General features: G+C 51.7%; 62 protein-coding genes (2 of these 62 cut by a window edge). 47 read left to right on the plus strand and 15 right to left on the minus strand.

Going from position 1 to position 56,991, the window contains the following annotated elements; translation table 11 throughout:
• Positions 1–1,020, plus strand: the 3' portion of a protein-coding gene (locus M467_RS25280; protein ID WP_021066972.1) for a PTS ascorbate transporter subunit IIC. Its footprint begins 243 nt before the window's first position; the window shows 1,020 of its 1,263 coding nt (coding positions 244–1,263); its start codon lies beyond the left edge, outside the window; it ends in the stop codon at positions 1,018–1,020.
• A gap of 53 nt (positions 1,021–1,073) precedes the next feature.
• Here M467_RS25280 and M467_RS25285 read toward each other — a convergent pair whose 3' ends face one another.
• Together M467_RS25285 and M467_RS25290 are read right to left on the minus strand one after the other, a co-directional pair.
• Entirely contained in the window at positions 1,074–1,361 is a 288-nt protein-coding gene (locus M467_RS25285) for an FHA domain-containing protein (RefSeq protein WP_029595769.1), read from the minus strand.
• Positions 1,362–1,634: 273 nt separating this feature from the next.
• Positions 1,635–2,366: a hypothetical protein gene (locus tag M467_RS25290; RefSeq protein WP_021066974.1), complete on the minus strand. Its 732-nt coding sequence runs from the start codon at positions 2,364–2,366 to the stop codon at positions 1,635–1,637.
• A gap of 151 nt (positions 2,367–2,517) precedes the next feature.
• Here M467_RS25290 and M467_RS25295 point away from each other — a divergent pair, with 151 nt between their 5' ends.
• The 8 genes from M467_RS25295 (at position 2,518) to nadE (ending at position 8,129) form a co-directional block, all read left to right on the plus strand.
• Positions 2,518–3,084 carry a GNAT family N-acetyltransferase gene (locus M467_RS25295; protein WP_021066975.1) on the plus strand — a complete coding sequence of 189 codons (567 nt, stop codon included), beginning with the start codon at positions 2,518–2,520 and terminating at the stop codon, positions 3,082–3,084.
• A gap of 2 nt (positions 3,085–3,086) precedes the next feature.
• A complete protein-coding gene (locus M467_RS25300) occupies positions 3,087–3,800 on the plus strand; it encodes an alpha/beta fold hydrolase (RefSeq protein ID WP_158406025.1) in 714 nt (237 codons plus the stop codon).
• Positions 3,793–4,353 carry an NADPH-dependent FMN reductase gene (locus M467_RS25305; protein ID WP_021066977.1) on the plus strand — a complete coding sequence of 187 codons (561 nt, stop codon included), beginning with the start codon at positions 3,793–3,795 and terminating at the stop codon, positions 4,351–4,353. Before M467_RS25300 ends, M467_RS25305 begins: the two co-directional genes overlap by 8 nt.
• A 69-nt stretch (positions 4,354–4,422) precedes the next feature.
• The gene (locus tag M467_RS25310) at positions 4,423–4,662 is read left to right on the plus strand and encodes a hypothetical protein (RefSeq protein WP_021066978.1); all 240 of its coding nucleotides are present in this window, start codon (positions 4,423–4,425) and stop codon (positions 4,660–4,662) included.
• A 72-nt stretch (positions 4,663–4,734) separates the two neighbouring features.
• Positions 4,735–5,826 carry a virulence factor gene (locus M467_RS25315; protein ID WP_031200151.1) on the plus strand — a complete coding sequence of 364 codons (1,092 nt, stop codon included), beginning with the start codon at positions 4,735–4,737 and terminating at the stop codon, positions 5,824–5,826.
• 244 nt (positions 5,827–6,070) lie between these two features.
• On the plus strand, positions 6,071–6,265 hold the full coding sequence (locus M467_RS25320) for a hypothetical protein (RefSeq protein ID WP_021066980.1): 195 nt from the start codon (positions 6,071–6,073) through the stop codon (positions 6,263–6,265).
• A 100-nt stretch (positions 6,266–6,365) separates the two neighbouring features.
• Positions 6,366–7,196, plus strand: a complete 831-nt coding sequence (locus tag M467_RS25325; protein WP_021066981.1) for a BsuPI-related putative proteinase inhibitor — start codon at positions 6,366–6,368, stop codon at positions 7,194–7,196.
• A gap of 117 nt (positions 7,197–7,313) precedes the next feature.
• Complete coding sequence (gene nadE / locus M467_RS25330) at positions 7,314–8,129, plus strand: ammonia-dependent NAD(+) synthetase (protein WP_021066982.1); 816 nt, start codon at positions 7,314–7,316, stop codon at positions 8,127–8,129.
• A gap of 381 nt (positions 8,130–8,510) precedes the next feature.
• Here nadE and M467_RS25335 read toward each other — a convergent pair whose 3' ends face one another.
• Positions 8,511–8,900: a disulfide bond formation protein B gene (locus M467_RS25335; protein ID WP_021066983.1), complete on the minus strand. Its 390-nt coding sequence runs from the start codon at positions 8,898–8,900 to the stop codon at positions 8,511–8,513.
• 110 nt (positions 8,901–9,010) lie between these two features.
• On the opposite strand from M467_RS25335, the gene M467_RS25340 reads away from it, so the two are divergent.
• The 5 genes from M467_RS25340 (at position 9,011) to M467_RS25360 (ending at position 14,480) form a co-directional block, all read left to right on the plus strand.
• Positions 9,011–9,889 (plus strand): LysR family transcriptional regulator, encoded by an 879-nt coding sequence (locus M467_RS25340; RefSeq protein WP_021066984.1) that lies wholly within the window; start codon positions 9,011–9,013, stop codon positions 9,887–9,889.
• A complete protein-coding gene (locus tag M467_RS25345) occupies positions 9,886–11,007 on the plus strand; it encodes an N-acetyldiaminopimelate deacetylase (RefSeq protein WP_021066985.1) in 1,122 nt (373 codons plus the stop codon). The genes M467_RS25340 and M467_RS25345 overlap by 4 nt, the downstream gene beginning before the upstream one ends.
• A gap of 268 nt (positions 11,008–11,275) precedes the next feature.
• On the plus strand, positions 11,276–12,664 hold the full coding sequence (locus M467_RS25350; RefSeq protein WP_021066986.1) for a cytochrome ubiquinol oxidase subunit I: 1,389 nt from the start codon (positions 11,276–11,278) through the stop codon (positions 12,662–12,664).
• Positions 12,665–12,678: 14 nt separating this feature from the next.
• Entirely contained in the window at positions 12,679–13,710 is a 1,032-nt protein-coding gene (locus tag M467_RS25355) for a cytochrome d ubiquinol oxidase subunit II (protein WP_021066987.1), read from the plus strand.
• A gap of 107 nt (positions 13,711–13,817) precedes the next feature.
• Complete coding sequence (locus M467_RS25360; RefSeq protein WP_029595762.1) at positions 13,818–14,480, plus strand: potassium channel family protein; 663 nt, start codon at positions 13,818–13,820, stop codon at positions 14,478–14,480.
• Positions 14,481–14,511: 31 nt separating this feature from the next.
• On the opposite strand, the gene M467_RS25365 is transcribed toward M467_RS25360, so the two are convergent.
• On the minus strand, positions 14,512–15,288 hold the full coding sequence (locus M467_RS25365; RefSeq protein WP_021066989.1) for a Cof-type HAD-IIB family hydrolase: 777 nt from the start codon (positions 15,286–15,288) through the stop codon (positions 14,512–14,514).
• A gap of 219 nt (positions 15,289–15,507) precedes the next feature.
• On the opposite strand from M467_RS25365, the gene rnjA reads away from it, so the two are divergent.
• The gene (gene rnjA / locus M467_RS25370; protein WP_021066990.1) at positions 15,508–17,175 is read left to right on the plus strand and encodes a ribonuclease J1; all 1,668 of its coding nucleotides are present in this window, start codon (positions 15,508–15,510) and stop codon (positions 17,173–17,175) included.
• 65 nt (positions 17,176–17,240) lie between these two features.
• The gene (locus M467_RS25375; RefSeq protein ID WP_021066991.1) at positions 17,241–18,698 is read left to right on the plus strand and encodes a phospholipase D family protein; all 1,458 of its coding nucleotides are present in this window, start codon (positions 17,241–17,243) and stop codon (positions 18,696–18,698) included.
• A gap of 103 nt (positions 18,699–18,801) precedes the next feature.
• Here M467_RS25375 and M467_RS25380 read toward each other — a convergent pair whose 3' ends face one another.
• Together M467_RS25380 and def are read right to left on the minus strand one after the other, a co-directional pair.
• A complete protein-coding gene (locus M467_RS25380) occupies positions 18,802–20,427 on the minus strand; it encodes an alpha/beta hydrolase (RefSeq protein ID WP_031200155.1) in 1,626 nt (541 codons plus the stop codon).
• A gap of 1 nt (position 20,428) precedes the next feature.
• Positions 20,429–20,968: a peptide deformylase gene (def, locus tag M467_RS25385; RefSeq protein WP_021066993.1), complete on the minus strand. Its 540-nt coding sequence runs from the start codon at positions 20,966–20,968 to the stop codon at positions 20,429–20,431.
• A gap of 330 nt (positions 20,969–21,298) precedes the next feature.
• Here def and pdhA point away from each other — a divergent pair, with 330 nt between their 5' ends.
• The 4 genes from pdhA to lpdA all read left to right on the plus strand — a co-directional run bounded on the left by pdhA (position 21,299) and on the right by lpdA (position 26,151).
• Complete coding sequence (gene pdhA, locus M467_RS25390; protein ID WP_021066994.1) at positions 21,299–22,384, plus strand: pyruvate dehydrogenase (acetyl-transferring) E1 component subunit alpha; 1,086 nt, start codon at positions 21,299–21,301, stop codon at positions 22,382–22,384.
• Between the two features lie 3 nt (positions 22,385–22,387).
• Positions 22,388–23,365 carry an alpha-ketoacid dehydrogenase subunit beta gene (locus M467_RS25395; RefSeq protein WP_021066995.1) on the plus strand — a complete coding sequence of 326 codons (978 nt, stop codon included), beginning with the start codon at positions 22,388–22,390 and terminating at the stop codon, positions 23,363–23,365.
• A 76-nt stretch (positions 23,366–23,441) separates the two neighbouring features.
• Positions 23,442–24,734: a dihydrolipoamide acetyltransferase family protein gene (locus M467_RS25400; RefSeq protein WP_021066996.1), complete on the plus strand. Its 1,293-nt coding sequence runs from the start codon at positions 23,442–23,444 to the stop codon at positions 24,732–24,734.
• Between the two features lie 4 nt (positions 24,735–24,738).
• A complete protein-coding gene (lpdA, locus tag M467_RS25405; protein WP_021066997.1) occupies positions 24,739–26,151 on the plus strand; it encodes a dihydrolipoyl dehydrogenase in 1,413 nt (470 codons plus the stop codon).
• 17 nt (positions 26,152–26,168) lie between these two features.
• On the opposite strand, the gene aac(6') is transcribed toward lpdA, so the two are convergent.
• Positions 26,169–26,612 carry an aminoglycoside 6'-N-acetyltransferase gene (aac(6'), locus tag M467_RS25410; protein WP_021066998.1) on the minus strand — a complete coding sequence of 148 codons (444 nt, stop codon included), beginning with the start codon at positions 26,610–26,612 and terminating at the stop codon, positions 26,169–26,171.
• Between the two features lie 75 nt (positions 26,613–26,687).
• On the opposite strand from aac(6'), the gene M467_RS25415 reads away from it, so the two are divergent.
• Positions 26,688–27,011, plus strand: coding sequence for a DUF3055 domain-containing protein (locus M467_RS25415; RefSeq protein WP_021066999.1), 324 nt, complete (start codon positions 26,688–26,690; stop codon positions 27,009–27,011).
• A gap of 108 nt (positions 27,012–27,119) precedes the next feature.
• On the opposite strand, the gene M467_RS25420 is transcribed toward M467_RS25415, so the two are convergent.
• A complete protein-coding gene (locus M467_RS25420) occupies positions 27,120–28,601 on the minus strand; it encodes an aminotransferase class I/II-fold pyridoxal phosphate-dependent enzyme (RefSeq protein WP_021067000.1) in 1,482 nt (493 codons plus the stop codon).
• A gap of 171 nt (positions 28,602–28,772) precedes the next feature.
• On the opposite strand from M467_RS25420, the gene M467_RS25425 reads away from it, so the two are divergent.
• The 3 genes from M467_RS25425 (at position 28,773) to M467_RS25435 (ending at position 30,807) form a co-directional block, all read left to right on the plus strand.
• On the plus strand, positions 28,773–29,039 hold the full coding sequence (locus tag M467_RS25425; protein WP_021067001.1) for a UPF0223 family protein: 267 nt from the start codon (positions 28,773–28,775) through the stop codon (positions 29,037–29,039).
• 246 nt (positions 29,040–29,285) lie between these two features.
• Entirely contained in the window at positions 29,286–29,474 is a 189-nt protein-coding gene (locus M467_RS25430) for a hypothetical protein (protein ID WP_015881266.1), read from the plus strand.
• Positions 29,475–29,553: 79 nt separating this feature from the next.
• A complete protein-coding gene (locus tag M467_RS25435; protein WP_021067002.1) occupies positions 29,554–30,807 on the plus strand; it encodes an inositol monophosphatase family protein in 1,254 nt (417 codons plus the stop codon).
• Between the two features lie 61 nt (positions 30,808–30,868).
• On the opposite strand, the gene M467_RS31800 is transcribed toward M467_RS25435, so the two are convergent.
• Positions 30,869–31,045, minus strand: coding sequence for a hypothetical protein (locus tag M467_RS31800; RefSeq protein ID WP_021067003.1), 177 nt, complete (start codon positions 31,043–31,045; stop codon positions 30,869–30,871).
• A 163-nt stretch (positions 31,046–31,208) separates the two neighbouring features.
• Here M467_RS31800 and typA point away from each other — a divergent pair, with 163 nt between their 5' ends.
• Positions 31,209–33,053: a translational GTPase TypA gene (gene typA / locus M467_RS25445; RefSeq protein WP_021067004.1), complete on the plus strand. Its 1,845-nt coding sequence runs from the start codon at positions 31,209–31,211 to the stop codon at positions 33,051–33,053.
• Between the two features lie 86 nt (positions 33,054–33,139).
• Positions 33,140–33,484 (plus strand): YlaH-like family protein, encoded by a 345-nt coding sequence (locus tag M467_RS25450; protein ID WP_235045181.1) that lies wholly within the window; start codon positions 33,140–33,142, stop codon positions 33,482–33,484.
• A 41-nt stretch (positions 33,485–33,525) separates the two neighbouring features.
• On the opposite strand, the gene M467_RS31630 is transcribed toward M467_RS25450, so the two are convergent.
• Positions 33,526–33,726 (minus strand): YlaI family protein, encoded by a 201-nt coding sequence (locus M467_RS31630; RefSeq protein ID WP_021067006.1) that lies wholly within the window; start codon positions 33,724–33,726, stop codon positions 33,526–33,528.
• 112 nt (positions 33,727–33,838) lie between these two features.
• Between M467_RS31630 and M467_RS25455 the strand changes: the two genes are divergently transcribed.
• On the plus strand, positions 33,839–34,288 hold the full coding sequence (locus tag M467_RS25455) for a PNPOx family protein (protein WP_021067007.1): 450 nt from the start codon (positions 33,839–33,841) through the stop codon (positions 34,286–34,288).
• Between the two features lie 32 nt (positions 34,289–34,320).
• Entirely contained in the window at positions 34,321–35,637 is a 1,317-nt protein-coding gene (locus tag M467_RS25460; protein ID WP_021067008.1) for a PhoH family protein, read from the plus strand.
• A 28-nt stretch (positions 35,638–35,665) separates the two neighbouring features.
• Here M467_RS25460 and M467_RS25465 read toward each other — a convergent pair whose 3' ends face one another.
• Together M467_RS25465 and M467_RS25470 are read right to left on the minus strand one after the other, a co-directional pair.
• Positions 35,666–36,877 (minus strand): multidrug efflux MFS transporter, encoded by a 1,212-nt coding sequence (locus M467_RS25465; protein WP_021067009.1) that lies wholly within the window; start codon positions 36,875–36,877, stop codon positions 35,666–35,668.
• Between the two features lie 92 nt (positions 36,878–36,969).
• On the minus strand, positions 36,970–37,437 hold the full coding sequence (locus M467_RS25470) for a hypothetical protein (RefSeq protein WP_021067010.1): 468 nt from the start codon (positions 37,435–37,437) through the stop codon (positions 36,970–36,972).
• A 172-nt stretch (positions 37,438–37,609) separates the two neighbouring features.
• Between M467_RS25470 and M467_RS25475 the strand changes: the two genes are divergently transcribed.
• The 4 genes from M467_RS25475 to M467_RS25490 all read left to right on the plus strand — a co-directional run bounded on the left by M467_RS25475 (position 37,610) and on the right by M467_RS25490 (position 44,087).
• Entirely contained in the window at positions 37,610–37,888 is a 279-nt protein-coding gene (locus tag M467_RS25475) for an Fpa/YlaN family protein (RefSeq protein ID WP_021067011.1), read from the plus strand.
• Positions 37,889–37,974: 86 nt separating this feature from the next.
• Positions 37,975–39,210, plus strand: a complete 1,236-nt coding sequence (locus tag M467_RS25480; RefSeq protein ID WP_021067012.1) for an FtsW/RodA/SpoVE family cell cycle protein — start codon at positions 37,975–37,977, stop codon at positions 39,208–39,210.
• Between the two features lie 31 nt (positions 39,211–39,241).
• Complete coding sequence (locus M467_RS25485; protein WP_021067013.1) at positions 39,242–42,679, plus strand: pyruvate carboxylase; 3,438 nt, start codon at positions 39,242–39,244, stop codon at positions 42,677–42,679.
• 52 nt (positions 42,680–42,731) lie between these two features.
• Positions 42,732–44,087 carry a cryptochrome/photolyase family protein gene (locus M467_RS25490; RefSeq protein WP_021067014.1) on the plus strand — a complete coding sequence of 452 codons (1,356 nt, stop codon included), beginning with the start codon at positions 42,732–42,734 and terminating at the stop codon, positions 44,085–44,087.
• A gap of 50 nt (positions 44,088–44,137) precedes the next feature.
• On the opposite strand, the gene M467_RS25495 is transcribed toward M467_RS25490, so the two are convergent.
• Entirely contained in the window at positions 44,138–45,040 is a 903-nt protein-coding gene (locus tag M467_RS25495) for a COX15/CtaA family protein (protein ID WP_021067015.1), read from the minus strand.
• A gap of 331 nt (positions 45,041–45,371) precedes the next feature.
• Here M467_RS25495 and cyoE point away from each other — a divergent pair, with 331 nt between their 5' ends.
• From cyoE to M467_RS25545, 10 genes are all read left to right on the plus strand, one after another.
• On the plus strand, positions 45,372–46,298 hold the full coding sequence (gene cyoE / locus M467_RS25500; RefSeq protein WP_021067016.1) for a heme o synthase: 927 nt from the start codon (positions 45,372–45,374) through the stop codon (positions 46,296–46,298).
• Positions 46,299–46,355: 57 nt separating this feature from the next.
• On the plus strand, positions 46,356–47,372 hold the full coding sequence (coxB, locus tag M467_RS25505; RefSeq protein ID WP_021067017.1) for a cytochrome c oxidase subunit II: 1,017 nt from the start codon (positions 46,356–46,358) through the stop codon (positions 47,370–47,372).
• 68 nt (positions 47,373–47,440) lie between these two features.
• A complete protein-coding gene (gene ctaD / locus M467_RS25510) occupies positions 47,441–49,279 on the plus strand; it encodes a cytochrome c oxidase subunit I (protein ID WP_051627797.1) in 1,839 nt (612 codons plus the stop codon).
• Positions 49,280–49,906, plus strand: a complete 627-nt coding sequence (locus M467_RS25515; RefSeq protein WP_021067019.1) for a cytochrome (ubi)quinol oxidase subunit III — start codon at positions 49,280–49,282, stop codon at positions 49,904–49,906.
• A 1-nt stretch (position 49,907) separates the two neighbouring features.
• Positions 49,908–50,237 carry a cytochrome C oxidase subunit IV family protein gene (locus M467_RS25520; RefSeq protein ID WP_021067020.1) on the plus strand — a complete coding sequence of 110 codons (330 nt, stop codon included), beginning with the start codon at positions 49,908–49,910 and terminating at the stop codon, positions 50,235–50,237.
• A 134-nt stretch (positions 50,238–50,371) separates the two neighbouring features.
• Positions 50,372–51,295, plus strand: coding sequence for a cytochrome c oxidase assembly protein (locus M467_RS25525; protein WP_021067021.1), 924 nt, complete (start codon positions 50,372–50,374; stop codon positions 51,293–51,295).
• A 23-nt stretch (positions 51,296–51,318) separates the two neighbouring features.
• On the plus strand, positions 51,319–51,780 hold the full coding sequence (locus M467_RS25530) for a DUF420 domain-containing protein (protein WP_021067022.1): 462 nt from the start codon (positions 51,319–51,321) through the stop codon (positions 51,778–51,780).
• A gap of 20 nt (positions 51,781–51,800) precedes the next feature.
• Complete coding sequence (locus M467_RS25535; protein WP_021067023.1) at positions 51,801–52,415, plus strand: SCO family protein; 615 nt, start codon at positions 51,801–51,803, stop codon at positions 52,413–52,415.
• Between the two features lie 5 nt (positions 52,416–52,420).
• Complete coding sequence (locus tag M467_RS25540) at positions 52,421–52,693, plus strand: hypothetical protein (protein ID WP_021067024.1); 273 nt, start codon at positions 52,421–52,423, stop codon at positions 52,691–52,693.
• Between the two features lie 133 nt (positions 52,694–52,826).
• On the plus strand, positions 52,827–53,318 hold the full coding sequence (locus M467_RS25545; protein ID WP_021067025.1) for a cysteine hydrolase family protein: 492 nt from the start codon (positions 52,827–52,829) through the stop codon (positions 53,316–53,318).
• Positions 53,319–53,378: 60 nt separating this feature from the next.
• Here M467_RS25545 and M467_RS25550 read toward each other — a convergent pair whose 3' ends face one another.
• Positions 53,379–53,741 (minus strand): YugN family protein, encoded by a 363-nt coding sequence (locus M467_RS25550; protein ID WP_021067026.1) that lies wholly within the window; start codon positions 53,739–53,741, stop codon positions 53,379–53,381.
• A gap of 103 nt (positions 53,742–53,844) precedes the next feature.
• A complete protein-coding gene (locus M467_RS25555; protein WP_021067027.1) occupies positions 53,845–54,600 on the minus strand; it encodes an ATP-grasp domain-containing protein in 756 nt (251 codons plus the stop codon).
• A 130-nt stretch (positions 54,601–54,730) separates the two neighbouring features.
• Between M467_RS25555 and M467_RS25560 the strand changes: the two genes are divergently transcribed.
• The 5 genes in view from M467_RS25560 to M467_RS25580 are tightly spaced (at most 53 nt apart) and all read left to right on the plus strand, a layout consistent with a single transcriptional unit that may run on beyond the window.
• Positions 54,731–55,177, plus strand: a complete 447-nt coding sequence (locus tag M467_RS25560) for a YlbF/YmcA family competence regulator (protein WP_021067028.1) — start codon at positions 54,731–54,733, stop codon at positions 55,175–55,177.
• Entirely contained in the window at positions 55,161–55,424 is a 264-nt protein-coding gene (locus tag M467_RS25565) for a DUF2129 domain-containing protein (RefSeq protein WP_021067029.1), read from the plus strand. Before M467_RS25560 ends, M467_RS25565 begins: the two co-directional genes overlap by 17 nt.
• A 53-nt stretch (positions 55,425–55,477) precedes the next feature.
• Positions 55,478–56,044: a 16S rRNA (guanine(966)-N(2))-methyltransferase RsmD gene (gene rsmD / locus M467_RS25570; protein ID WP_021067030.1), complete on the plus strand. Its 567-nt coding sequence runs from the start codon at positions 55,478–55,480 to the stop codon at positions 56,042–56,044.
• A 4-nt stretch (positions 56,045–56,048) separates the two neighbouring features.
• On the plus strand, positions 56,049–56,546 hold the full coding sequence (coaD, locus tag M467_RS25575) for a pantetheine-phosphate adenylyltransferase (RefSeq protein ID WP_021067031.1): 498 nt from the start codon (positions 56,049–56,051) through the stop codon (positions 56,544–56,546).
• Positions 56,543–56,991, plus strand: partial view of a SepM family pheromone-processing serine protease gene (locus M467_RS25580; RefSeq protein ID WP_021067032.1) — the beginning only. 544 nt of this gene lie beyond the right edge of the window; 449 of the gene's 993 nt are visible here — the first part of the coding sequence; the start codon lies at positions 56,543–56,545; its stop codon lies off the right edge, out of view. The genes coaD and M467_RS25580 overlap by 4 nt, the downstream gene beginning before the upstream one ends.

Consider the following 56,991-nt stretch of genomic DNA (forward strand, 5'->3'; position numbering starts at 1 on the left):
GCGATCGTCGCGGTCGCCCAAGACGCATTCGGCGTCGAGACGGCGATGATTATGGTGTTCGGGATGGTCATGAACATCGTGCTCGCTCGGTTCACACCATTCAAGTACATCTTTTTGACAGGACACCATACGTTGTTCATGGCGAGTTTGCTCGCCGCGATTCTATCAGTATCAGGACTTGAAGGGGTCGTTCTCGTCGCGGTCGGTTCGGTCTTGCTCGGGTTATGTATGGTCCTGTTCCCGGCGCTTCTGCAACCTTTCGTACGTCAGATCACAGGATCAGACGACTTTGCGATTGGCCACTTCGGTTCGCTCGGGTATTTCGTCTCGGGGACGATCGGCAAATATGCCGGTAATAAAGAACACTCGACCGAGCACATCCAAGTTCCGAAACAACTCGGATTCTTGCGCGATACGTCGGTTGCGGTCTCTTTGACGATGACGCTCTTGTTCGTAGTCGTCGCCATCTTCGCCGGACCAGGGTTCGTCGAGAGTGAGCTTTCAGGTGGCTCGAACTATATCGTCTTCTCCATCATTCAAGCGATCACGTTCGCAGCCGGGGTATACATCGTCCTCGCTGGCGTTCGGATGTTGATTGCCGAAATCGTACCGGCGTTCAAAGGGATCGCCGATAAGATGGTGCCGAATGCGAAACCGGCGCTTGACTGTCCGACGGTCTTCCCGTTCGCTCCGAACGCGGTCATCATCGGATTCTTGGTCAGCTTTACGGCGGGCCTCCTCTCGATGTTCTTCCTGCCACTATTCGGTCTTGCCATTATCGTCCCGGGATTGGTCCCGCACTTCTTCACGGGAGCGACGGCAGGTGTGTTCGGCAATGCGACGGGAGGGCGCCGCGGGGCGATTTTAGGAGCCTTCGCGAACGGTGTGCTCATCAGCTTCTTGCCGGCACTGCTCCTACCGTTGCTCGGGAACCTTGGCTTTGAGAGTACGACTTTCGGCGACTCAGACTTTGCGCTCGTCGGGATTCTCATCAGCTGGTTCGTCTCCTTGTTCACATGAAGTTGAATCCAAACGAAAGACCACGTCCAAACGGATGTGGTCTTTCTACTGTTTTAGGCGTTAGAAGCCAATTTGATTTTTTGTCGTTTTAACTTGTGTAATAACCAGGCATGTAACACTTCACAAGAATGGTGAGGAAGGGTCAGTTCGACAAGTGGGTGTGACTGACCGAATATAGTGAAGCGCGAATGGTCCTCGTCGAGCATTGAGACTTGAATATCGGTCGCTTCTTGAAGCGAAATCCGTTGCTCGCCGGCTACTGCATCTTTTAGTTTCAGCATTTTTCCATTCGTCGCAAACTTGGTGAACGAAGACATTCCCTGTACTTTCAGTTGTTCCATCTCGTGTATCTATTCATCCGCGTGATGAATAGATTTTCACCTCGCTTTCTCTATATTGCCTTCCATTCCTCCAGAAGGTTATTCCTAGTATACCCTCCTCGCGATAAAAGAAAAGAGTTAATTTAACGAAAAATTAAGACAATTTGTTATCAATTTTTAAAAATAGTGTCTCAGGCGCTTGGTGATGGGATTTGAAACGTAATCCGTATGAGCGGGATAACAAAAAAGAACCTGATTGGCTCAGGTTCGATAAAGATTATTGCACGGGTGAACTCAAAATCGTTCAATCTCCCACGTACGACGGCGATACGTCAATTGTCCTTTCAACGCGATCGATTCTTTTTTCGCATCAAAGTCTTCTTCGAGCACCGACATGTCCTCGTAACGCCCGGCGACATAGAAGGCAATCGAGACTTGCCGATTGAACAGGCTCCGCTTCGTATGATCAAAATCGATAATCAACCCTTGCGGTGATAACGCCAAAATCTCATCGATGACCGGGAGCGGGATCGGGACGAAACTGATGTTGCGAATGTCGCGGTCGAGCTTGCTTTGCAGCACGCTCTGCAAGAAGTGCGAGATCGTCGACCAGTCTTTTATGTACAGGCTGCTATGACGATCGTTCGATTCGTTGAAGAAGGCAATCTCGTTTTGAATCGAGTTCAAGAAAGGTCCTTTTAAGCCACGTTCCATATGACTGAGGAACAAGATTTCAGCGATTTCGTGATCCGATAGCGATTCAAGCAGATGATAGTCAGGAAAGTCGATGGCGGTGAAACTCGTTTGGTTATTTAAATACTTGGTCGAGAACGTCGACAGTTCGTGCGCCTCGATATAGCGGAACCGGGTCCGGGACGACTGTCTCATCCCTTTCATGTCCGTCCGACAAATAATCATCGGGCGGGCGAGTGATAACGCCTCGGTGACATCGTTTAAAGTGACGCCATGCAGTGTAAAACGTTGCAGTTCTCGGTCTTGTTTAATATAGAACAACTGTTTTGACATAATTATCCCCTCAGTTCGAAGTCACTATAGTTTGATTTTAGCAAATCCCTTCGTGGCGCGCCATGTTTGAGCGGTTCTAGAGGATTGAGATGATGGTTTTTTTGGGAAAATGGTTATAATTGAGGAAAAGAAGCAGAAAGGCGGATTCCATATGTGGGGGTTGAAAAAAAGCTTTCCCGAGCTCGTGACGAGCCGGTTCATTTTGAGGGAACTCGAACCCCGTGACGCGAGGGCGCTCTATGTGATTCTTTCGACCGAGGAAGTGATGCGTTATTACGGGTCCGATCCTTTACTGGCCGTCTATGAGGCGAAGAACGTCATCGCTTATTTCAAAGATCAATTTCAGCAAGGAAAAGCGATTCGCTGGGCGATTTGTGACCGCGATACGAACGAACTGATTGGGACGATTGGCTTTCACAACTGGACCCCGCAGTATTTTCGGGCCGAAATCGGCTTCGAGGTCGCGCCGAGCCATTGGCGCCGGGGTGTCGCGTTCGAGGCGGCGTCTGCCGTCATTCGATACGGGTTTGACGAGTTCAAGTTTCATCGCATCTCGGCGCTCGTCGCTCCGGGGAACGAAGGGTCGAACCGGTTGGTGCAAAAGCTCGGCTTTACGGAGGAAGGGCTGCTCCATGACTATGCCTATAGTCACGGACGTTTCATGGATTTGACGATGTATCGTCTCTTGAAAGACGAATGGAACGAAAGGGAGGAATGACGTTGAGACAAGTTGTACTGTTACATGGATTGTGTGGATCACCTGACTATTTTGAGGAACTCATCCCATTGATGGACGCGGACGTATACGCGCTGACATTACCGGGACATGCCGGGACGGAGGCCGGACCAGAGACGATGGATCAGTTTGCGGATTGGGTGCTTTCTGAGATGAGACTGCGCGATCTCAAGCGTCCAATCGTGCTCGGTCATTCGTTCGGGGGCTACATCACGACCAACCTCGTCCGCCGTCATCCGGACGCGCTATCCGGTTTCGGATTGATTCATTCGACAGCGGCGGCTGATCCAGAGACGGCCAAAGTGAAGCGGAATGAAGCCATCGAACGAGTGATGGAAGAAGGGGTACATCCGTTCATCGACACGATGATTCCGGGTGTGTTTGCCGCTGATTCCGACACCGCGTTGATTGAACGCGCCAAGCAAATCGGCTACGAGATGTCAAAAGAAGGAATCATTTCCGCGCAGATGGCCATTCGCGACCGTGCCGATGAAACGGAGACGGTCCGGTCGACGAAATTGCCCGGTCTCTTCCTCTATGGATCTAGTGATCCGAACATGGATGCGGAACGCGCTTTCCTAGGGGCGGACCGTCATACGAAACAGACGGTACCGGCTAGCCATATGGGGATGATGGAACAGCCAGAACGAGAAGCGCAACTCATCAATGATTGGCTCAAGGAGGTACAGGATGTCTAAATTCAAACTCGTTGCCGTATCAGGAAGTCTTCGTAAGGCGTCATATAACACGGCGCTGCTCCATTCCATCATCGAGCTCGGGCAAGATCGGTTCGACGTCGAGATCGCTTCGATTGAGATGCCGCTCTATAACGACGACTTGATCGACCCGGATGAACCCGAAGTCGTACGCGACTTCAAACGAGCCGTGCGTGAGGCGGACGGTCTGCTCGTCGTCACCCCGGAATATAACCACAGCATCCCGGGTGTGTTGAAGAACGCAATCGATTGGCTGTCGCTCGAACCAGGCACGCCGCTCCGTGAGAAACCGGTCATGATTGCCGGGGCGTCTCCGGGTATGCTTGGGACGGCGCGATGTCAAATTCATCTCCGTCAAGTATTTGCCACAAATCGTGCTAACGTTTTACCAGGAAATGAAATCTTTATCACGCATTGTAAAGAAAAGATTGATGATACTGGATTACATGATGAAAAGTCTCGGCAACAAATCGACCGAGTGTTATCCGAGTATTATAACTGGATTGATTTTTGGAAGCGTCACGCAAAAAATTAACTTGAAGTCGCCCTGATTGTTTGATAGAAATGAATTGTGAAAACAAACACAAAGGGAGCGACGACAAACATGCAAACGTATATTGAACTGTATAATGGCGGCGAGTTGGAGGACCGGGCGATCATCAATGACGGGATGACGTTCGGCCGGGTGACGATTGTGGAATTGTTCTATCAAACGAGCCATATCTTCGGATACGTCAAGGCCGATGGGGAGAAGCGCTTCTTCCTTGAGCCTGTGTCAGCAGATGATACGTTCATCGTCGAAGGAGAAGAGTATTCGCTCCAACAGTTCATCGCCCTATTTTGATTGTTCACGACGCAAGCGACTCGCTTGCGTTTTTTTGTCGTTTTCGTCACGATTGAGAGTGAGGTGATGAGAATGAAATTAGTAGCAATCGAACCAACTCCAAGTCCAAATAACTTGAAGATTATCGTCGAACCGGCGTTCACGGGCCGTGGTGTCACGTATGACAAGGCGAGCCGTGACATGCCGCCGATCATTGAGGACATCGTCGGCTTACGCGGGGTCAAGTCGGTCTACGCCGTCTCCGATTTCCTCGCCGTCGAGCGCCATCCGAAACATGACTGGCACGACGTCATGAACGAGATTCGCCGCGCGTTCGGGGAAGACGTGCCGGAAGTCGAGGCAAACCAAATGGCGGCGGACTACGAACCGGTGCACGTCTCGGTCCAGTTCGTTCTCGACGTCCCGATGCAATTGAAACTCGTCAAAGGCGATTCGGAAAAACGGGTCGGCCTGTCAAAACGGTTCGTCGACGCCGCACTTGACGTGCAGGCCCAAGTGAAAAACGTCATCCAAGACCGACGCTGGGTCGAACAAGCCCCGCGTTACGGTGAGCTCGAGGATGTGAGTGTCGTCGCGCAAGAAGAACTCGAGGCGGCGTATCCTGAAGAGCGGGTCGCTCGCATCGTCGCCCGGGCGTTTGGCCGGGAAGCCGACTATGAAGCCAATGCGAACCAATTGCAATCAGACGATTGGAAAGCACGTTTGGCGTTCTTGGACGAGCTCGAGATTACCCCGGACAACATGGTGTACTTCCGCCGCGCCCTCGAGGACAAGGTGATGGCCATCCGTCGACAAGCGGTCGTCATGATTGGCATGTTCGAAGAGAATCGGGAAGAGTATGTCACGTATATCGAACAGGCGCTCGTCGACTCGTCACCGATTGTACGGCGTACGGCCGGCGACACGGTGTCCGATTGGGCGTTGCCGCAGTCGCAACCGTCGATGATTGAGGCGCTCAAGGATAAGAGCAAGCTCGTCCGGTGGCGGGCCGCTCGATTCTTGTTCGACTGCGGAGATGAACAGGCCGTACCCGCCCTCAAAATCGCCGAAGACGATCGTGAGTTCGAGGTGTCGTTGCAGGCACGCCTTGCCAAAGAACGGATCACGAGCGGGGAAACGGCCCTCGGGACAGTGTGGCAACAAATTTCAAACCGAACGAAGTAACAAATCATTCGACAACCATCAATTTATTTTTTTTACAGTTACAGGAAGAGAGGCGAATCGGATTACGATTCGTCTCTCTTTTTGCACGAATAATTTGATAATTCATCCAAATGACTAACAATCGATACCAGCAATTCGACAGTTGGGTAAACGGGTCTTTTGGCCTGTCGAACGATGGGACGTTATTCTCAATATAATCGTTGATACACTATACATATCTTATAACCGAAAAGGAGCCACACTCATGATGCTTTTTGCAGAAACACCAGAACTCGTAGCCTATAAGGAAGTCGTCGATGGTATGATCACGGTCATCTTTGAGTCGATTCACAGCGAGACGTTCTCGATCTCTGCACAAGTTCGGTCCGATATCGACGTCGCTGACGCGTTGTTCATGACAGGATGGCAGCAATACGTGGAAAACGTCCAAGTTTCATAATAAAGGTGAATAATATCCGTAAACCCATTACAAACGTCTGCACGAACGTTTACACTAGTGCTATAGACGTTTTTTTATTTTTCGGAGGAGAGTGGGATACGTGAAGAAAACTTGGTTATTGGCAATCGTTACGGCGATGATGTTGGTCGTCGCGGCTTGCAGCAAAGAAGAAGCGAACCCGAGCGATGTGGACGGTAACGCGTCGACACCGCCTGCCTTATTGACACTCGAGACGGACGTGAGCTACGATGCCGAGTCCAAACAGTTGTCGGCGACGGTATCGATGACGAATCCGAACGAGGAGCCCGTCAACGTGACGTTCAATTCGTCGCAACGCTTTCAGATGACGGTGATGAACGGGGATACGACCATCTTCGACTATGGCAGTGAATATATGTTCACAGAATCGATTATCGAAGAGACGTGGGCACCAGGTGAGAAGAAAGTGTTCGATGAAGTATTCCCACTCACGCTCGAAGCGGGTGAGTACACGGTGGACTTCGTCGGTCTGGCCCAAGTCGAAGGTGCACCTGAGATGGCGGTCACCGATCAACAGTCGCTGACCGTTGAAGCTTCCGAGGTGCCGACTGAAGAAACACCGGAAGAGCCGGCCGAAGAAACGACGGAAGAAACGACAGAAGAACCCGTTGAAGAGCCGAGCGACCAACCCGCGCAAACGGACGGTTCGTTCCGCGATGTGGCCATCAAATTGAACGGTAACGCGATCGATGTTTCTGGATACACGGACGTCGAAGAGTTCGAATGGAGCGTGTCGGACGGTCATAATCTATATGCCCAAGGTGCGGCCGAAGTGACAAGTGGCAGCTTCACATTTGGTGTCTTAATGGATGAAGAACCACCGGCAGGAAAAGCATTATTCTTGGAGATGACACCGATCGGCGGCGACGTCGCATCGTTCCGCATTCAATAACCGGACGACGGAAACCTAGGTTTCCGTCGTTTTGTTTCGGGAATGAAACAAGTTGACGGCATTCATAGATTATCAGACAATTAGGCAAACCGATATCAGATAGGGAGGAAGTTGAGAATGCAGCAACATATTATTGAGACGACACACGTCAAACCATCCATCAACCCAGCCGAAGAGATTCGTCGCCGAATCGATTTTTTAAAGGCTTATGTCAAACGAGCAGGCGCGAAAGGGCTCGTCCTCGGTATCTCGGGAGGACAAGACTCAACGCTCGCCGGCAAGCTCTGCCAGCTGGCGATGGAAGAATTGCGTGAGGAAACAAGTGCGGACTTTACATTCTACGCCGTCCGTCTGCCATATGGCGAGCAACATGACGAGGCCGACGCCAAACGTGCCCTCGACTTCATTCGACCGTACAAAACGTTCACGGTCAACGTGAAACCGGCCGTCGATGCCTCAGCCAACTCGTTCCATGAAGCGACGGGACTCGAACTTGGCGACTTCCATAAAGGGAACACGAAAGCGCGTGAGCGGATGAAAGTGCAATACGACATCGCAGCCACGTACGGTGCCCTCGTCGTCGGTACGGACCATGCGGCCGAATACGTCACTGGTTTTTACACGAAGCACGGGGACGGGGCGGCCGACTTGACGCCGCTCACAGGATTGAACAAGCGCCAAGGGAAAGCGTTGCTCCATGAACTTGAAGCGCATGAGAGCTTGATTTATAAAGTGCCGACGGCTGATTTGGAAGATGACAAACCGGGACTCCCGGACGAGGTCGCTCTCGGGATGACGTATGATCAACTCGATGATTATCTCGAAGGGAAATCAGTCGATCCAGCCATCGCTGAACGGATTGAGACAATCTTCAAACGGTCGCGCCATAAACACCATATGCCGGCCTCGCTCTATGACGAGTGGTGGCAGTGATCTTAAGAACCAGCCCCCGGCTGGTTCTTTTTTATGTGGTAACTTTCGAACCGTCCCGTTAGGCGCCCATGCTTTCAGCAGGCAATCCCGAAGCCTCCTCGCGCCGAATCCGGCACTGCGGGGTCTTCGTCGGATTGCTTTCCTGCATGAGTCAGGGCGCCACGGGCCGGATCGAAGGGACTTCCCTATGCTACAAATCAATCGATGCCAAAAGCCGGCAACCGAACTCCTAGGGGAGAGCGATGCAAGGACGACCCCGTAAAGCGCGATTCGCGCTGCGGAGGCATCCGCATCGCCCCAGAAACGAAGGATGCCGGCCAAAGCAATCGTAAATCAAACAAAAAAACCGGTCGGTAGACCGGTTCTTTTGTGTATCACAGATTAGCGCTTCGAGCGTGTCGGCACGAATTGGATGAGCAAGATGAGTGTGAACGCGATCAAGCTGAGCAGCGGGATCGTGATGAATCCGAAGTAGTTCACCCAACGAATCAAACAGTCGTTACTGCAGAACGCGTCGCCGTTCGGGATGCGTTCGAGAATGACGTGATAGAGGGCGATTGCCCAACCCGCCCCGGCCATGAGACCGACGAACAATTTGTTCACAGCACGGTTCGAGAGAAGCACCGTCAAGTAATAGATGGCGAGCGGATACATAAATATGCGTTGGAACCAGCATAACTTGCATGGCACGTACAGCATGATTTCCGAGAAATAAAGACTGCCGAGCGTCGCGATGGTGGCGACAATAAAGGCAAAATGATGACGTTGCATCTGATTTCCTCCTGACGATTCAAAACTAATCGACAAACATGATATGATACAGTGAAGCAATAACGTATCCAGTATACAATCTTTGAAACGATAGAGAAATAGGTGACGTCATGCAAGTATCAGAAGTGGAAGTGTTAATCGTCCTCGCCGAAGAGTTGAATATGCGGAAAGCGGCGGAGCGCTTGTTCGTCTCCCAGCCCGCACTCAGTCAGCGCCTCGTCACAATCGAGCATCAGTGGGGCAAGAAAATTTTTGTCCGTTCGACACGGGGCCTCGCGCTCACGCCGGACGGTGAAAAAATCATCGACTTCGCGAAGAAGATGTATAGCGAGGAGCAGGAGCTGCGTGGGGAGTTGACAGCGCAACAAGGTGAGGTGTACGGTACATTAAAAATCGCCGTCGCATCCATCATGGGTCAGTATTGGCTACCGCGCGTCTTGAAGCGATTCGTCGAGCGGTATCCATCGGTTCGAGTCAAACTCGTCACGGGCTGGTCAAGCGAGATGATGCGCTATATGCTAGAGGAAAATTTCCATATCGGTATCATTCGCGGGAATCCGGATTGGCGCGGCGAGAAGATGAAATTGTTCTCAGATTCGCTTCACCTGGTCGACTTGCGGATGACCGATTTGAAACAATTAAAAAATAACGAGCGTTCGTTCATTCAATTCAAGAGCGACTCGACGTATTATCAAGAAATTTTGGAGTGGTGGCAAGAGCGCTTCTCGAGCCCGCCGCTCACGACGCTCGTCGTCGACCAAATCGAGACGTGCAAACAGATGGCGTTACACGGAATCGGATTCGCGATTTTACCTGAGTCGACGATTCGCGATGTCGAGGCAATCAATAAGATTCCGCTCACGTCGTCGGATGGGATTCCGCTCGTCCGGGATACGTGGATGTTATCGACCGAGTCGATGCTCGAGTTGGCGCAAGTGAAGGCGTTTTGGGAGATTGTTGATGAAGTGACGAAGGAGAGTGTGGAATGAGTTGGGCAATTGAGGCAAGACGGCAATTACATTTGATTCCAGAACGAGGTTATGAAGAGTTCAAGACACAGGCGACGCTTGAGGAACTGATTCGATCCTTGAACTCGCCGCGCGTGCACATCTCGCATTGGCGTACCGGTTTGTTCGTCCGCATCGACGGGCTTGTCGGTGAAAAGACGATTGGTTACCGGGCCGACATGGACGGCTTACCGATCACCGAAGAGACGGGCCTCGAGTTTGCCTCGGTCCATGAAGGGATGATGCACGCCTGTGGCCATGACGTTCATATGGCAATCGCTCTCGGGTTGATTAAGCGAGCCGTCGAAGAGCCGCTCGACCATCACCTCGTCATCTTCTTCCAACCAGCCGAAGAAGGTCCGGGCGGTGCTGAACCGATGGCCATGTCGGAACTGTTCTATCATTTCCGCCCCGATGCGATGTTCGGACTTCACGTCGCACCAGAATATCCTGTCGGCACGATCGCGTCGCGTCCAGGTGTTTTGTTCGCGAGTGCGCGCGAGTTGCATTTGACGATTCATGGGAAAGGCGGGCATGGTGCCTTCCCGCACGCCGGAATTGATGCCGTCATCGTTCAGGCCGCGTTGATTATGCAGCTGCAAACAATCGTCTCGCGGAACATCGACCCGATGGGCAGCGCGGTCATCTCGATCGGGAAAGTGATGGCTGGGACGAAAGAGAACATCATCGCGGACACGGCGAAGCTTGACGGTACGATTCGGGCCTTGTCGGACAAGGAGATGGTTGTGCTCGAACGACGCATCCGTCAAATCATCGCCGGGGTGGAGATGACGTATAACGTCCACATCGACCTCGAGTTCGGCAATCGTTATCATGAGGTCGTCAACGACGAGCGTTATTTGTTCCAATTCGAAGAAGCGGTCGAGGAAGTCGGATACTCATACAAGACGTGCGTACCGGCCATGACAGGTGAAGATTTCGGATACATGCTGAAACAAGTACCAGGCTTTATGGTCTGGCTCGGCGTGAACGATATGGGCTCGGGACTTCACCAATCGACGCTCAACCCGGATGAGCGGGCCATCGATGTCGCCATCGAGCTGTTCGATCATTTCTTTAGAACGGCCATCATTAAATGAAGCAAGCGGACACGACGGTGTCCGCTTTTTTGTATGAAATGTGTAGAATTGTGCGTGAACCGTTAAAGATTTGGGAAAAAAGTAAGAGTTGTAAAGCGTCGATATTGTTAAGCATGCTCAAATGTGAACATTTTGCGAACTCAAGCATTGAGACATTACAGCGCTATATAAAATCATTATGATAAGGGTATCCAAGGGAAATCATCTGTGATGTTGCGCGATAGACATTGGTTTAAAGCGCTAGAGAGAGATAGGAGGTAATCAATAGATGTTTCAAGATCCTGTCCTGATGAGCCGGGCGTTAACGGCACTCACGTTGGGTTTCCACGTGATATTTGCCACAATCGGCGTCGGGGTTCCATTACTCATTTTATTGGCAGAATTTCTAGGTATTAAAAAGAAAGATCCGAAATACACCTTGATGGCCCGTCGGTGGTCACGGGGATATGTCGTCACAGTAGCGGTCGGTGTCGTGACAGGTACGGCAATCGGGCTCCAGCTGTCTTTACTTTGGCCGAACCTCATGCGGGTCGCCGGTCAAACGATCGCACTTCCACTGTTCATGGAAACGTTCGCTTTCTTCTTTGAAGCGATCTTCCTCGGTATTTATTTGTACACGTGGGATCGATTTAAAAACCCGTGGCACCATATGCTAGTCGGGATTCCAGTCGCGGTCGGTGCCTTGTTCTCAGGGTTCTTCATTACGACCGTCAACAGCTTCATGAACCAGCCGGTCGGATTTGATATTGTCGACGGTCGACTCGCCAACGTGAGTCCAATCGAGGCGATGTTCAGCCCAGCAATGCCGACCAAAATGGCGCACGTCTTGACGTCGGCCATTTTGACATCGGCGTTCATTCTAGCCGCCATCGCCGCTGTCCAGTTGCTCCGTCAGCGACGGAACCAGCTTGATAAGTTATCAATCGAGTATCATAAAAAAGGTCTTCGCTTGACGATGACCGTCGCGCTCATCTTCGCGATTGCGACTGCACTCGTCGGCGACTTCTCAGGTAAATACTTGGCGAAGTACCAGCCGGACAAATTGGCGGCTGCGGAGTGGCATTTTGAAACCTCCTCGGAGGCTGAGCTGATTCTAGGCGGATGGCTCGAGGAAGACGGAGAGGGCGGTTACGAAGTACGTGGCGCCTTGAAGATTCCGTACGCCTTGTCAATCCTAGCGGGCGGTGTGCCGAACTACGAGGTGACCGGTCTTGATGAATTTGCGAAAGAAGATCAACCTCCACTATTCATCCACTACCTGTTTGATGCGATGGTCGGGATTGGGATGTTGCTGGCATTGATTTCGTTCTTGTTCGTGCTCGGACGATATATCAAGCGACTGCCTCAATTCAGTAAACCGATGCTCATCGCCATCGCCGCAGGCGGTCCGCTCGCGATGATGGCCATCGAGTTTGGTTGGTTCTTCGCAGAGTTCGGTCGTCAGCCGTGGGCGCTTTACGATTTGATGCGCACGAGTGAGGCGGCGACGACATCGGCAAACGTAGGATGGATGCTTATCGCCTTTGCGATCCTGTATGCAGTTCTTGGCGTGGTCACGGTACTCGTCTTGACTCGTCTGTTCAAGGACAACCCAGTAGGGAAAGAACTAAAACAATCGGAGCATCGCGGTGAAGCGATGTTCGCGGATGAAGTGTGATCGGAGGGTATGACATGCAGATTCAAGAATTAGGGATTGCCGTACTATGGACGTTTTTGTACGGCTATCTCATCGTCGCATCGATTGATTTCGGTGCCGGCTTCTTCGCTTTCTATAGTAAGTACACGAAGCGGGACCAAAAGATCAACCGTCTGATTGCACGGTATTTATCGCCGACGTGGGAAGTGACGAACGTGTTCTTCGTCTTCTTCTTCGTCGGGATCGTCGGGTTTTTCCCAGATACGGCTTACTATTACGGGACGGCACTTCTCGTACCGGCCTCGGTCGTGTTGATTCTGTTGGCGATTCGCGGTAGTTTCTACGCGTTTGCCAACTACGGCTCAAAAGAGAGCACGTTCTATATGTTCTTATATGGGGCGACCGGGCTGTTAATCCCGGCCTCGATGTCTACCGTTCTTACGGTCAGCCAAGGCGGATTTATCAATGAGACCGAGTCGGGCGTCTTCTTTGACGGCATGAAGTTGTTCACTAACTTCTACTCTTGGACCGTCGTCACCTTGGCAATCGTGTCGGTGCTCTATATCAGTGCCATGTTCCTCTTGTTCTATGCCGATAAGGCGCGTGACGCTCAGGCGGTCCCACTCGTTCGAAAATGGGCCTTGTTCTGGAGCGTTCCGACGATTGTCGCGTCGGGCCTCGTCTTCTTCGGGTTGAAGTCGCAGGCAGCTTGGCATTATGAGAGCATCTTAGCGGGCAACTGGTGGTGGTTCGCTGCAAGTTTCATCTTCTTCGCTGTAGCCGTTGCACTCGTCTACATGAAGCGAAACTACGGCATCGCGTTCTTGATGGTCATGGGTCAGTTCTTTATGGCCTGGTTCGGATACGGATATACGCACTTGCCGTACATTCTTTATCCGTACATCGACATCAACGGAAGCGTCGTCAACGAGTCGATGGCCATCGCCCTCGTCGTCGTCTTCATCCTCGGATTGCTCTTGCTCGTACCGGCGCTGTATCTCTTGCTACGCCTGTTCTTGTTCGACAATGACTATGTACGCGGAAAGCGTTCGAGTGGTAAAGCGTAAAGACCGGATATTCCGGTCTTTTTTTGTATAGTTTTTTTGAGGGGAATCGGTTACACTGTACGAAGAATCGGGAACAGAAACAGCGTAGGAAAGGGATGTATGAAATTATGACAGGTGAATTTGCAGTCATCGGATTAGGACGGTTTGGCGGCTCGATCGTTCGTGAATTGTCGGCGAACGGTTATGACGTGTTGGCGATCGATGCGGATGAAGAACGCGTCAACGAGTTTATGGGATTGGCGACGCATGCGGTCATCGCGGACACGACCGACGAGAACGTATTGAAAAGTCTTGGCATTCGCAACTTTGAACACGTGATTGTGGCCATCGGTGAAAACATTCAAGCCTCGATTTTGACGACACTCATTTTAAAAGAGCTCGGCGTTCAAATCATCACGGTCAAGGCGACGAATGATTATCACGAGAAAGTGTTGCGTCGCATCGGGGCCGATAACATCGTCCACCCAGAGCGCGACATGGGCATCCGGATTGCGAACGGATTGATGAGCCAAAGCATCCTTGACTACCTCGAGCTCTCGAACGAGCACTCGATTGTTGAAATTAAAGCGTCGGACAAACTGTCGAACAAGTCGCTCATCGATCTGGACCTTCGCGCCAAATACGGCGTCAACATCGTCGCGGTCCGCCGCAATGATGACGTCATCATCTCACCGCAAGCCGACGAGATGATTTTGCCAGAGGACATCTTGATCATCATCGGGAAAGATACGGACTTGGATCGACTCGAACGCACACTTCGGTCCAGATAAAAAACGAGAGGCGCGCGCCTCTCGTTTTTCATTAAATGAGCTTCATTGATTTTAAGCCGTACTCGATTCCATCTTCGAGAATCGATTTCGTCACGAAGTCGGCGACTTCTTTCGCTTCGACCCGGGCATTGCCCATTGCGATGCCCGTTCCAACGTATTGAAGCATCGCCAAATCGTTCAAGGCGTCGCCGAACGCGTACGTGTTCTCGAGCCGATAGCCGTTCGTCTCGATGAAGTGGCGGATACCGTCGGCTTTACTGGCGCCACGATTGATGACGTCCATGGCGTGCGGATGCCAGCGGATGAAATCAAACTCGCCGTACGCATCCAAATAGTGATGTTCTTCTTCAGGCGTGCAATACAGGAGCGTCTGATAGACGGCCTGTTCGATATGGAAATTCGGATCATATGTCGGAATCGGCATATCAAGTTCTCCGAGTGACTGTTCGACGACATGGTCGTTCGCTTTCGTGGCACCGCCACGGTGTTGTCCGAGATAGACGAGCGTATGGTCGTTTGAGCCGGCATGTTCGGTCAAGCGACGGAGCGCGTCGGTCGGCAACGTGTTCCGATAGACGACCTCGCCTTGGTGGACGACGATTTGTCCGTTGTAGCAGACAAAGCTGTCGATGCCGAGCTGTTCTGGGATATCAGACAGCATCGCCGGGCCACGCCCTGTCGCGATGAACGTCTCGACGCCGTTGTGGCGTAGCTGCTGAATGGCCGAGATCGTCGAAGGGGGAATGTACGACCCTTCATGGAGCAACGTGCCATCGATGTCAAAAAAGACTACTTTCTTATCTTCCATTTTGTTTCACCATGCTTTCTCTGTCTTGATTAAGTCAGTTGTATACTAAAAAGCATAACACGAAATCGAGAAACCGCCCTCAATCTTACGTCAATAGTGAAATATTGTCACAATATGAGCTATAATGAAGAAAGAATCTTACGGAACGTAATTATATTGCGAGAATCACTTATGTTTCACATAGATGAACATCAACTACTTGTAGTAAGGAGAGATTAAATGAAGTTTGTAAAGAACCACCAAACAGCTGTGTTCGCACTAGGCGGACTCGGAGAAATTGGGAAGAACACGTACGTTGTTCAATTCCAAGATGAAATCATCGTCATCGATGCGGGCGTCATGTTCCCGGAGGATGACTTGCTTGGAATCGACTACGTGATCCCTGATTACTCGTACTTGATTAAAAACAAAGACAAAGTCAAAGGGGTATTCATCACCCACGGTCACGAAGACCATATCGGCGGCATCCCGTTTCTCTTGAAGCAAGTGAAGCTTCCGATTTACGCGACAAAACTCGCGCTCGGCTTGATTAAAGTGAAACTCGAAGAGCACGGGTTGCTCCGCGAGGCGGAACTGCATGAGATTGATGAGGACGCCATCGTCAAGTTCAGAAAGACGAGCATCTCGTTCTTCCGCACGACTCACTCGATTCCGAACTCGCTCGGTGTCGTCGTGAAGACGCCACAAGGGAATATCGTCCATACCGGTGACTTTAAGTTCGACTTCACACCGGTCGGCGAACCGGCTGACATTGCCAAGATGGCAGACATCGGGAAAGAAGGCGTGCTTTGCCTCTTGTCCGATTCGACGAACGCAGAAGTCGAAGGCTTCACGATGAGTGAAAAAGTTGTCGGCGGCACGATCAGTGAGACGTTCCGGAAAGCCGAAGGGCGCGTCATCTTCGCGACGTTCGCCTCGAACATTTATCGCCTGCAACAAGTCGTCGACGCTTGTGCCGAGACGGGCCGTCATTTGGCCATCTTCGGCCGTTCGATGGACAAGGTCATGACGATCGGGCAAGAGCTCGGCTTCATCAACGTCCCGAAAGGCATGATCGTCGAAGCGAATCAGTTACGGAACTACGAGCCGCATGAAGTGGCGATTCTTTGTACCGGTTCGCAAGGTGAGCCGATGGCTGCGCTCAGCCGCATCGCCAACGGAACACACCGTCAAGTATCGATCATTCCTGGCGACACGGTCATCTTCTCGTCATCTCCGATTCCGGGTAACGCCATCTCGGTCGGGAAAACGATCGACCAATTGTATAAAGCCGGCGCGGACGTCGTTTACGGAAAATTGACGAACATCCACACGTCGGGTCACGGGTCGCAACAAGAGCAATTGCTCATGATTCGCTTGCTCAATCCGAAATTCTTCATGCCGATTCACGGGGAGTACCGCATGTTGGTGAAACACGCCGAACTCGCCGAATCGGTCGGCATCCCGAAAGAGAACAGCTTCATCATGGATAACGGTGAAGTGCTCGCCGTCGACGCCGACTCGGCCGCCATCACCGGGAAAATCTCGGCCAACGCCGTGTACGTCGACGGAAACGGCATCGGGGACATCGGCAATATCGTCTTGCGCGATCGCCGCATCCTTTCAGAGGACGGACTCGTCGTCGTCGTCATCAGCATCGACGGCAAGACGCGTAAACTCGTCTCAGGTCCGGATATCATTTCACGCGGCTTCGTCTATATGCGCGAATCGGGCAGCTTGATTCGTGACGGCGAGCGCTTGCTCAAGAAGACGGTCGAGCAAGGGTTGTCGAACAAACAGATGAAGTGGTCGGAGTTGAAACAACTCGTCTCGGATACACTCACGCCATACTTGGCACAAAAAACACGAAGACACCCAATGGTTCTTCCGATCATCATGGAAGTATGAACGAGCGGGCTGTAGGGGACTACAGCCCGTTTTTTAGAGGACAAAGATAAAGGAGATGGTGTCTGATGGAACGCAAGAAACGGAAGAAAGGTTGGTTGAAATGGGGCCTGGCCGCATTCGCCTTACTCTTCCTCATCACGATGGTATACCATCAAGTCAAACCGTTGCCGGACGGCGTGTCGCGTGCGTCGGAACCGGTCGCGATTTCGGATGACCAAATCGATTTTTTATTTGATTTGACGTATCAAGGGGAAGACACGGAAGTGAACGAGCAAGAGATTTTTCAAGACGTCGAGCGGTCAATCCGCGAGGCGCGGGAATATATCGTCATGGACTTTTTCTTATTCAACCCATATTCGAATGAAGACCGGCAATATCCGGACATCACGGCCAAACTGTCATCGGCTTTGCTCGAACAGATGGAAGCCTATCCGGACATGAACGTCGTCTTAATCACGGATGAAATCAATACGACCTATAACGGACACGCGTCCGATCATCTCGACGTCTTGAAGGAAGCGGGCGCGGAAATCGTCTACACGAACCTCGATGCGCTCCGCGACCCGAACATCTTATACTCGACGCTGTATCGGATCGGGTTCCAATGGTTCGGGGACAGCCAGAACGGCTGGTTGCCGAACCCGATGGCCAAATCGGCACCGGACATCACGATCCGGTCGTATTTACGGCTGTTGAACGTGAAAGCGAACCACCGCAAAGTGATGGTGACCGAGAATGACGGCTTCGTCTTATCGGCCAACCCGCATGATGCGAGCGGGTATCATTCAAACGTCGGGGTGCGGCTCGATGGCCCGATTTTAGCGGACATCCTCGAAGGGGAGGAAGCGATCGCGACGTTCTCGAAAGGGGATGCCGAACGTTTCCCGAGCGAGGAGAAACTCGCGAATCTGCGCGACGAGCCGTCGGAAGGCCCGATGCAAATCCGCTACGTCACGGAATCCAAGATTCAGGACGCCGTCATCAAGGCGATGGAAGAAGCGGAATCAGGTGAGACGATTTGGATCGGCATGTTCTACTTGGCCGACCGAAACATCATTCAAGCCATTCATGAGGCCGCCGAGCGCGGCGTCTTCGTCAAACTGATTCTTGACCCGAATACGAACGCGTTCGGGCGCGACAAGTCAGGATTGCCGAACTTGCCGGTCGCCGCGGAATTGAACACGGTGAACCCGGAGCAAATCGAGATTCGGTGGTACGAAGTCGGCGAAGAGCAGTACCACCCGAAGATGCTGTACGTGGAAGGGGACCGTCGAGTCGTCGTCATCGGGTCGGGCAACTATACGACCCGCAACATGAACGATTACAACTTGGAGGCGGATGTCGAAGTCGTCACGACCGAGGAGACAGCGTTCATCCGCGAGGTCGACGGGTACTTCAAGCGTCTCTGGAACAACGAGCAAGGAACGTATACGCTCGCCTATGATGAGATTCAGACCGATTTGCCAATCGGAAAGTATGTGATTTATTGGATCCAGAAACTCACTTGGACGATGACCTACTGACACAAGCCCGCCTTCCTGTGAAGGTGGGCTTTGTTGTGGACGGGCTACCATCGACATGACGACGAACAAAACCCGCCCTCATATATGTGAAGGCGGGTTTTCATCATTTCGTTTCGACTGGATTGAATTCGTTCGTGAACTCGTAAAGGAACCGGCCCGTGTCGCGGAGGACGTCTGTCTTCCGGTGGAGCGAGAAGTGATCGTATGGGACGGTTTCCGTCTCGATGTTGTTCGTATATTCTTCGAGCAAGAGCGAACTCGCTGGCTCAATCAAGTTGAACTCGCCACCGCGTCCCGAGAAGGAGAACACTTGGACGGAGCGTGGCCACGTCTCAAGTTTTTCTTGGAACGCCTGCAACCCGTCAGAACTCGGGGACAAATCCCGGATGGCAGGACTGCCGGTATTGATCCCGAAATTACTGGCGGACAGACCGAAGTTGGCAAGTCGTGTTCCGGCGAACGGACTATCATACGTCACGAACTTATCGACGATGTATTCGTCTTGATTCAAGATATAGTTCGCTGCCGCCACACCGCCCATGCTGTGACCGATCAAATACATCCGGTCGAACGAACGGTTTCGTTCCTGTTTATAGCGTTCGATCGCCGCATTCAACCACTTCGTCTGGTTGTTGAGCGATGCCTCGGCATCCTCATATTCAATCCGGACAATCGGTCGGTTCGAGCTGTAGTCATTGATGACGCAATCGGCCGCGCCTTTCACCGTCACGGTACAGAGGGCACCATCTTTCGCCAGCCCACGCTGTTCCATATACTGCGAGAAGCGGAGGAATGTGCGGTCGGTCCCGAGCAAGCCGTGAACGGCGAACGTCGGGATGAACTCGTCCGTCTGCGCCGCTTGGCGAATCGCCTCAGATTTCCGTTCCGTCGTCAACTCTTCTCGAATCGTCACGATCATCAACGCGAGGGTCAAGACGAGGATGAAGCCGCCGAAGATGCGAGAACGAATCGACGTCTTGTCCGGATTACCGACGTTTTGACGATATTTCCGCCAAACAAAGAAAGCGACTAGGCCAAGGACGACGATGATGACGCCTGTGATAATCCACGCCTTGACGTTCGGCACGTGGGCGACGAGCGTCATATTATTTTGACGGCCACCGTACACTTGCCACTCGACATGTTTCATCGACCGTACATCGAGTCCAGTACCGTCTTCGACGAACACCCCGGTCGGCACGGTCAGATTGAACCGGATATCGGCTTGACGAACGTAACGTTCGGCCAGTTGTTTCGGGGAGCCGCTTAAATTCAGACCTGGCAAATCGACGCGGTCGAGCCGCAGGTCGAGGTTCGTGTTCATGACGTATGAGTCAAACCAAATCCCATCTTCTTTGTCGACATCAAACTTCATATCAGGTGGGACGAGGATACCGGCCGGACCGGTCTTCCACTCCTCTTTAATGTTTTGGAGGTCATCGACGTTGTCGAACGTCTTCTTGAGCACCATGCCTTCATAGTCGTCTTGACTCGAGTAGTCACGTGTCGCATATCCGTTCTCATTCGCCTGTTGTTTCCATGTATCCCAATCGAGCCGCAAATTGAGCAGCTTCATGACCGGATGGTCGCGGAAAGCATACGTCGTCTCTAACGTGACCGATTGGTCGTAGTGGACGGTCGCATCATATTCGATTCGGACACATCCCCCGATTAAAAGAAACAGAAATGGGAATACTAACAACAGTGCCTTTTTCTTCAAGCTCGTCACCTCAAATCGGCTCACCGTAGGTCTCTAACGGGTTGGTCGTGTTGATGCGGTCGTAAAAGAGCACCCCATCTAAATGGTCGAGCTCATGTTGACAGACGATGGCGCGCATACCGCGGAGCCGCAATTTAATCGGGGCGCCGTCACGGTCGAACCCTTCAATCGTGATGCGTCGGTATCGGGGCACGTTGCCTTTGACGACACGGTCGACAGATAGACAGCCTTCACCGCCATTCAAGTACGTCTGTTCGACCGAGTGGCTCGTAATCTTCGGATTGAAGATCGATAGTTTGAACGTCTCTTCTTCTTCGTGGAGCAGGACCGTGAAAAAGCGGCGATTGACGCCGAGTTGTGGTGCGGCGATGCCGACACCGCCCCGAAGTTCATACTTCGCGCTCATCTCTGGATCTTGGCTGTTGACGAGGAACGTCTCCATCTCGTCGAGTAGCGCGAGGTCTTCTGCCGTCGGTGGGACCGGCACTTCGATTGAGCGGGCGCGGAGCCGCTCGTCTCCTTCACGAATCACATCTTTCATCGTTAACATGCAAAACTTCCTTTCCCATTGCGATATGACCAATTATATCATATTTATTAGTCATTTCGCTTAGATGGTACAGAAGGTGAAATGAAAATGATACAGAGGCGAAATAAGGGAAAAGATGTGTTGATGTAAGCGTTTTTATAGAGTGAGCATATTTTTTGCGTTATTATAACAACCCGTTTTATACTGACTAGGAAACGGCAGGATAAGTGTAACTTTCCTGAATCACGTTAATACAGATTGCTTTTTTGGACAGATACACTTAAGATTTGAGGTAGTGTTTGATCACAAAAAAGACAATTGTCTCATAGTTGAAAGGATGAGGTGAAACGAATGAACAACGTTCAGGTACTTCAAAACGTGGAAGAAAACTTCCAAACGTTCCGTATTCTCGACGAGAAGGGCGAGGTCGTCAACCAAGACGCAATGCCAGATGTAACGGACGAGCAACTTCAGGAGCTTATGCGCCGCATGGTCTATACACGAATCTGGGACCAACGTGCCATCTCGCTCAACCGTCAAGGACGCCTAGGTTTCTACGCGCCAGTGGCTGGTCAAGAAGCAACGATGATCGGGACGCAATATGCGCTCGACAAACAAGACTGGATTCTTCCAGGCTACCGTGATATCCCGCAACTCGTATTCCACGGACTTCCGCTTTATCAAGCGTTCTTGTTCTCACGTGGTCACGTCGCAGGTAACCGTATTCCTGAAGACGTTAACGTCTTGATGCCGCAAATCATCATCGGGGCACAAATCATTCAAACTGCGGGTGTGGCAATGGGCCTCAAACGCAACGGCAACACAAACGTCGCCATTACTTACACGGGTGACGGTGGTTCATCACAAGGTGACTTCTACGAAGGATTGAACTTCGCAGGTGCATTCAAATCACCAGCCATCTTCGTCGTTCAAAACAACCGCTTTGCCATCTCGACACCTGTTGAGAAGCAAACTGCAGCTAAAACGATCGCGCAAAAAGCTGTCGCAGCGGGAATCAACGGAATCCAAGTTGACGGAATGGACGTTCTTGCTGTCCTCGCCGCAACACAACAAGCGCGTAAAGACGCACTTGACGGAACTCCGACGCTCATCGAAGCACTCACATACCGTTACGGACCACATACGCTCGCAGGGGATGACCCAACGCGTTACCGTACAAAAGAACTTGATACAGAGTACCAAGAGAAAGATCCACTCGTTCGTTTCCGCCTCTTCCTCGAAGGCAAGAAGCTTTGGAGCGAAGACATGGAGAATGAAGTCATCGAACAAGCGAAAGCAGACGTGAAAGAAGCGATCAGCCTCGCTGACAAAGAACCAAAACAAAAAGTTTCGGACTTCATCAACAACATGTTCGAAACACTTCCTTCAAACTTGAAAGAGCAGCTTGAAGAATATACAGCAAAGGAGTCGAAGTAAGTTATGGCTCAAATGACAATGATCCAAGCGATTACTGATGCGATGCGCGTTGAAATGAAGCGCGACGAGAAAGTACTTCTTTTCGGAGAAGACGTTGGTAAAAACGGTGGGGTTTTCCGTGCAACGGAAGGTCTCCAAGACGAGCTCGGCGAAGACCGTGTCTTCGACACGCCGCTTGCTGAGTCTGGTATCGGTGGTCTTGCCATCGGTCTCGGTCTTACAGGCTTCCGTCCGATCATGGAAGTTCAATTCTTCGGATTCGTATTCGAAGTGTTCGACTCGATCGCAGCTCAAATGGCGCGTATGCGTTACCGTTCAGGCGGCGCTTACAGCCAGCCAATCACAATCCGTTCACCATTCGGTGGCGGTGTTAAAACACCAGAACTTCACGCGGATAGCCTTGAAGGCTTGATGGCTCAGACACCTGGTCTTAAAGTCGTCATCCCGTCAACGCCATACGATGCAAAAGGTCTTTTGATCTCAGCAATCCGTGACAACGACCCAGTCGTATTCCTCGAGCACATGAAACTTTACCGTTCATTCCGTGGCGAAGTTCCAGAAGGCGAATACACGATCGAGCTTGGAAAAGCAGACGTGAAACGCGAAGGAACTGACGTTTCGATCATCACTTACGGTGCAATGGTCCACACGTCACTCAAAGCGGCAGAAGAGCTCGAAAAAGAAAACATCAACGTCGAAGTCATCGACCTCATGACAGTGAGCCCGCTTGATATCGATACAATCGTCGAGTCTGTTAAAAAGACTGGCCGTGCGATCGTCGTTCAAGAAGCACAACGTCAAGCAGGGATTGCGGCTAACGTCGTAACTGAAATTCAAGAACGCGCAATTCTTCACCTCGAGGCACCAGTGCTTCGTGTAACTGCACCAGACACAGTCTTCGCTTTCGCACAAGGTGAAGACGCATGGTTACCTGACCATAAAGATGTCGTTGCAAAAGTTAAGGAAGTTATCAACTTCTGATCGTGTTCATTTAACGATGAGGGAGAATTGTCTCCCTCATTGTGTTTACATGATTAATTGATGGGAGGAAAAACCAGTGGCAGTATTTGAATTTAAATTACCAGACATCGGTGAAGGAATTCACGAAGGTGAAATCGTCAAGTGGTTCGTAAAAGCAGGGGATACAGTAAAAGAAGATGACATTCTTCTTGAAGTACAAAACGACAAAGCCGTCGTTGAGATTCCTGCTCCAGTTGATGGAACAGTTAAAGAAGTCAAAGTCTCTGAAGGTACAGTTGCGGTCGTCGGCGACGTCCTCATCACGTTCGATATCGAAGGTGACGCACCAGCCGGTGAAGAAGAAGCAGCTCCTGAACAGCCTAAAGCTGAAGAGAAGACTGAAGATGTGAAAGAAGACGTGAAAGAAGACGGCCCGCGTGAAGTTCAACTTCACAAATCGGAGCGCGTCATCGCAATGCCTTCAATCCGCAAGTACGCTCGTGAAAAAGGCGTCGACATCCGTGAAGTCCAGGGTTCTGGCGACAACGGCCGCGTCTTGAAAGAAGACATCGATGCATTCGCAAACGGAGAAGCACCAACAGCAGAAGCTACAACAGAGAAAACAGAATCTGTAGCTCCAGCAGCGGCTGCGAAAACGGAAATCAAACCTTACGAGTCAGCAACGCCTGAACTCGAAACGCGTGAGAAAATCCGTGGTATCCGTAAAGCGATCTCGAAAGCAATGGTTAACTCGAAGCACACAGCTCCACACGTTACACTCATGGACGAAGTCGACGTCACGAAACTCGTCGCACTCCGTAAAGAGTTCAAACAAGTGGCTGCTGACCAAGGCGTGAAACTCACGTACTTGCCGTTCGTCGTTAAAGCATTGACTGCTGCAGCGAAAGCTTACCCAGCGATCAACGCGTCAATCGACGATGTGAACGAAGAAATCGTCTACAAAAACTACTACAACATCGGTATCGCTGCTGATACGGACAACGGTCTCGTTGTTCCTGTCGTCAAAGAAGCGGACCGTAAATCAATCTATGCACTCGCTACAAACATCAATGAGCTTGCCGGTAAAGCACGTGAAGGCAAACTTGCTGGGGACGACATGAAAGGCGGATCGATCACAATCACGAACATCGGTTCAGCTGGTGGACAATGGTTCACACCTGTCATCAACCACCCAGAAGTTGCAATTCTCGGTATCGGTCGCATCGCTGAAAAAGCTGTCGTTAAAGACGGTGAAATCGTCGCGGCTCCAGTCCTCGCGCTTTCATTCAGCTTTGACCACCGCCTCATCGACGGTGCAACAGCTCAAAACGCACTCAACATGGTGAAACGCTTGCTTCAAGATCCAGCACTTCTAATGATGGAGGGATAAGAACATGGTAGTAGGAGAATTCGCACAAGAAACTGATTTGCTTGTCATCGGCGCCGGTCCTGGTGGATACGTCGCAGCCATTCGTGGCGCACAACTCGGCCTTAAAGTCACAATCGTCGAAAAAGGAAACTTTGGTGGCGTCTGCTTGAACGTCGGTTGTATCCCATCGAAAGCATTGATCACGGCTGGTCACAACTTCCAGCACGCGAAAGGTCACTCGTCAATGGGAATCACGTCTGACAACGTGTCAGTCGACTTCACAAAAGTCCAAGACTGGAAACAGTCGGTCGTCAACAAATTGACTGGCGGCGTTAAAGGCCTTTTGAAAGGTAACAAGATTGAAATCGTTCAAGGTGAAGCTTTCTTCGCATCTGAAGACACAGTTCGTGTCATCACAGAAGATAGCTCAACTCCTTACAAGTTCAAAAAAGCGATTATCGCGACTGGTTCGACACCAATCGAGATTCCATCGTTCAAATGGTCAAAACGCGTCCTTTCTTCAACTGGCGCATTGGCTCTTCCTGAAGTACCGAAGAAACTTGTCGTTATCGGCGGCGGATACATCGGTATGGAGCTCGGCACAGCGTACGCGAACTTCGATACAGAAGTCGTCGTCGTTGAAGGCGCAAGCGACATCTTGTCTGGCTTCGAGCCGCAAATGACGCAAATCGTCAAAAAGAAACTCAAACAAAAAGGCAACGTCACGATTCACACGAACGCTCTTGCAAAAGGCGTCGAGGAAACAGAAGACGGCGTAACAGTTAAGTTTGAAGTGAACGGCGAAGAGCAGTCTGTTGAAGCGGACTACGTCCTCGTCACAGTCGGCCGTCGTCCAAACACTGGCGACATCGGTCTCGAAAACGCGGAAGTTAAAATCAGCGACCGCGGCATCATCGAAATCGACGACCAGTGCAAAACGTCGAACGAAAACATCTACGCCATCGGCGACATCGTACCAGGACCACCGCTCGCGCACAAAGCTTCTTACGAAGCGAAAGTCGCAGCGGAGGCAGCTGCCGGTAAGCCAGCTTACCTCGACTACTCAGCAATCCCAGCGGTCGTCTTCACTGACCCTGAACTTGCAACAGTCGGTTACACAGAGCCACTCGCAAAAGAAGAAGGACTTGAGATCACTGTATCGAAATTCCCATTCGCAGCGAACGGCCGTGCCCTCGCTCTTGACGAGCCAGACGGCTTCATGAAGCTCATCACGCGTAAAGAGGACGGTCTCTTGATCGGTGCTCAAATCGCGGGAACTGGCGCTTCAGATATGATTGCCGAGCTTGGTCTCGCCATCGAAGCAGGCATGACTGCAGAAGATATCGCGCTTACAATCCACGCTCACCCATCACTCGGTGAGATGGCAATGGAAGCGGCAGAAATCGCAATGGGTATGCCAATCCACGTCGTTAAATAAGTCAAAAGCTCTCTCGCTTACTCGCGAGAGAGCTTTTTTACGTAATGGACGGTCCGTTCGACTTCTCGGAAGCCGATGCGTTCATGGAACCGTTGGCTGCCGTCGTTCTCGATTTCCGTATCGGAGGCGAGCTCGTCGCATCCTTTCGACCTGGCAAACGCGGAGGCGGCATCGACGAGTCGTGTCGCCACGTCTTGTTGCCGCGCGGTTTCGACGACATAAATCCCTTCTAAAAAGGCGGTCGGGGAAGCGGTCGTTCCGGGGACGTAGTCATGACGGAAGCTAAGCTGGCAAAAGCCGACCGCTTCATCCGTTTCCGCGATAAAATAGTGCATCTTGCCGGAACGAATCCCGAGCCGCACCTCAGGGATCAGTTCGGCTTCAGGCGCGTCTGGCCATAATTGCCGCATGAGTCGCACCAGTTCGTCGCAATCTTGTTCGTTCGCTTTTCGAATCTTCATAAGTCGTCCTCCTTATGTTTCGTACGTTCAGTATAAAGGAAAATAAGGAATGAAGTGAGAAAGGAGGGAACGATGATGGCGTTCGATGAAGAATTGTTATATACCGTCTCTGAGACGAGCCGTGTCCGCTTCACGGGAATCGAGACCGAGACGTCACGTTATGATTTCGGCTTTGTGTATACGCATCAATTCATGGGGAAAGTGCTCGTCGTCTGTATGCAGACCGGGCAGTCTGCCCTTCTTGACATCCATGCGCTCGAAGAACCGAGACAACTGTATCCGATGCTCGGGATCGCGTTGCGTGATACAGACCACGTCGCCGAGTTTTTACGACTCTGTCTGGACGAAAGTGGGCAAGAACAAGAACAATCGCCAAATTCTACCCTTGAAAAAATGTAAGCGTTTTCTTATAATGGTACGTAGGGGAAGCAATTCGATCATCATAAGCTACCTTTTCTTTTGATGACACAAAGCGAGCCGGTCCATATGGACCGGCTCGCTTTCGTCTTAACGGATGGCTTTTGTCTGTTGGATGACTTTAATCATTTGAAGCGATTCATCTTCAAGTCCTTGGACGGGAAGACCGGCCTCGATGTTCGCCATGATATAATCGAGCGTCGAAGTCGTGATGAGTTCTCCCGGGATGATGATCGGGATTCCTGGTGGATACACCATGATGAACTCGGCCGAGATGCGTCCGACGGCGTTCTCGAGCGGAATCGTCTCCGTCTCCTCGTAGAACGCGTCACGCGGGCTGAGTGCAAGCGGTGGAATCTCAGGGAGCATGATCGATAGTGAATCGTTTCCTGACTGATCGTAAACCGATACGACGTCACGCATGCCGTCAATCAACGCTTGAATCGTCGATTCGTCGTCGGCGCTCGTCACGATGAACAGTACGTTCAACAAATCTGACATCTCGACTTCGATTCGATGCGTCTCACGCAAAAACTTCTCGACTTCAAAGCCGGTGATCCCGAGCTCACGGACAGAGACGAGGATTTTCGTCTCGTCGAGCGCGTACGTCGACTCTGAATGGAGTTCGGCGTGACCGTATACCGATAAGTGCGGCATATTGTCGATGGCCGTACGAGCCGTTCGTGCGAGCGTGAGGGCACGTTCGTTCATCGCTTCTCCTTTCGTCGCCAATTGACGACGGGCCGCGTCGAGCGACGCGAGGAGGAGGTAAGACGTCGACGTCGTCGTAATCATCGACAACATCGCGTGAATCCGTTCCGGGGAGACGAGACCGCGACGGACGTTCAAAATCGAACTTCCCGTCATCGAGCCGCCGAGCTTGTGTACGCTCGTGGCCGCGACGTCCGCTCCGGCTTGCATCGCCGAGAGCGGGAGCTCGTCGTGGAACGGCAAGTGGACACCGTGTGCCTCATCAACGAGGACCGGTACGTCTTGCGCATGGGCGACGGCGACGATGCGCTCTAAGTCACCGGCGATGCCGAAGTAGGTCGGGTTGATGACGAGGACTGCTTTTGTGTCCGGGTGCATCTCGAGGGCGCGTTCGACGGCGCTTGCTGTGATCCCGTGGGCAATCCCGTACGTCTCATCATATTCCGGATGGATGAAGACCGGGTGGGCCCCGGTCAAGATGAGGGCGGACATGACGGATTTATGCACGTTCCGGGGAACGATGATTTTCTCGTTCGGACCGACGACGCCCATGATCATCGCCATGATGGCACTCGACGTCCCTTGGACCGAGAAGAACGTCTCGTCGGCACGGAACGCCTCGGCAGCGAGGCGCTCGGCCTCAGCAATCGACGCTTTCGGATGATGGAGATCATCGAGCGGGGCGATGTTGATCAAATCAATCTTCAAGGCGTTTTCGCCGATGAAGTCACGGAATTGAGGGTCCATCCCTTTTCCGCCTTTATGGCCAGGGATATGGAACGCGATCGGGTTCGTATCCACGTGCGTGAGCAACGTGTCAAAGAGCGGTGTCTCGAGCTGTGTAGCACCTTTAAGTTTCAATAGTAAGTCCTCCTTGATAACAGTGTGTATATGGGTTGTCGGTTTGGTTTCAAGCTTTGGGCAATCTGAACATTTCGATTCAAAAACAATGCAACAAAAAAACTATAGTGATTTCTATCCCAACTTGCAATAGTTTTTTTTGTTGATACAATGGTTGTCGAGGTGAAGAATATGCAAATTAACTATCCGATTAATCCGGACTGGACGACAGATGAACTGATTGAAGTCGTCGAGTTCTATAACCAAGTCGCCTTGGCCAATGAAGGCGGTGTCGACCGGGAGTCGTTTTTGGACGCGTATCGGTCGTTCAAACAAATCGTGACGTCGAAGTCAGAAGAGAAACAGCTGAGTGCCGTTCACGATGAGCAGACCGGATACTCTACCTATCGTACGGTCCAAGCGGCCCTAAAATCAAATGCAAAGATTATAAAGTTGTAACTGCTGGAAAGCATGGGAGGACGTAACCGTTTTCTCATGCTTTTTTTGTTATTTCTCTAATAAATAGGGTACATATCATTAACAGTTCAATCAGGTTTAGGCTTAGTTGAAATGGGAATATACTCACTAAGATAAAAAATTCAAAATAGTCAGACAATTCTCTTTCTTTTTTGAATCTCATCTGATATACTCAATTCAACTTACTAAACCGTAACTTGTAGCCCAACTAAAGGAGTGTGGCATCTCATGAAACAAGTGATCGAGGCATTCAAAAGAAAAGACGCAGAAAAACGGATTCCGGTGCTGCGCTTAGAGATTGATTATGAATTGGCAACGCTCTTCGATGCAATGGCGTCACAAGATGATGCCACTGTCCAGGCTAGCAAGCATCGGTTAGAGAAATATCGCCAAGAACTATTGCGTCTCGAAGCCTGACCCACAACCACCCATTCAACCAGTATTCCATGCGGATACTGGTTTTTGTTTGGTACAATACATAATAGAGGTGATAAACATGTTGGAATGGTTCGCGATTGACTTGATTAAACAGGCAGGGGAGTATATCCGCTTACAGATTGACGAGAGCTATCGAATCGAACGCAAGACGGGGAAAGGTGATTTGGTCACGGAAATCGATCGGGCCGTCGAACAGTTGATTGTCGACCGGATTCGTGAGTCGTATCCAGAGCATCATATTATCGGGGAAGAGGGTATCTCGACGGAACCGGATGATTTGTCGGGCACGGTCTGGTTCGTCGACCCGATTGACGGCACATTGAACTTCATCCATCAAAAGCGGATGTTCGCCATCTCGATCGCCATCATGGTCGATGGGGTCGTCGAGTACGGCTTCGTTTACGATGTGATGGCGGATGAGCTGTTCATCGCACGCCGTGGCGTCGGGACGACGCTGAACGGCCGGAAACTCCCGACCATCAAAGAACACCATGTCCGGGATGCTTTCCTCAGTATGAACGCGACGTGGGTGACGCCAAACCAGCAAATCGCACCGGAAGTGCTTGCGCCGATTGTGCGCGATTCCGTCGGCACGCGGGCGCATGGGGCCGCCTCGCTCGAACTCGCCTGGCTCGCAGCGGGACGAGTCGACGGGTATATCACGATGCGCAATATGCCGTGGGACTATGCTGCCGGTAAACTGCTCGTCGAAGAAGTCGGGGGACGGGTCGTCTCGATTTATGGGGAGCCGGTCCGCTATGACGGGAAGACGTCCGTTCTCGCGGGGAGCGAGACGTTCGTCAAGGACGTCGTGAAGCATTACGTCATCGCCAAGGGCGCGACCCCTGAAGTGAAGCCGGACTTGCAAATTGGAATCAACGGGTCTTACGACCGCGTCCGTGACTTGCTCGTCCTGGCCAACCCGAATGAAACGATGGTCCGCGATCAATACAAAGCCGGGACGACATATGAGGCCACGCTCGGCGGGGAACGTGTCGGGGCGTACATGCTCGTCAGACGCAGCGAGACGTTAATCGAGCTCGTCAATATCGCCGTCAAACCGGAACGGCAGAACCAGACGATCGGGCAACGCCTGCTCCAAGACGCGATTCGTCGGGCCGAGAGTAGCGGGGCGAAGCAAATGCTCGTCTGTACGGGCAACTCGAGCATCGTCCAGTTGCGCTTCTATCAACAAGCCGGTTTCCGCTTTGAATCAGTCGAGCGGGATTACTTCCCGGACCACGGTTATCCGCCAATCGAAGAGGACGGGCTCGCCTTGCGTGACCGCATCTGTCTGACGCGCGACCTATAAGCGTGGGCGCAAAAAGGACAAAATCATAAAGAAGGCCCGGGCGTTTTGCCCGGGCCTTGTGTTATGGACGTCGGTTCGAGAGGACCCGGCGGCGCAAGTTGATTCCAAAAAATGTGGCGATGCCGCTCAAGGCGAGACTGCCGATGATGATGGCGGCACTTCCTTCAGCGACACCGATGCCGATACCGACGAAGCCGGCGACGACCGCGGTCGCGATTAAAACGAACATGAGTTGCATGGAGATTCCCCCTTCTTTCGCTAGTCTTCTTCATTGTAGTCAAAAATGATGCGTTTGAAAACGTTAACAGTTGATAACACTCGACAAAGGTGGTGGGACGTGTGCTATACTCTTAAAGTTGAATAAAAGATGAAACTTTTTTAAATAAGAGAGGACTAACTACATGAATGTAAGAACTAACCTTCGGAACGTAGCCATCATCGCCCACGTTGACCACGGTAAAACAACGCTCGTCGATGAATTATTGAAACAGTCTGGTACATTCCGGACAAACGAAATGGTCGCAGAACGCGCCATGGACTCGAACGACATCGAACGTGAACGCGGAATCACGATTCTCGCGAAAAACACGGCAATCGATTATAAAGATACACGCATCAACATTGTTGATACACCAGGTCACGCCGATTTCGGTGGTGAAGTAGAGCGTATCATGCGTATGGTTGACGGCGTTATCCTCGTTGTCGATGCACGTGAAGGCTGCATGCCGCAAACGCGTTTCGTATTGAAGAAAGCACTCGACCAAGGTCTCCGTCCAATCGTTGTCGTTAACAAAATCGACAAGCCGATGGTACGCCCACTCGACGTCGTCGACGAAGTTGTCGACTTGTTGATCGACCTTGGAGCAGATGAAGATCAACTTGAATTCCCTGTCGTCTATACGTCTGCTGTCAGCGGTTCAAGTTCGTTCGATCCTGATCCAGAGAAGCAAGAAGATACAATCACGTACGTGCTCGACACGATTCTTGAGAACACACCGGCACCAATCGATAACTCGGATGAGCCGCTTCAGTTCCAAGTCACGATGCTCGACTACGACAACTACCTCGGCCGAATTGGTGTCGGTCGCGTCTTCCGTGGGAAAATCAAAGTCGGCGAATCAGTGTCACTTTGCAAAACAGACGGATCAATCAAACAATTGCGCGTCACTAAATTGTTCGGTTACTTCGGCCTCAAACGTGTTGAAATCGAAGAAGCCAAAGCTGGTGACTTGATCGCCATCGCCGGGATGGAAGACATCAACGTCGGGGAGACGGTAACGCCAGTCGGTAAAGAAGAGCCACTTCCGCTTCTCCGCATCGATGAGCCGACGCTTCAAATGCGTTTCATGACAAACAACTCACCGTTCGCAGGACGCGAAGGCGATTTCGTGACGGCACGTAAAATCGAAGAGCGTTTGATGAAACAACTCGAGACGGACGTTTCACTCCGTGTCGAAAACACTGATTCACCTGACCAATGGGTCGTTTCAGGCCGCGGTGAGCTTCACCTCGGGATCTTGATCGAGAACATGCGTCGTGAAGGCTACGAACTTCAAGTTTCGAAACCACAAGTTATCATTCGTGAAGACGAAGATGGTACGAAAATTGAGCCGTTCGAACGCGTCATCGTTGACGTGCCAGAAGAGTACACAGGTTCAGTCATGGAATCAATCGGTCTCCGTAAAGGTGAACTTGCCAACATGAACACGAACGACAACGGTCAAACACGTATGGAATTCATCGTTCCTTCACGTGGTCTCATCGGCTATCGTAACGAGTTCTTGTCAGCGACACGCGGATATGGAATCTTGAACCACACGTTCGAAGAGTACCGTCCGTTCATCGCTGCTGACATCGGCGGACGCCGCAGTGGTGTCATGGTTTGTATCGAACCTGGTAAGTCGACGGCTTACTCGATCGGTGCCCTTGAAGACCGTGGAACGATCTTCATCGAGCCAGGTGTAGAAGTATACGAGGGAATGATCATTGGTGAATGTAACCGTGACGTCGACCTCGCAATCAACGCCGTCAAAGGAAAACAGTTGACGAACATGCGTGCTTCAGCAAAAGACTCGACACAAGTCTTGAAACGTCCACGCGTCTTCTCACTCGAAGAATCGCTCACGTTCTTGAACGATGACGAGTACTGTGAAATCACGCCGGAGTCAATCCGTCTCCGTAAAAAAGTCTTGAACAAGAACGAGCGTGAGAAAGCTGACAAGCGTCGTAAACTTGGTAAAGAATAAGTCTTAAAAAAGGGAGCGCCTAGGCGTTCCCTTTTGTTTTGGATAGTGTAGAATGGTTGTGTAGGAAATAAAGGGGGATTATCAGCTTGAAAGCTTCTCAAACGATGGACATCACACAAATCGATGTGCCGTGGATTGCCTCGCTACTTGGCGTCGGCAGTGACGCGAACGACTTCTCGGTCGGATTCAACGCGTTAATCATCACGGTCATCTTATTGACGATCCTTGTGTTTAAATTAGGTTTTGCGAAACAATTGACGTGGTGGAAATCACTCGTCGTCTATATGCTGCTCGCACTCGGGGCAGGCACGATGGCGCTCGTCTTCTTCACATGGCCGATTCCAGAAGTTCTCCTTGTCATGGCTGTCGTCTTGGCAATCTACCGGGGCCGCCTTTGGTGGAACCGTCGACAAGGCATCGAATCACATTAAAAAATGGACGTTTCGCCCTCGGGCGAAACGTCCATTTTTGCTTACCATCTCCGTTTTTGGCGGAACGATGGATATAGGTGGAATTGGCCGGTCGCGGCACGCTCCGCTGTTCGCGCGGTGATGCGTTCTTGACACGTCTGGCACATATACGTTTTAGCAGGTTTATTACGAAGTCGTTTCGCTTCGAACGACCACGAATCAATCGTATCGATTTTGTCACAAAGAGAGCACTTTACGCGCATGGTCTCACCTTCCTCTTCGTTGATTATAGCATGATTTCAGGAGAGAAAAGCAGGGAAAGAGGTTTGTAAGGGCGAATCCATTTCGTATACCCGTTCGGGAGGAGGGGAGTCTATGGCGAGTAAAGCTGCGTTCGAACTTTCGAGGGCGCAACAAGACGTATTGAACGAGATGCCGTTGACGTTCTTAGTCACGTTTGATGAGCCGAAACGGTGGCCGATCACCCATGCGATCAGCTGGGTGCAAGCGCCGAACGAGAGGACGATTCGCTTGGCGTTGACGAAGAATTCGCATGTGATCACGTTGCTCTCGTATGAGAAGACAGCGAGTCTCATCTTTCTTGAAGGGGGACTTGCCTACAGTATCGCCCTGTCACACGTACACGAGTTCGAGCCGAGCGTGAAGCCGGCGTTACACCTTCGCTTTTTTGAAGGGAAAGTCGAAGAGGTCCGTAACATTTCCTTTTACGGGGCGACTTATGGACAACCGGACATCGTCAAGACGTACGATGTCGAAGCAGCAGAAAAGTTGGACCGTGAAGTCAAGGAGAGTTTGAATTCTTGATCACCAACAATTTTCGAGGGGCGGCAAAGTCTATGAAAAAAACGTATGTGCTCGATACGAACGTACTCTTACACGACCCACTATCCTTGTTCCAATTCGATGAGCACGATGTCGTCATTCCCGCCATCGTTTTAGAAGAGCTTGACGGTAAAAAACGTAATATGGATGAAGTCGGCCGCAACGCCCGAGAAACGGCCCGCGTGCTCGATCAATTGCGGACGACCGGTAAACTGCACGACGGGGTCCCGCTCGAGAACGGCGGACGATTGTTCGTCGAGATCGGTCACGAGCATACTGTCGATTTCCCGTTCGACGTCATGACGAACGACAATCGTATCCTGACCGTGGCACTTGGACTGATGAAACAATACGAGCACGACCGGACCCGTAAAGTCGTGGTCGTCTCGAAAGATATACTCGTCCGTGTCAAAGCGGACGCCATCGGCATTGAAGCCGAGGATTACTTGACCGACCATATCGTCGATACGACGAATTTATACGCCGGCTATCGTGAAATCGAAGTCGATCAAGCCATCATCGATGAATTTTATAAAGTCCGACAGCTTCCGCTAGAAGCCGTTTCAAAAAATCAGCTATATCCGAACTCATTCGTCGTCTTAAAGAGTAACGTCTCGAAAGCGAGCGCACTCGCGGTCGTCGATGGGTTGCAACCGATCCTCCGTCCGCTCTCGCTAGACGTCGAACACGTGTGGGGCATCCATCCCCGTAACGTCCAGCAACGGATGGCGCTCGACTTGTTGTTGCGGGACGATATTCCGTTCGTGACACTGCTCGGGAAGGCCGGTACCGGGAAGACGTTGCTCGCGCTCGCGGCAGGCCTGTCGCTCGTCGAAGACGAACGTCGCTTCAACAAGCTCGTCGTGGCCCGGCCGGTCGTCCCGATGGGGAACGACATCGGTTATTTGCCCGGTGAGATGGAAGAGAAGCTCCGGCCATGGATGCAGCCGATTTATGATAACTTGGAGTTCTTGTTCAACGCCAACTCGAAAGACGAACTCGGGAACATCTTGGCCGGCATCAAATCGATTCAGCTCGAGGCGCTCACGTATATCCGTGGTCGCAGCATGCCGGATCAGTTCATTATCATCGACGAGGCCCAAAACTTGACGAAACATGAGATTAAGACGATTCTGACCCGGGTCGGCGAGAACTCGAAAATCGTCCTCGTCGGGGACCCGTATCAAATCGACCATCCGTATTTGGACGAGTATTCGAACGGTCTCACGTACGCCGTCGAACGCTTCAAAGGTCAAAACGTATTCGGACACGTCCAACTCATCAAAGGGGAGCGCTCGTCGCTCGCCCGGTTGGCCGCCGATTTACTATAACGAAAAACGCCGAGCGGCCGCTCGGCGTTTATTTCGTATTTGGATGGAGTGCCACTTGCACGTTCGATTTTTCCAGGAAGGCGTTCATCAGCATAATCAGACCGGTCACGATAAACAGTGCCGAGAATCCGAAGTGGGCGACGACTTGCGAACCGAACAACGGTCCGAGCAAGTTGCCCATGAACTGGGCCGATTGGTTATAAGAGAAGATGCGGCCGGTCGCCCGGCTCGGCGTATGTTGGCGGAGTAACGACTGTACCGACGGCATGAGTGCCGCCGTGGCGAAGCCGAGGCCGAATCGCATGATGACGAGTTGTGTCGTCGACGTCACGAATGCCTGTGGAATCAAGAAGGCGCTATAGACGATGAGCGCCCAGAACAGGATGCGTTCGGCCCCGTAGCGGTCGGAGAGCCGACCGAGACGTTGTGCGGAAATGAGGGCGGCCACACCAGGAGCTGACGCGACGATCCCTGCGATAAAGGCGAGCGACGTCGTATACGGGTTCAATTCCCGGACATACAGCGTCAACAGCGGGCCAATCGATTGGGCCGAGAACGTGATTAAGAACGTCGTCAGAAACAGACTAAATATGAGTTGCGGGTTACGGAGCGAGGCGATCATCGATCGCGTCGAATCAAGCCGCTCGCGCGCCACCGGCACAAAGTCCTCTTTGACGAACACGAGTGTGATGAGGAACGTGATGAATAAGGCACTGCCGGTCAAGAGAAAAACGGGTCGAAGCCCAATCAAGTCTGCGAGGAGTCCTCCAATCAAGGGACCGAGGAGTCCGCCGGTGATGCCACCGGTCGACAGTGTGCCGAGCGCCCAGCCACTTTTCTCTTTAGGCGTTTGTGAAGCGACGAGGGTGATCCCCGCCGAGATAAATCCGGATACGGCACCCATTAAGAGCCGTAAACCGACGAGCTGATACACGTCTTGGACGAAACTGATGAGCGTCATGACGACGGCCATACCGAGACTAGCGCGGATGAGCATCAATTTGCGGCCTTTTTGGTCGGCGAGCCGTCCCCACAGCGGGGAGACGATGGCAGCCACGAGGAAAGTGGCGCCGAATGCGACCGCGGACCACGTAACGACTTGGTCGGGATCGGTGACCCCGAGTTCTTCGATGAACAAGGGGAGGAACGGTAGGACTAGACTCATCGAGGCCGCCGTCAAAAAGCTACCGATCCAGACAATGATTAAGTTTTTCTTCCATAAAGGGTACGTAAGCGTCACGACCTTTCGAGATTGAAGTTTTTCGATACCCTATATGTTACACTTTATGAAGTAAAAAGTCTAAAAAAAGAGAAGGCGCTGTGCCTTCTCTATCATGCTTCTGTTCGCACGGCGATGTGATGGACACCACGCCATACTTGTTGATTGTGCAAGACGTACACCGGACCGTCCGCGAGTACTTTTCCGTCTCGAGAGAACTGTAAGTAAACGCTTCTGGCCTCGTCGATTGGCAACGTGAGCACCGTCTCCCCATAAAAACTGACGTGCGTCGCCGTGGCGATCGGTTCGGCATTTTGAAGGAATGGCGCGAACGGCATCGCGAACGAGTCGCGCAGCGCCGCATCCTTATCAGCCCGAGACATCGGTTTGTTATGGTCGACGCGTGACCCTTGCGTCAAGCCGTCATCCCATGCCTTCCCCATCTTGGCATAGTATGCGTCGTTGTCACTTTCTACCGCGCGGTCGAGATCCTCGACGTTTCGCTTGCGGTCATCAAAAATCCATACGGTCGGGTCGATCGTCAGCGCGTGACGAACCGCTCCGTCTAGTGGAAAAATCATGGATACGCCCCCTTTATTCACAATACACTGTACATTATACAGCTCTTTCTCAGAAAAAGGGAAACTGCGAGAAACTCGCCGCGAATCCAGACTGTTCATTGAATTATGATGAAATATAATGTACAGTTGAGTTATGACAAACAGTCTGTCATTGTACGGAGGAGGGGTCGTAGTGGCGACAAATTTGGCTGCAGTCCAACGGGAGCAAGCGCTTCAACTATTAGAGGCAGACGCAGAAAAAATCCGTTGTTTGATTGAAGTGCAGTTAGAAAACCTAAAAATGCCGAAGTGCCCGCTTTATGAAGAGGTGCTTGATACACATATGTTCGGTCTATCACGCCAAATTGATTTTGCGGTCCGTCTTGGACTCATTTCAGACATTGAAGGTAAAGGACTGCTCGATTCATTGGAACAAAAGCTGTCCGCCCTCGCGGAAGCTTCAGATTTATGAACCTTATACTCAAACTGTGCAAGCGGCGCTGTTTGAGTATTTTTTTATAATGGGTCAGTGATTGTTGTACATAAGGAAGTGAAAACATGAAAACTCGGTTTCGGTATTTTGATTTCTCGTTGTTCATTGCAGTGCTCATGCTCGTCGGAATCAGTTCGATCATGATTTATAGTGCGAGCGTGTGGAATCGCGGCGATTACGCGAACAGCGGCTTGTTCTATCGCCAACTCGTCTACGCAGGAATCGGGATTGTCGTCTACTTCATTGCGACGATGTTCCGCTATGAGAACTTTAGAAAACCTAATATTTTGTACGGCCTCTATTTCGTATCGGTCGTACTGTTGTTCATCACGTGGGCGATGCCACCGCTCAACGGGGCGCGCGCCTGGCTCATCATCGGCAGCTTTACGATTCAACCGGTCGAGATCGCCAAATTCGTGTTGATTCTACTGCTCGCCAACTATTATCACCAGTTGTGGAATGGGGAGCTGAAAGGGTTGCCTGGTCGACTAGGGCGAGCCGCTATCACTAAAAAAGGAATCCGGGCTCAGTTTGGTGCATTCTTCATGATACCGGTCATCTACTTCTTTTTCCCATACGCCATCGCCATCAACGGACAGCCGGATATGGGGGGCTTGTTCGTCCTCGGGGCCATCATGTTCCTCATGTGGCTTGCCGTCGGGGCGCCGCTTCGGATCATCGTGCCTGCTGTGCTCGCCGGGTTTGGACTTGTCTATCTGATGTTCACGACAATCTTCTCGGAGAACCAGCGCAGCCGAATCGAAGTCGTCTTCAATCCATTCATGGACCCTGAAGGCTACGGGCACCAATTGCTCATGTCGATCATCTCGATCGTCCATGGGGGCTTGACCGGCGTCGGTCTCGGGAACAGTTATCAGAAGTATGGGTACTTGCCGGAACCGGAGACGGACTATATCATGTCCATCATTGCTGAAGAGCTCGGCTTTATCGGGGTCGTCGTCGTCCTCGCCTTGCTGTTCTTCATCGCTTTCCGGGCCGTCAATATCGCCAACCATAGCGATAGTCATTTCGCGATGTTCGTCTCGTTCGGCATCGCCGCTCAAATCATGGTCCAGACCGGAATCAATATCGGTGCCATGTCCGGTTGGTTCCCGGGTACAGGTGTCACGCTCCCGCTCGTCAGTTACGGCGGGACGTCACTCATCATGACGATGGGGATTCTCGGTGTGCTCAGTAGCATCTCGATGCGAAATCGGCACCGGGAAGCGACGAAACGGGCAGAAATTCGGGAGAAATCCGCAGAAAACGTTCAAAGTTCATCATTGCATGTTGTAAGGTAAAAAGGATTGAACTACTTAAATGGGGGGATTTATGTTGAAATCAATTAGCAAATTACTCGTAGCCAACCGTGGTGAAATCGCCATTCGCGTGTTCCGTGCCGCCACTGAATTAGGGATGCGCACGGTCGCCGTCTATTCTCAAGAAGACAGCGGCTCGTTACACCGCTTTAAAGCGGATGAAGCTTATTTGATTGGTCTCGATAAAAAACCGATTGACGCCTATCTCGATATCGAGGACGTGATCCGCATCGCGAAACAGTCGGGGGCTGACGCGATTCATCCAGGTTACGGATTCTTGTCTGAGAATATCGAACTCGCACGTCGTTGCCGTGAAGAAGGCATCATCTTCGTTGGTCCGAACGAATCGCACCTTCATGCGTTCGGGGATAAAGTTCGGGCCCGTCAAAGTGCGATCGCAGCCGGACTCCCGGTCATTCCAGGTTCGAACGGACCACTCACGTCTTATGAGGACGCTTTAGACTTTGCGAACGAGCACGGCTTCCCGCTCATGGTCAAAGCCGCGATGGGCGGAGGCGGCCGCGGGATGCGCGTCATCCGTACGGAAGCCGAGATGAAAGATTTGATTGAACGTGCCAAGTCAGAAGCGAAGCAAGCGTTCGGTTCAGACGAAGTGTACATAGAAAAACTAGTGGAACGCCCGAAACACATCGAGGTCCAAATCCTCGGGGATGACCACGGGAACATCATTCACTTGTTCGAACGTGACTGTTCGGTTCAGCGTCGTCACCAAAAAGTCGTCGAAGTCGCACCTTGTGTGACGTTATCGGATGCGTCGCGTCAAGCCATCTGTGACGCAGCCGTGAAACTGATGCGCCATGTCGGCTACATCAATGCCGGTACGGTCGAATTCCTCGTCACGGAAGACGAGTCGTTCTACTTCATCGAAGTCAACCCGCGCATTCAAGTCGAGCATACGATCACCGAGATGGTGACTGGTTTTGATATCGTCCAGACGCAACTCATGATCGCGCAAGGTGAGTCGCTCCACGGCGACGTCATCCACATGCCGAAACAAGAAGATATCAAATTGCTCGGTTACGCAATCCAATCTCGTGTCACGTCGGAAGACCCGGCCAACAACTTCATGCCGGATACCGGTAAAATCATGGCCTACCGTTCTCCGGGCGGCTTCGGTGTCCGACTTGACGGTGGGAACGCCTACGTCGGTGCCGAGATTTCACCATATTACGATTCGCTCCTCGTGAAGCTGTCGACACATGGCATGACGTTCGAACAGGCCGCTTCGAAGATGGTCCGTAACTTGAACGAGTTCCGGATTCGTGGCATCAAGACGAACATCCCGTTCTTAATCAACGTGATGAAGCATCAGAACTTCATCAGCGGCGACTATAACACGTCGTTCATCGATGAGACGCCGGAACTGTTCGTCTTCCCGAAACGGAAAGACCGCGGGACGAAATTGCTCAACTATATCGGCGATGTCACGGTGAACGGATTCCCGGGCGTCGGTTTGAAAGACAAGCCGATCAGCCGCTCGGTCCGGATTCCGCAAGACCTGCCGGCTGAAGCCAAACCGGGCACGAAACAGATTTTGACGGAACTTGGTCCGGATGGCCTCGCCGACTGGATTAAGCGCCAGCCCGAACTGTTATTGACGGATACGACGATGCGCGACGCGCACCAGTCTCTGCTCGCGACACGGATGCGGACGCAAGACATCATCAATATCGCCGAACCGACGAGCAAGCTCATGCCGGAGCTGTTCTCGGTCGAGGCATGGGGCGGGGCCACGTTCGACGTCGCCTATCGCTTCCTCTCAGAAGACCCTTGGGTACGCCTCATGCGTCTCCGTGAGAAGATGCCGAACGTGTTGATTCAAATGTTGCTCCGCGGTGCCAACGCCGTCGGGTATAAGAACTATGCCGACAACGTCATCGAGAAATTCGTCCACGAAGCGGCCTATGCCGGCGTCGACGTGTTCCGGATCTTTGACAGTTTGAACAACCTCGAGTCGATTCAACTCGCGATTGACGCGACGTTACCGACCGGCAAAGTCGCCGAGGCAGCGGTTTGTTATACGGGTGACTTGTATGACGGTAGCCGTCCGAAATACCACTTACCGTATTACGTCGACTTGGCGAAGAAACTTGAAGCGAGCGGGGCTCACATCCTTGCCATCAAGGACATGGCCGGCCTGCTCAAACCGGAATCGGCGTACGCGCTCGTCTCGGCATTGAAAGATGCCGTCGACTTGCCGATCCACTTGCATACGCACGACGCGTCGGGCAACGGGATCTTCACTTACGCCCGGGCGACAGATGCGGGCGTCGATATCGTCGACGTGGCTGCGAGCTCGATGTCGGGGATGACGTCACAGCCTTCAGGCGGCAGCTTGATTTATGCGCTTGACCATCACGCGCGTCAACCGAAAATCGATGCAAAGCATTACGAGGTCATCAGCGATTACTGGCAAGACGTGCGTCATAACTACGAGCCGTTCGAGAGCGACATGCGCGCTTCGAACCCGTCGGTATATGAGCACGAGATGCCGGGCGGACAGTACTCGAACTTGCAGCAACAAGCGAAAGCGGTCGGATTGGGTGACCGTTGGAGCGAAGTGAAGTCGATGTATGCCCGTGTCAACATGTTGTTCGGGGATATCGTCAAAGTGACTCCGTCGTCGAAAGTCGTCGGCGACATGGCGCTATTCATGGTCCAGCATAACTTGAGCGAACAAGATGTGATTGACCGCGGTCACCAACTCGACTTCCCGGATTCGGTCGTCGAGATGATGCGCGGCGAACTCGGGACGCCTCCAGGAGGGTTCCCGACCGATGTCCAGCAAGCGATTCTTAAAGGTGAGAAGCCGCTTGACGTACGTCCAGGTAAGTTGATTGAGCCGTATGATTTTGAAGCGGCCCAGTCGAAACTGTTCGAGAAACTCGATCGTCCGGTAACAGATTTCGAATTGCTCTCGAACGCATTGTATCCGAAAGTGTTTGAAGACTATGTCACGCATTCGACGACGTACGGGGATGTATCGGTGCTTGACACGTTGACGTTCTTCTACGGATTGAACGTCGGTGAGACGATTCAAGTTGAAATCGAGACCGGGAAGACACTCATCATCAAACTCGTTCAAATCAGTGCGGCGAACGAGGACGGCATCCGTCTCGTCTCGTACGAGATGAACGGCGTCCCGCGTGAAATCGAGATTAAAGACGTGAACGTGAAGTCGGCGACGACGAGCCGTCCGAAAGTAGACCGGGCGAACCCGAAACAAGTCGGCGCTTCGATGCCAGGTTCAGTGTTGAAAGTGCTCGTCGAACCGGGTAGCCGTGTCCACCGCGGGGAACAGCTCCTCGTCACGGAAGCGATGAAGATGGAGACGACGGTCCAAGCCGCGCAAGACGGAGAAGTCAAAGCGGTCCATATTAAAGAAGGCGACACAATCCAAAGTGACGACTTATTGATTGAGTTTGTATAATGAAAAGAAGCATAGCCGCGCTATGCTTCTTTTTTAGATAGGAGTGGGAGAGATGAGACGAGTATGCTGGTTTCGATCGGATTTTCGATTGACAGATAATCATATGTTACACCGGGCCTTGAAAGACGCTGATTCCGACGATGAGATGGAGTTCGTTTTTTGGCTCAACCCTAACTATTGCGAGCCGTTCGAGACGCGCCACGATTACTTTTTCGCGACGATGCGTCAATTCATGGACGAGTTGGAAGAACGCGGGCTCGGACTTCGGGTCATCGTGGCCGATACGGCCGAACAGTTCGTCGAAGCGCTCGGTGAGCTCGATGTGCTCTACTTCAACGCCGAGTATGTCGAACCGTTCAAACAGCGGGACGAAGCCGTCATCCAGGCGCTCGGGGAAGCGGTCAAAGTCATCCGCCTGCTCGACCGCCATTTGTTCGCCCCGAATGCGTTCACGAAAAAAGACGGCGATCCGTATAAGGTATACACGCCATTTAAAAAAGCAGCCTATGCCGAGGCGCCGCCCGCGCCGTATGAGGTCGACGTGAATGCGTTGAAGCGTCACGTGACGACAGGGCATGAAGTCCCGGTCGAATTGAAGCGTCAGTTCGATCGCTGTGAGCATGCGTGGAAAGCGCTCGGCGAAGCAGCAGCCAAACGTCGTTTGAGCGACTTCGTCGCGAATCGGATCGATGCGTACGATGAAGACCGCGACATCCCGGCCATCGCCGGCACGAGCCGTCTGTCTCCGTATCTCCGGACCGGGGTGCTCTCCATCCGGACCGTGACGGAAGCGGTGTTGAAGGCGCCGAAATCGAGCGGACGCGACACATATTACGATGAGTTGTTATGGCGTGAATTTTACTATATGATCATGGTCCAATTCCCGGGACTGAAAGACCGTCCGTTCAACGACAAGTATAAGCATCTCGATTGGGAGAACGATGACGAGAACTTCCAGGCGTGGTGTGACGGAAAGACGGGCTACCCGATCGTCGACGCGGCGATGCGGCAATTGAATGAGAAGGGCTGGATGCATAACCGGCTTCGCATGATTGTCGCCTCGTTCTTGTCGAAGCATCTGATGATCGACTGGCGGAAAGGGGAACGCTATTTCGAACAGAAGCTGATCGACTATGAAGCAGCCTCGAATATCGGGGGTTGGCAATGGGCGGCTTCGGTCGGGACGGATGCGGTGCCGTACTTCCGTATCTTCAATCCGACGACGCAGTCCGAGAAGTTCGATGGGGACGGGACGTTCATCCGGAAGTACGTGCCCGAACTCGCGAATCTCGACAAAAAAGCGATTCATTTCCCTGACTTGACCGAGCGGGATGGATACGTCGACCCAATCGTCGACCATAAGGAAGCGCGTGCCCGGGCACTCGAGCGGTTCAAGGACGCGCAGTAAATAGGCATCAAAAAAAGGAGCGATGCCCTCGCTCCTTTTTGTGTACGTGATTAAATGGATTGTTGTCGTGCGGCCTCGGTCGTCTGTTTCTGACTCCGATACGCATGATATGCCAAGTACGAGATAATCCCGAAATAGCAGGTAATCAAGAAGGCGTGGAGAAGCGGGACGTACGTGGCGTGTCCCCCAAGGACGATCCACGCACCCGTGCCGACTTGAAGCAGGATGAAGAACAGCGAGGCCCACATGCCGCTCTCGACGAGGCGGTTCGTCTCCCGACGTGCCAAGTAGAGGACGTATAACGTATAGAAGACGAGCAATCCGGCCATGATACGGTGCCCCATTTGGACGTACGACTCGAACGTCCACACGTTCTGGTCACAAATCGGCCAGCCGACACAGGCGTATGTCGCGCCGAGGTGACGGACGTAAGCGCCCGTATAGACGACGACCATCGTATAAATCGTCAAGCCGTAAAGATGAACCTTCAACCGTTCGGAGACGGCCCGATGCACGCGTTCCCCTTCGAACAAGAGAATCGTCAAGATGAGCAGCGATGCGAACGAGACGAGCGAGATGCCGAAGTGGAGCGCGAGAATCGCGTCCGATTGTTGCCAAATGACGGCCCCGGCACCGATAATCGATTGGATGAGCATGAAAATGAACGCGAGGAACGCGAACACTTTGACATCATACCGGTTCTTGACGACCGCAAACGTCCAAATCGTCAAGGCGATGATGAGCAGTCCCTCGATGCCAGAGACGACACGGTGACTGTACTCGATCATCGTTTCGACGCTCGGATTGGTCGGGATCAGTTTCCCGTGGCAGAGCGGCCAATCCGTTCCGCACCCGTCGCCGGAGTCCGTCTTTGTCACGGTTCCACCCATGATCAGGACGAGCATCATCCCGAGCGTGACGAGCGCTGAAAATAGTGCGAGTTTTTTATGCATTCGTTTCCACCTGCTTTTGAGAAAAATCACTAGAATTGTGCCTTGTAAGTTTATATTTTTTTCGCCATACTTATTATACGGCTTTACGTCGTAAAAACGAAACGGAAAAGCTTGCAATCGCTATCAAAATCGTTATTCTAGTATTAACATGGCGTTTTTACTGTGACAATTATCACACGTTTGTCACAAAAAACTAGCTATTTTACAAGCATAAACGACGTATTCTTTTTGAAAATATGGTATCTTTGTTATGAGTTAGGTGAACTTTGTTCATATTGTGTTTTTTCTGTGAAAAGAATACGTGGATTTCGTGATTAGTAGGGGGGTCAGTATGACAAAAGTCAACCCAGGAACAATGGCAGAAGTAGAATATACAGAATCCGCCTCGTTCCGCGACTATGTTGCTCTGGCAAAAATGGGAATCGTTCGCGCCAACTTGTTGTTGGTATTCGCCGGTTTCTTTGTAGCAGCAACATATCAGAGTGATACGCCAGTCTTTTATTTATTTGAGGTTTGGCCGCAGCTCTTATTAACGATGTTAGGAAGCGCACTCGTCATCTCCGGGAGTTGTTACCTAAACAACTTCGTGGACCGTGATATCGATTACTTGATGGGACGTACAGACAATCGGCCGAGTGTCACCGGTAAAATTTCAGGAGAACGGATTTTGCTCCTTGGATTAACGCAGCTTGCGATCGGGACATTGCTCTTATTGATCGTCTCGTATGTGGCAGCAGTCTTCGGTTTAATCGGGGCATTTTTTTATGTCGTCATTTATACGATGTGGCTTAAACGGACGCACACGTTGAACACGGTCGTCGGCAGCATCTCCGGAGCGGTACCGCCGCTCATCGGTTGGGCAGCCATCGATCCTGCGCTTCATATCGACGCGTGGCTCATGTTCCTCGTCATGTTCTTGTGGCAACCGCCACACTTCCTCGCGCTCGCCATGCGGCGTGTCGAGGAGTATCGAGCGGCCGGCATTCCGATGCTACCGGTCGTCAACGGCTTTGCGATTACAAAGCGTCAAATCATCTGGTGGATTGCGACGCTGATTCCAGCATCGCTCTTGTTCATGCATTACGGGTTAGTCTACGTAATCATTGCAGCCGGTCTTGGGGGCTACTGGTTATATCTCGGGTTGAAAGGTTTTAAAGCCGAGGATGAAATCAAGTGGGCAAACAAAATGTTCTTTTATTCATTAATTTATTTAGTCGTGTGGATTGTCGCGCTGATTTTGACGGCAGCACTAGCGTAATCACACTCACTATATAGAAACCATTACACATCATTTTGGGAGAAAGTGGGGATTGTTGTGAAATCATTTAAAAAGCTTCTGTTTGGCATCGTCCCGATGATGATGTTCGCACTGCTATTATCAGGGTGCGGCGTTGAGGGATTGTCTGCATTGAAGCCGATGGGAGAAGGCGCTGAAATTCAGCTCCGGATCATTATCATCAGTTTGGTACTTATGCTCTTCGTACTCGTCATCGTATCGATCATTTACGTTTACGTGCTCATGAAGTTCCGTCGTAAAGACGATTCGATTCCGAAGCAAGTCGAAGGAAGCAGCACGCTCGAGATGATTTGGACAGTCGTGCCAATCATCTTGCTCATCATTCTCGCTGTACCGACAATCACGACGACTGTCGAACTCGCGAAAGCGAAAGAAGCGAAAAAAGAAGAAGAAATCAATGTTACGGCTAACTTGTACTGGTGGGAGTTTGAATATCCGAACGCAGGCGTCGTCACGGGACAAGAACTTGTCATCCCGGTCGGCAAACGTGTCGGCATCAACTTGACATCGAAAGACGTCATCCACTCGTTCTGGGTACCGGCTTTATCTGGTAAAACGGACACGAACCCAGGCCTTGATAACGAAATGTGGTTGCATGCAAATGAACCAGGTACGTTCTTCGGGAAATGTGCCGAGCTTTGCGGACCGTCACACGCGCTCATGGACTTCAAAGTCATCGCACTCGAACAAGAAGATTACGACAAATGGCTCGAAGACATGAAAGCACAGCAAGACGCGAACACAGAAAAACTTGTTGCCGATAACCAAAACTTGACGACAGGTGAGGCCGTTTACGTCGAGAGCTGCTTGAGCTGTCACGGCGGCGGGAAAGTCGCGCCTAGTCTGACAAACTTCGGCGATCGCGAAAAGTTAGCTGGTTATCTTGAAAACAACGAAGAGAAATTGAAAGAATGGATTCGTGATCCTCAAGAATTGAAACAAGGCGCGCTCATGCCTGGCTTCGGTGAAGGCCAAATCAGTGATGAAGAGTTAGATGCACTCGTTGACTTCTTGTACGATCAGAAGATTGACTAACGGGAAAAGGGGGATTTCACGTGGCACAGACCACTGCATTGCAGCAACCGCGTAAATACAATGGCATCATGGATTGGGTTACGACGGTTGACCACAAAAAAATCGGTATTTTGTATTTGTTCTCAGGAATCTTCTTCCTCCTTCTCGGTGGAATTGAAGCATTACTTATTCGGTGGCAACTCGTTCGTCCGATGAACGACTTCGTCAGCGGCGAAACGTTCAACCAATTGATTACGATGCACGGGACGACGATGATCTTCCTAGCGGCCATGCCGATGTTATTCGGATTCATGAACGCCGTCGTACCACTTCAAATCGGGGCACGAGATGTCGCGTTCCCGTTCATTAACTCACTCGGATTCTGGTTGTTCTTCTTCGGTGGTGTCATGTTGAACCTTAGCTGGTTCTTCGGCGCAGCGCCGAACGCAGGCTGGACGGCGTACGCGCCGCTCTCGACACAACCGGAAGCATCAGGGGTCGACTTCTACGCCCTTGGTCTTCAAATTTCAGGTTTCGGTTCACTCATGGCCGGGATTAACTTCCTCGTCACGATTTTGAACATGCGTGCTCCAGGTATGAAACTCATGCGGATGCCGCTCTTCACGTGGACGACGTTCGTCGCTTCGGCGTTGATCGTCTTCGCGTTCCCACCGCTCACAGTCGGATTGTTCATGTTGATGTTCGAACGCTTGTTCGGGGCCGTTTACTTCGACCCGGCAGCCGGCGGTAACGTAGTCATCTGGGAACACCTCTTCTGGATCTTCGGACACCCGGAAGTATACATCTTGATTTTACCGGCGTTCGGTATTTTCTCGGAAATTATTCCGACATTCGCTCGTAAACGCCTATTCGGTTATACAACGATGGTCTTCGCAACGATGCTCATCGGTTTCCTAGGATTCATGGTTTGGGTCCACCACATGTTCACGGTCGGTCTTGGACCGGTCGCCAACTCGATCTTCGCTGTCGCAACAATGGCCATCGCCGTTCCGACAGGGGTCAAAATCTTCAACTGGTTGTTCACACTATGGGGCGGACAAATCAAGTTCAACGTCGCGATGCTCTACTCGGTCGCATTCATTCCATCATTCCTCGTCGGGGGAATGACAGGGGTCATGCTTTCGGTCGCACCGGCCGACTATCAGTACCACGATAGTTACTTCGTTGTCGCTCACTTCCACTACGTTATCGTAGGTGGAGTTGTCTACGGTCTATTTGCAGGACTTTACTACTGGTTCCCGCTCATGTTCGGCAAAGCGCTCTCTGAGAAGCTTGGCTACTGGCAGTTCTGGTTGTTCTTCATCGGGTTCCACTTGACGTTCTTCCCGCAACATTTCCTCGGATTGTTCGGGATGCCACGCCGCGTCTTCACATACCTTCCGAACCAAGGGTTTGAGACGATGAACTTGCTGTCGACAATCGGAGCCTTCTTCATGGGTGTGTCGACGATCGTCTTGCTCGTCGCTGTTGTGAAAGCATTCTTGTCGAAACAACGCGTCAAGCCGGACCATTGGGAAGATGGACGTACATTGGAGTGGACGCTTCCTGTACCGACTCCAGAGTACAACTTTGCACAAACACCGCTTGTCAAAGGTCTCGATACGTTCTGGCTCGAGAAGATGGCGGGCAACAAACGGGTATCTGTCGCTGAACCAGTAGCAGACATCCATATGCCGAACAACTCGATTATCCCGTTCTTCATGTCACTCGGCTTGTTCATCGCCGGACTCGGAGCGATTTTCCAAATGGATAACGCGGTTGTCGGTTGGTCGCTCATCGTGATCGGATTGCTCATCACATTCGTGTCGATGTTCCTCCGTTCATGGATTGACGATCATGGCTTCTACATTCCAAAATCGAAGATCGAAGCGGATTTGAAAGCGATTCGTGAGAAAGGAGACCAATAAATGGCACATGCAGTCGAAAAACACCCGGTGACCGGAATTCCGGCCAATCCAGAGAAAGCCACGCTGGAAGGGAAAAATAAATATGTAGCCTTCTGGTTCTTCCTCGGTGGAGAGACCGTTCTCTTCGCCTCGCTCTTCGGAACGTATGTCGGTCTACTCAACTCTGGTGCGCCAGAGGAACTTCGTTCGTACAATATCTTTGAGATGGGGCTCGTCTTCTTAATGACGATGCTCCTCCTCACAAGTTCGCTCACAAGTGTTCTCGCCATGATGAACATGAAAGCGAACAATCCAGGCCGCATGAAGTTTTGGTTGGTGATCACGCTTCTCCTCGGGGCAGGTTTCCTTGGAGCTGAGATTTACGAGTTCATCCACTACTACCATATCGGTCACACGTTCACGTCGAGCGCGTTCGGATCTGCGTTCTACACGCTCGTCGGTTTCCACGGCGCGCACGTCACGTTCGGTCTACTTTGGATCACGACGTTGTTAATTCGCAACTGGAACCGTCCGATCGATGTGTACAACGCACCGAAGTTTTACGTGTCGAGCCTATACTGGCACTTTATCGACGTCGTCTGGGTTTTCATCTTCTCAATCGTCTACCTCTTAGGGATGGTGAGCTAACATGGAAAAACAACCAATCAACGAATCGCACAAACAGTTAGAGCTCGAAGTAAAAGCCGAGTCACGCCGCGAATATCAACTCCAGTTGATCAGCTTCGCGATGATGATCTTGCTCACATTTGTCGCGTTCGGCGCCGTATACGCTGAACTCATGCCGGTGTGGGCAGCAGGTGGTTTCTTAATCATCCTCGCCATCATCCAAGTGTTCTTGCAGCTGTATATCTTCATGCATATGAACAACCGTGGCAACACGTGGATCGTCGGAATGATGTGGCTTGGCATCTTTGTCGCCATCATTACAGTCGCTGCACTTCGCTTGCTCATTTGGTAAATGTGACAAAGGATTGAACATCTGTGGAAACACAGATGATTCAGTCCTTTTTGCTTTACTTCAAAAATAAAGGAATAGTAATCTTGAAGTGAACGGTTTCATCGGTTTGGGAGAGAAAGAAAAGGGGTGAAGGGATGCTCTGGAATACATCAGAGCTACTCAAACAGTTCGATTGGATGACACTTTGGAGTCCATGGTTCGGATTGTTGATGGTAGGGTTGTACGTCCTCTATGCGGTCGTCACAGAGAAAATGGCGAAGCGAGGGTACGAGTCGACCACGTTACTACAAAAGTTCAGCATGTTATCCGCCATTTTATTGTATTACATCGGCTTCGGAAGTCCGGTCGATGTCCTTGCACACATCATCTTCTCGGTGCACATGTTGCAGATGGTGCTCGTCTATGTGCTCGCACCGGCGCTCGTCGTGTACGGGATGCCGTATTGGGTGTTCGAGAAATTATTTAGCTATAAGGTGATTGGGCCGACGCTCAAGTTTATGACAAAACCTTTGATCGCACTCGTTTTGTTCAATGCATTGTTCACGTTTTACCACATGCCATTCATCTTTGACTACGTCTTGACGAACTATGGTGTGCATCGCATCTTCCACGGCGCCCTCGTCGTCTTCAGTTTGACGATGTGGTATCCGGTCATCGCACCGTTCCTCTCAGAAGAAGAGGAAGGGATGTCAGATTTGAAGCGGATGGTGTACATCATCGCGAACGGTGTGCTCTTGACACCTGCCTGTGCGTTCATCATCTTCAGCCAAGGCATCTTGTATGACGCCTATACGGACGCGGAGACGTTCGCAACGGTGCTCGGCTACTGTATGCCGAACGGCGATGTGTCGGGTCTCGATTTGAATGCGCTCATGGGAGCGACGAACAGCGCTCTTGAAGACCAACGCTTCGGCGGGGTATTGATGAAGCTCGGTCAAGAAGTCGTATACGGTTTCTTCTTCGGCTGGACGTTCTTCGGTTGGGTGCGCCGGACGAAATCGCTTGCGCTTGACGAAGGCATGTCGTTCACACCGCAAGAACCAAAAGAGAAAAAATGAACTAAATCAAAGGGGAAACTACGATGAACTATCTTGCCTTGATCAGTGTGACATTCATTGTCATCAGTGCTATTTTAGTCGCAATCGGATGGACGATCATTGCGCGCGATCGCCGCAACGTCGACAAACATAAGAAAGTCATGACGGCCGCCGCGATCGCCGCGACGACATTCTTCATTCTCTACGTCTCACGGACGATTTTCGTCGGCAATACCGCCTTCGGGGGACCGGATTCAGTGAAGCCTTATTATTTGGCGTTCATGATTTTCCATATCCTGCTCGCGACGACAGGTGGGGTCCTCGGATTGATCACGCTTTACCTCGGCTATAAAAATAAAGTCGAGAAACACCGTAAAATCGGACCGAAAGCCTCGGTCGTCTGGTTTTTCACAGCGATTACAGGCGTGATGGTATACGTCCTCCTTTATGTCGCCTATGACCCGGGTGAGACGACAAACGTCTTCCGTGCCATTATCGGTGGGTGAATCGAGAGAGGGGGATGAGCATGAAACGGAACAGCTATATGACGGTCGGCTTGACGGTCGCCATTCTGGTGGCAATCGGTGTGGCCTCGTACTTCTTATTCTTTAAAGAAGAGGACTTGCCCGTCATCCAAGAGCCGACCCCGTTCACGTTGACGAATGCGCTCGACGGTCAGTCGTACAATTCGGACAATGGCAAAGTCAAAATCGTCACGTTCTTCTATACGAACTGTCCGGACATCTGCCCGCTCACGTTGCGTGACTTCATGAAGCTTGAGCAAGAGTTGAAAGCGAACGACTTGTACGGGACGGACGTCGAGCTCGTCGCCATCACTGTCGACCCTGAAGTCGATACGGTGCCGGTCCTAGAGAATTACGGGGAGGCATTCCAAGCCGAACCAACGGGTTGGAAGATGTTGACCGGTGACCAGGCCGATATCGACCGCATCACGCGTCAGCTTCAATTCTATTATTCGAAAGCGAACAGCGGACTCGTCACGCATGCGACGACGATGTATATCATCGACCGTCAGCACGACGTCCGTGCGGTCGCCCAAATGGCCACGGCAGGAGAAAAACCCGTCGATATCGAAACCATTATGGAGGACGTGTTAGTACTCGCGGCAGAAAAGGAGTGAAGAAGATGAATGATACGATGGCTGTCATCGGAAATGATTATTCCTATGGAGATGTGACGATCGCTGAGCGGGCGATTGAGGATTTGATTGCTTGCAGTGCAATCGAATTCGGATTGCGTGAAGTGAAGGTCGTGTCCGTCTCGAAAGAGCGATACGATTATCAAATCGTTGCACCCGTCTCACTCGTTGAGGCTGAACGCTTATATCGATACGTGCGCGACCAGTTCGACTTGTTGCTCGGACAAGTCGATGTGACGCTCAACGTCATCGCGACATGACAAAAGGGAGGCCCTCGGCGGGTCCTCCCTTTTTCGTTTGTTGATGATGATTGTTGTCTATATTTTCCAATAACGAACTCTGGTATGATGAAGGCAGTAGTCACGATACGCGACTCATCGAGGGGGAAATCAGATGCAACAGCAAGCATTGGTCGTCATCGACATTCAAAATGACATCACGAAAAATTACAAAGCGGTCATCGACAACATCAACACATCGATCGATTGGGCGGTCGACAAGGGGATTCCCGTCGTCTATATCCGACATGAGAACTTATCCGCGGGGACAAGAACGTTCAAAACCGGGACGCGCGGGGCGGAATTAGCGCCAGATTTGAAGATCGTGTCCGATCACGTATTCACCAAATACAAGGGCAACGCCTTGACGAGCGAGGCGTTCGCGGCGTTCATTGAACAGCATGGCATCGACACGTTCTATATCACCGGTGCCGATGCGACCGCCTGTGTGAAGTCGACGTGTTACAATCTGCGGAAATCCGACTATACGGTCAGCGTCCTGTCGGATTGCATCACGAGCTATGACTTGAAGAAAATCGACGACATGATCGCGTATTACGAGGGAAAGGGCTGCACCATCATCCAATCAGAGGACTTGTCGGCGTAATCTGCTCTGCCGATGCTTACCTCGGTTCGTTATATGTGTCCATAAGAAAAACCCCTTCGCTTATGCAAGGGGTTTTACTTCGAGTGTCTCAGCGAGTGCGGCTAGACGACGCTCGCAATCACGGACGATTTCTTCTGGGAACTCTTCGTCGTACTCGACGCCGTGCGGGTAGTAATGTTTTCCGAGAATCGGTGTCAACATTTTGACGACCGCATGACGGTCCTCGATTTGGCCTTCGATTGCATATACCGGTAAGCGAAGGTAGAACGTTTCGCCTGTCGATTGTTTCTCGTACTTCATGTCATACGTTGCACGCTCATAGTCCCAAGCGCCTTCACGGATGAAATGATGATGATCCATGATCGTCTCGAGCAAACCGAAGCGGATCTCTTTTCCCTCGATGTGGAACTGCTCAAATTTCATCATAATCCCCCTTTTCCCTAATAAACCTCATATGTCATCATATCATATTCGAAAACGTTCTTGGAATAACGTGTGTTCAAATTGTGAAAAAAAGATGAACGCCTCAAGCGCGGGGATCGAGGTATTGGGCGATCTTGTCCGAAAGCCTTACCCCGAGCGGCATGAGTCCCTCTGAGCCGAAGAAAACGTTGAACTCTAAAATGTAAAATTCACCGTCGGCGACGATGACGTCGAAGGCCGCGTGATTGATGTGGAGCGTCTTGGCGATGTCGAGCACTTCCGCGACGACGTCTTCCGGGATATCGTCATACGAGAACTGGGCGCCTTGGGCGACGTTATTCAAGAACGCCTCGCTGACACGCCAATACGAACCGACGACTTCTTCACCGATGACGATGATCCGCAGGTCTCGGTCGTTCGGGATGTATTGCTGGACGTAGAACGTCTCATGCTTGTCGACGTACTCGAGCCAATCCTGTTCATGCTTGATGAGCCAGACGCCTTGTCCCATCGACGACTTGGCCGTCTTGGCGACGAACGGATACTCGAACTCTTCCAAAACACGCTCGATTGTATATGGGTTTTTCCCGTAGATGAGCGTCTTCGGGATTCGGTGCGGGAACGTTGCCTTGAAGGCGCGCGTCATCTCGATCTTATCGTGTCCGAGATGATACGTGGCCGGGGACGGGAAAATCGGTTTGTTGAGTCCATAGATGATTGAGTTGACCATCCAATATTCAGGGAACAAGACGAGGTCGGCTGCTCTTACTTTATCGAGCTGGTCGTAATAATATTCAGGTTTCGCATAGTCGGTTTTAATGCCGGCCGAGCGAATCATATTGAATGAGACTTTTTTCATAGCGAGGTGCAGGTGCGCACCTGTTCACTTCCTTTCTGGTTGGACGCTTGACAGTCACGTTCAATTATAAAGCCGATTGCTTACAGAGGGAATCAAATGTGTTAAAATCATGGCAGAAAGGGTGAAAGCCATGATTATTACTGAACAGACGATCGCCCTGCTCGATCAAACGGAATCGTTAGCCGATTTGATTGAAGCGAGCGAGTCGTTCCAAACATATATCGCCACGAAACAAGCGCGAGCCCAATCAGAGGAAGCGCGCATCGTGGAACGTGAGTTCTTGCGGATGAAAGAAGATTACGAGTACGTACAGCGGTTCGGGAAACATCACCCGGACCACGATCGCATTAAAAAAGAGATGCATCTCGTCAAACGGCGTCTCGATGTCCAGCCAGAAGTGGCCGCATTTAAAAAAGCGGAACGCAGTTTAGATAAACTGCTCGGGGAAGTGAGTGAGCTGTTGGCCTTCTCGGTTTCTCCAAAAATCAAAGTCCCGACCGGAAACCCGTTCTTCGACGAAGGCGGATGTTCAGGCGGAGGAAGTTGTGGAGGCGGAAGCTGTGGATGTGCCATCTGAGACGTTTGAGTTGAATGGTCGAATCGGGTTCGTCGTCTACGTCCAATCGTTGAAACAAGTGAAGGCGTTGCGTCGCTATGCGAACCTGTATTACGTGTCAAAGCGGGAGAAGTACGCCTTCTTGTATACCGACCTTGATGGACATGAGGCGATTCTCGAACAAGTGAGCGCGTTGCCGTTCGTCGAAGCGGTCGTCCGCAGTGAGCGGCCGTTCGTCGCGGAAACGTATGAATCGAAGCAGAAATAACACAGAGATGAAGGCGGTACCGCCTTCATCTTTTGTGGTGAAGGAGAACGGATATGCGAGTGATTTCAGGAGAACGAAAAGGGACCCGGCTCAAGGCGGTCCCGGGGTCGGCCACACGACCGACGACAGATAAAGTGAAAGAATCGTTGTTCAACATCATCGGTCCTTATTTCGCCGGGGGCGATGCGCTTGACCTATACGCCGGGAGCGGCGGTCTAGGGATCGAGGCGTTGTCCCGGGGGTGTGACCATGCCGTGTTCGTCGACAAGCAACGGAAGGCGGTCCAGACGGTCACAGACAATTTGCAGACGACACGTTACGAGTCGAAAGCGACGGTGCTCCAACAAGACGCCCGCTCGGTTCTCGACCAACTCGTCCTCAAAGGTCAGCCGTTCAAACTGATTTTCATGGACCCTCCGTATCATGCGGAAGAACATGTGCCGTTTTTAGAAATCATTGAAACGAACCGGCTGTTGACGGACAACGGCGTCGTCGTCTGCGAGCACGGCAGCGACGTGATGTTGCCGGACCGAGTCGGACAGTTGGAAAAAATCAAGGTGCAACGCTACTCGGACGTGATTACGATCAGCTTTTACGAGTATGCAGCGACCGAGGAGTGAGAACATGTCAAAACGTATCGCGATTTGCCCGGGGAGCTTTGACCCGATTACGAACGGCCATTTAGATATCATCGAGCGGGCGGCGGCCATCTTCGACGAAGTCATCGTCGCCGTGCTCGAAAACTCGAGCAAGGCACCGCTCTTCAACGTGGAGGAGCGTCTGTCGCTCATTCGTGACGTGACGACGCATTTGCCTAACGTCACCGCCGACGCGTTTGGGGGTTTGCTCGTCGAATATGCTGCCAAGCGTGAGGCAGCGACCATCGTCCGTGGCCTGCGTGCCGTCTCGGACTTCGAGTATGAGCTTCAAATCGCATCGATCAATAAAAAGTTGAATGAGAACGTGGAGACGTTGTTCATGATGACGAACAGCCAGTACTCGTTCCTCAGCTCCTCGATCGTGAAAGAAGTTGCCAAATACGGGGCGTCCGTCGCCGAGCTCGTCCCGGAGCAAGTCGAACTCGCGTTGCGGCAAAAATATGAAGTGAGTCACGGACAATGAAGTCGCTCAAAATCGGTTTCGGTCTGCTCGTGGCCGTCCTGATTTTCTTGTTCGTGCCCCTCCCGTATTACATCACGTATCCGGGCGAGGCGACGACGATCGAAGAGTTCATGACGGTCGAGGGCGGGGACAAAGAACCGGGCGAACTGAAGATGGTGACCATCTCGCAACGCCGGGCGACACCGCTCTGGCTCGTCGGCAGCTGGTTCACCCCGTTCACGGAGGCGAGTCCGGCCAGCCGCTATCTGTATGACGGGGAAAGCGAGGCGGACTACGAACGCAGACAAGAGTTGTTGATGTCGTCGTCGCAACAAGCGGCGATTCAATACGCCTATGAGTTGGCGGACGCCGATGTGACGGTGACGTTTGACGGCATGTACGTCTCGGCCCCAATCACGGGGTCGCTCGCCGCGAACGTCTTGAAGCCGGGTGACATCATCACGGC

This window comes from Exiguobacterium chiriqhucha RW-2 (assembly GCF_000416965.1).
Classification (GTDB): Bacteria; Bacillota; Bacilli; order Exiguobacteriales; family Exiguobacteriaceae; genus Exiguobacterium; species Exiguobacterium chiriqhucha.

Bases quoted from the DNA above. Each gene is read 5' to 3' on its own strand.
- M467_RS25285 (WP_029595769.1), bottom strand. From the start codon at position 1,361: ATGGAACAACTGAAAGTACAGGGAATGTCTTCGTTCACCAAGTTTGCG.
- M467_RS25290 (WP_021066974.1), bottom strand. From the start codon at position 2,366: ATGTCAAAACAGTTGTTCTATATTAAACAAGACCGAGAACTGCAACGT.
- M467_RS25295 (WP_021066975.1), top strand. From the start codon at position 2,518: ATGTGGGGGTTGAAAAAAAGCTTTCCCGAGCTCGTGACGAGCCGGTTC.
- M467_RS25305 (WP_021066977.1), top strand. From the start codon at position 3,793: ATGTCTAAATTCAAACTCGTTGCCGTATCAGGAAGTCTTCGTAAGGCG.
- M467_RS25310 (WP_021066978.1), top strand. From the start codon at position 4,423: ATGCAAACGTATATTGAACTGTATAATGGCGGCGAGTTGGAGGACCGG.
- M467_RS25315 (WP_031200151.1), top strand. From the start codon at position 4,735: ATGAAATTAGTAGCAATCGAACCAACTCCAAGTCCAAATAACTTGAAG.
- M467_RS25320 (WP_021066980.1), top strand. From the start codon at position 6,071: ATGATGCTTTTTGCAGAAACACCAGAACTCGTAGCCTATAAGGAAGTC.
- nadE (WP_021066982.1), top strand. From the start codon at position 7,314: ATGCAGCAACATATTATTGAGACGACACACGTCAAACCATCCATCAAC.
- M467_RS25335 (WP_021066983.1), bottom strand. From the start codon at position 8,900: ATGCAACGTCATCATTTTGCCTTTATTGTCGCCACCATCGCGACGCTC.
- M467_RS25340 (WP_021066984.1), top strand. From the start codon at position 9,011: ATGCAAGTATCAGAAGTGGAAGTGTTAATCGTCCTCGCCGAAGAGTTG.
- M467_RS25345 (WP_021066985.1), top strand. From the start codon at position 9,886: ATGAGTTGGGCAATTGAGGCAAGACGGCAATTACATTTGATTCCAGAA.
- M467_RS25350 (WP_021066986.1), top strand. From the start codon at position 11,276: ATGTTTCAAGATCCTGTCCTGATGAGCCGGGCGTTAACGGCACTCACG.
- M467_RS25355 (WP_021066987.1), top strand. From the start codon at position 12,679: ATGCAGATTCAAGAATTAGGGATTGCCGTACTATGGACGTTTTTGTAC.
- M467_RS25360 (WP_029595762.1), top strand. From the start codon at position 13,818: ATGACAGGTGAATTTGCAGTCATCGGATTAGGACGGTTTGGCGGCTCG.
- M467_RS25365 (WP_021066989.1), bottom strand. From the start codon at position 15,288: ATGGAAGATAAGAAAGTAGTCTTTTTTGACATCGATGGCACGTTGCTC.
- rnjA (WP_021066990.1), top strand. From the start codon at position 15,508: ATGAAGTTTGTAAAGAACCACCAAACAGCTGTGTTCGCACTAGGCGGA.
- M467_RS25375 (WP_021066991.1), top strand. From the start codon at position 17,241: ATGGAACGCAAGAAACGGAAGAAAGGTTGGTTGAAATGGGGCCTGGCC.
- def (WP_021066993.1), bottom strand. From the start codon at position 20,968: ATGTTAACGATGAAAGATGTGATTCGTGAAGGAGACGAGCGGCTCCGC.
- pdhA (WP_021066994.1), top strand. From the start codon at position 21,299: ATGAACAACGTTCAGGTACTTCAAAACGTGGAAGAAAACTTCCAAACG.
- M467_RS25395 (WP_021066995.1), top strand. From the start codon at position 22,388: ATGGCTCAAATGACAATGATCCAAGCGATTACTGATGCGATGCGCGTT.
- lpdA (WP_021066997.1), top strand. From the start codon at position 24,739: ATGGTAGTAGGAGAATTCGCACAAGAAACTGATTTGCTTGTCATCGGC.
- M467_RS25415 (WP_021066999.1), top strand. From the start codon at position 26,688: ATGGCGTTCGATGAAGAATTGTTATATACCGTCTCTGAGACGAGCCGT.
- M467_RS25425 (WP_021067001.1), top strand. From the start codon at position 28,773: ATGCAAATTAACTATCCGATTAATCCGGACTGGACGACAGATGAACTG.
- M467_RS25430 (WP_015881266.1), top strand. From the start codon at position 29,286: ATGAAACAAGTGATCGAGGCATTCAAAAGAAAAGACGCAGAAAAACGG.
- M467_RS25435 (WP_021067002.1), top strand. From the start codon at position 29,554: ATGTTGGAATGGTTCGCGATTGACTTGATTAAACAGGCAGGGGAGTAT.
- M467_RS31800 (WP_021067003.1), bottom strand. From the start codon at position 31,045: ATGCAACTCATGTTCGTTTTAATCGCGACCGCGGTCGTCGCCGGCTTC.
- typA (WP_021067004.1), top strand. From the start codon at position 31,209: ATGAATGTAAGAACTAACCTTCGGAACGTAGCCATCATCGCCCACGTT.
- M467_RS31630 (WP_021067006.1), bottom strand. From the start codon at position 33,726: ATGCGCGTAAAGTGCTCTCTTTGTGACAAAATCGATACGATTGATTCG.
- M467_RS25455 (WP_021067007.1), top strand. From the start codon at position 33,839: ATGGCGAGTAAAGCTGCGTTCGAACTTTCGAGGGCGCAACAAGACGTA.
- M467_RS25460 (WP_021067008.1), top strand. From the start codon at position 34,321: ATGAAAAAAACGTATGTGCTCGATACGAACGTACTCTTACACGACCCA.
- M467_RS25470 (WP_021067010.1), bottom strand. From the start codon at position 37,437: ATGATTTTTCCACTAGACGGAGCGGTTCGTCACGCGCTGACGATCGAC.
- M467_RS25480 (WP_021067012.1), top strand. From the start codon at position 37,975: ATGAAAACTCGGTTTCGGTATTTTGATTTCTCGTTGTTCATTGCAGTG.
- M467_RS25485 (WP_021067013.1), top strand. From the start codon at position 39,242: ATGTTGAAATCAATTAGCAAATTACTCGTAGCCAACCGTGGTGAAATC.
- M467_RS25490 (WP_021067014.1), top strand. From the start codon at position 42,732: ATGAGACGAGTATGCTGGTTTCGATCGGATTTTCGATTGACAGATAAT.
- M467_RS25495 (WP_021067015.1), bottom strand. From the start codon at position 45,040: ATGCATAAAAAACTCGCACTATTTTCAGCGCTCGTCACGCTCGGGATG.
- cyoE (WP_021067016.1), top strand. From the start codon at position 45,372: ATGACAAAAGTCAACCCAGGAACAATGGCAGAAGTAGAATATACAGAA.
- ctaD (WP_051627797.1), top strand. From the start codon at position 47,441: ATGGATTGGGTTACGACGGTTGACCACAAAAAAATCGGTATTTTGTAT.
- M467_RS25515 (WP_021067019.1), top strand. From the start codon at position 49,280: ATGGCACATGCAGTCGAAAAACACCCGGTGACCGGAATTCCGGCCAAT.
- M467_RS25520 (WP_021067020.1), top strand. From the start codon at position 49,908: ATGGAAAAACAACCAATCAACGAATCGCACAAACAGTTAGAGCTCGAA.
- M467_RS25525 (WP_021067021.1), top strand. From the start codon at position 50,372: ATGCTCTGGAATACATCAGAGCTACTCAAACAGTTCGATTGGATGACA.
- M467_RS25530 (WP_021067022.1), top strand. From the start codon at position 51,319: ATGAACTATCTTGCCTTGATCAGTGTGACATTCATTGTCATCAGTGCT.
- M467_RS25535 (WP_021067023.1), top strand. From the start codon at position 51,801: ATGAAACGGAACAGCTATATGACGGTCGGCTTGACGGTCGCCATTCTG.
- M467_RS25540 (WP_021067024.1), top strand. From the start codon at position 52,421: ATGAATGATACGATGGCTGTCATCGGAAATGATTATTCCTATGGAGAT.
- M467_RS25545 (WP_021067025.1), top strand. From the start codon at position 52,827: ATGCAACAGCAAGCATTGGTCGTCATCGACATTCAAAATGACATCACG.
- M467_RS25550 (WP_021067026.1), bottom strand. From the start codon at position 53,741: ATGAAATTTGAGCAGTTCCACATCGAGGGAAAAGAGATCCGCTTCGGT.
- M467_RS25555 (WP_021067027.1), bottom strand. From the start codon at position 54,600: ATGAAAAAAGTCTCATTCAATATGATTCGCTCGGCCGGCATTAAAACC.
- M467_RS25560 (WP_021067028.1), top strand. From the start codon at position 54,731: ATGATTATTACTGAACAGACGATCGCCCTGCTCGATCAAACGGAATCG.
- rsmD (WP_021067030.1), top strand. From the start codon at position 55,478: ATGCGAGTGATTTCAGGAGAACGAAAAGGGACCCGGCTCAAGGCGGTC.
- coaD (WP_021067031.1), top strand. From the start codon at position 56,049: ATGTCAAAACGTATCGCGATTTGCCCGGGGAGCTTTGACCCGATTACG.